This window comes from Streptomyces sp. NPDC050560 (genome assembly GCF_044457285.1).
Lineage (GTDB): Bacteria > Actinomycetota > Actinomycetes > Streptomycetales > Streptomycetaceae > Streptomyces.
This window is the reverse complement of sequence record NZ_JBITGT010000019.1, coordinates 114,114-163,271: the sequence shown is the minus strand read 5'-3', so window position 1 is coordinate 163,271 and position 49,158 is coordinate 114,114. Positions and strand designations below refer to the sequence as shown.

General features: G+C 72.4%; 41 protein-coding genes (1 of these 41 cut by a window edge). 30 read left to right on the top strand and 11 right to left on the bottom strand.

The features are described from left to right. From ACIBIW_RS33015 to ACIBIW_RS33005, 3 genes are all read right to left on the bottom strand, one after another. Positions 1-524 (bottom strand): ACT domain-containing protein (locus ACIBIW_RS33015; protein WP_399341599.1); only part of this gene is annotated, 524 nt, incomplete at its 3' end. A gap of 164 nt (positions 525-688) precedes the next feature. Further along, entirely contained in the window at positions 689-1,561 is an 873-nt protein-coding gene (locus tag ACIBIW_RS33010) for a methylenetetrahydrofolate reductase (protein WP_399341597.1), read from the bottom strand. 85 nt (positions 1,562-1,646) lie between these two features. Beyond that, positions 1,647-3,071: an aminomethyl transferase family protein gene (locus ACIBIW_RS33005; RefSeq protein WP_399341595.1), complete on the bottom strand. Its 1,425-nt coding sequence runs from the start codon at positions 3,069-3,071 to the stop codon at positions 1,647-1,649. A 447-nt stretch (positions 3,072-3,518) separates the two neighbouring features. Here ACIBIW_RS33005 and ACIBIW_RS33000 point away from each other — a divergent pair, with 447 nt between their 5' ends. From ACIBIW_RS33000 to ACIBIW_RS32955, 10 genes are all read left to right on the top strand, one after another. Beyond that, positions 3,519-4,805 carry a PucR family transcriptional regulator gene (locus ACIBIW_RS33000; protein WP_399341593.1) on the top strand — a complete coding sequence of 429 codons (1,287 nt, stop codon included), beginning with the start codon at positions 3,519-3,521 and terminating at the stop codon, positions 4,803-4,805. Further along, complete coding sequence (locus tag ACIBIW_RS32995; protein ID WP_399341591.1) at positions 4,790-5,686, top strand: methylenetetrahydrofolate reductase; 897 nt, start codon at positions 4,790-4,792, stop codon at positions 5,684-5,686. The genes ACIBIW_RS33000 and ACIBIW_RS32995 overlap by 16 nt, the downstream gene beginning before the upstream one ends. Before the next feature lie 343 nt (positions 5,687-6,029). Continuing rightward, complete coding sequence (locus ACIBIW_RS32990) at positions 6,030-6,839, top strand: ABC transporter ATP-binding protein (protein ID WP_399341589.1); 810 nt, start codon at positions 6,030-6,032, stop codon at positions 6,837-6,839. Positions 6,840-6,986: 147 nt separating this feature from the next. Continuing rightward, positions 6,987-8,162, top strand: coding sequence for a DUF3500 domain-containing protein (locus ACIBIW_RS32985; protein WP_399341588.1), 1,176 nt, complete (start codon positions 6,987-6,989; stop codon positions 8,160-8,162). Beyond that, positions 8,159-9,046, top strand: coding sequence for a hypothetical protein (locus ACIBIW_RS32980; protein ID WP_399341585.1), 888 nt, complete (start codon positions 8,159-8,161; stop codon positions 9,044-9,046). Before ACIBIW_RS32985 ends, ACIBIW_RS32980 begins: the two co-directional genes overlap by 4 nt. Positions 9,047-9,095: 49 nt before the next feature. Beyond that, complete coding sequence (locus tag ACIBIW_RS32975) at positions 9,096-10,070, top strand: 4,5-dihydroxyphthalate decarboxylase (RefSeq protein WP_399341583.1); 975 nt, start codon at positions 9,096-9,098, stop codon at positions 10,068-10,070. Between the two features lie 65 nt (positions 10,071-10,135). Further along, complete coding sequence (locus ACIBIW_RS32970) at positions 10,136-11,731, top strand: carboxylesterase/lipase family protein (RefSeq protein WP_399341581.1); 1,596 nt, start codon at positions 10,136-10,138, stop codon at positions 11,729-11,731. Positions 11,732-12,204: 473 nt separating this feature from the next. After that, positions 12,205-13,200 (top strand): ABC transporter substrate-binding protein, encoded by a 996-nt coding sequence (locus ACIBIW_RS32965; RefSeq protein ID WP_399341580.1) that lies wholly within the window; start codon positions 12,205-12,207, stop codon positions 13,198-13,200. A gap of 77 nt (positions 13,201-13,277) precedes the next feature. Next, complete coding sequence (locus tag ACIBIW_RS32960; protein ID WP_399341578.1) at positions 13,278-14,147, top strand: ABC transporter permease; 870 nt, start codon at positions 13,278-13,280, stop codon at positions 14,145-14,147. Positions 14,148-14,206: 59 nt separating this feature from the next. Then, positions 14,207-15,673, top strand: a complete 1,467-nt coding sequence (locus tag ACIBIW_RS32955; RefSeq protein WP_399341576.1) for an MFS transporter — start codon at positions 14,207-14,209, stop codon at positions 15,671-15,673. Positions 15,674-15,705: 32 nt separating this feature from the next. Here the strand turns inward: ACIBIW_RS32955 and ACIBIW_RS32950 are convergent, their stop codons facing one another. Together ACIBIW_RS32950 and ACIBIW_RS32945 are read right to left on the bottom strand one after the other, a co-directional pair. After that, positions 15,706-16,827: a hypothetical protein gene (locus ACIBIW_RS32950; protein WP_399341574.1), complete on the bottom strand. Its 1,122-nt coding sequence runs from the start codon at positions 16,825-16,827 to the stop codon at positions 15,706-15,708. Then, on the bottom strand, positions 16,824-18,437 hold the full coding sequence (locus ACIBIW_RS32945; RefSeq protein WP_399341572.1) for an ethanolamine ammonia-lyase reactivating factor EutA: 1,614 nt from the start codon (positions 18,435-18,437) through the stop codon (positions 16,824-16,826). Before ACIBIW_RS32945 ends, ACIBIW_RS32950 begins: the two co-directional genes overlap by 4 nt. A gap of 710 nt (positions 18,438-19,147) precedes the next feature. Here ACIBIW_RS32945 and ACIBIW_RS32940 point away from each other — a divergent pair. The 7 genes from ACIBIW_RS32940 to ACIBIW_RS32910 all read left to right on the top strand — a co-directional run bounded on the left by ACIBIW_RS32940 (position 19,148) and on the right by ACIBIW_RS32910 (position 28,108). After that, a complete protein-coding gene (locus ACIBIW_RS32940) occupies positions 19,148-20,347 on the top strand; it encodes a thiolase family protein (RefSeq protein ID WP_399341570.1) in 1,200 nt (399 codons plus the stop codon). After that, positions 20,344-20,808: a Zn-ribbon domain-containing OB-fold protein gene (locus ACIBIW_RS32935; protein ID WP_399341568.1), complete on the top strand. Its 465-nt coding sequence runs from the start codon at positions 20,344-20,346 to the stop codon at positions 20,806-20,808. The genes ACIBIW_RS32940 and ACIBIW_RS32935 overlap by 4 nt, the downstream gene beginning before the upstream one ends. 6 nt (positions 20,809-20,814) lie before the next feature. Beyond that, positions 20,815-21,996, top strand: coding sequence for a mandelate racemase/muconate lactonizing enzyme family protein (locus ACIBIW_RS32930; RefSeq protein WP_399341567.1), 1,182 nt, complete (start codon positions 20,815-20,817; stop codon positions 21,994-21,996). Then, the gene (locus ACIBIW_RS32925) at positions 21,993-23,081 is read left to right on the top strand and encodes an ABC transporter substrate-binding protein (RefSeq protein WP_399341565.1); all 1,089 of its coding nucleotides are present in this window, start codon (positions 21,993-21,995) and stop codon (positions 23,079-23,081) included. Before ACIBIW_RS32930 ends, ACIBIW_RS32925 begins: the two co-directional genes overlap by 4 nt. An 86-nt stretch (positions 23,082-23,167) precedes the next feature. Continuing rightward, on the top strand, positions 23,168-24,934 hold the full coding sequence (locus ACIBIW_RS32920; protein ID WP_399341563.1) for an ABC transporter permease: 1,767 nt from the start codon (positions 23,168-23,170) through the stop codon (positions 24,932-24,934). After that, positions 24,931-27,144, top strand: coding sequence for an acetate--CoA ligase family protein (locus ACIBIW_RS32915; protein ID WP_399341561.1), 2,214 nt, complete (start codon positions 24,931-24,933; stop codon positions 27,142-27,144). Before ACIBIW_RS32920 ends, ACIBIW_RS32915 begins: the two co-directional genes overlap by 4 nt. Before the next feature lie 82 nt (positions 27,145-27,226). Then, positions 27,227-28,108, top strand: a complete 882-nt coding sequence (locus tag ACIBIW_RS32910) for an NAD(P)-dependent oxidoreductase (RefSeq protein WP_399341559.1) — start codon at positions 27,227-27,229, stop codon at positions 28,106-28,108. A gap of 34 nt (positions 28,109-28,142) precedes the next feature. Here the strand turns inward: ACIBIW_RS32910 and ACIBIW_RS32905 are convergent, their stop codons facing one another. The 3 genes from ACIBIW_RS32905 to ACIBIW_RS32895 form a co-directional block, all read right to left on the bottom strand. Further along, positions 28,143-28,856 carry a GntR family transcriptional regulator gene (locus tag ACIBIW_RS32905; protein WP_399341556.1) on the bottom strand — a complete coding sequence of 238 codons (714 nt, stop codon included), beginning with the start codon at positions 28,854-28,856 and terminating at the stop codon, positions 28,143-28,145. Beyond that, positions 28,840-29,178 (bottom strand): muconolactone Delta-isomerase, encoded by a 339-nt coding sequence (locus tag ACIBIW_RS32900; RefSeq protein ID WP_399341554.1) that lies wholly within the window; start codon positions 29,176-29,178, stop codon positions 28,840-28,842. The genes ACIBIW_RS32905 and ACIBIW_RS32900 overlap by 17 nt, the downstream gene beginning before the upstream one ends. A gap of 97 nt (positions 29,179-29,275) precedes the next feature. Next, a complete protein-coding gene (locus tag ACIBIW_RS32895; RefSeq protein ID WP_399341553.1) occupies positions 29,276-29,983 on the bottom strand; it encodes an alpha/beta fold hydrolase in 708 nt (235 codons plus the stop codon). A gap of 288 nt (positions 29,984-30,271) precedes the next feature. Here ACIBIW_RS32895 and ACIBIW_RS32890 point away from each other — a divergent pair, with 288 nt between their 5' ends. The 9 genes from ACIBIW_RS32890 (at position 30,272) to ACIBIW_RS32850 (ending at position 40,722) form a co-directional block, all read left to right on the top strand. Beyond that, on the top strand, positions 30,272-31,468 hold the full coding sequence (locus ACIBIW_RS32890; RefSeq protein WP_399341551.1) for a zinc-binding dehydrogenase: 1,197 nt from the start codon (positions 30,272-30,274) through the stop codon (positions 31,466-31,468). A gap of 80 nt (positions 31,469-31,548) precedes the next feature. Next, positions 31,549-32,832 (top strand): Rieske 2Fe-2S domain-containing protein, encoded by a 1,284-nt coding sequence (locus ACIBIW_RS32885; protein ID WP_399341549.1) that lies wholly within the window; start codon positions 31,549-31,551, stop codon positions 32,830-32,832. A gap of 45 nt (positions 32,833-32,877) precedes the next feature. After that, the gene (locus ACIBIW_RS32880) at positions 32,878-33,078 is read left to right on the top strand and encodes a DUF4177 domain-containing protein (RefSeq protein WP_399341548.1); all 201 of its coding nucleotides are present in this window, start codon (positions 32,878-32,880) and stop codon (positions 33,076-33,078) included. A 1-nt stretch (position 33,079) separates the two neighbouring features. Then, positions 33,080-34,075 carry an ABC transporter substrate-binding protein gene (locus tag ACIBIW_RS32875; protein ID WP_399341546.1) on the top strand — a complete coding sequence of 332 codons (996 nt, stop codon included), beginning with the start codon at positions 33,080-33,082 and terminating at the stop codon, positions 34,073-34,075. A gap of 119 nt (positions 34,076-34,194) precedes the next feature. After that, positions 34,195-35,322: a hypothetical protein gene (locus ACIBIW_RS32870; protein WP_399341545.1), complete on the top strand. Its 1,128-nt coding sequence runs from the start codon at positions 34,195-34,197 to the stop codon at positions 35,320-35,322. A gap of 82 nt (positions 35,323-35,404) precedes the next feature. After that, entirely contained in the window at positions 35,405-36,511 is a 1,107-nt protein-coding gene (locus ACIBIW_RS32865; protein ID WP_399341543.1) for an ABC transporter substrate-binding protein, read from the top strand. Further along, positions 36,508-38,253 (top strand): ABC transporter permease, encoded by a 1,746-nt coding sequence (locus ACIBIW_RS32860; protein WP_399341541.1) that lies wholly within the window; start codon positions 36,508-36,510, stop codon positions 38,251-38,253. Before ACIBIW_RS32865 ends, ACIBIW_RS32860 begins: the two co-directional genes overlap by 4 nt. 83 nt (positions 38,254-38,336) lie before the next feature. Further along, positions 38,337-39,590: an ABC transporter ATP-binding protein gene (locus tag ACIBIW_RS32855; protein WP_399341539.1), complete on the top strand. Its 1,254-nt coding sequence runs from the start codon at positions 38,337-38,339 to the stop codon at positions 39,588-39,590. 88 nt (positions 39,591-39,678) lie between these two features. Continuing rightward, on the top strand, positions 39,679-40,722 hold the full coding sequence (locus ACIBIW_RS32850) for a PDR/VanB family oxidoreductase (protein ID WP_399341538.1): 1,044 nt from the start codon (positions 39,679-39,681) through the stop codon (positions 40,720-40,722). A gap of 102 nt (positions 40,723-40,824) precedes the next feature. Here the strand turns inward: ACIBIW_RS32850 and ACIBIW_RS32845 are convergent, their stop codons facing one another. After that, positions 40,825-42,075 (bottom strand): MFS transporter, encoded by a 1,251-nt coding sequence (locus tag ACIBIW_RS32845; RefSeq protein ID WP_399341535.1) that lies wholly within the window; start codon positions 42,073-42,075, stop codon positions 40,825-40,827. A 104-nt stretch (positions 42,076-42,179) separates the two neighbouring features. Between ACIBIW_RS32845 and ACIBIW_RS32840 the strand changes: the two genes are divergently transcribed. Next, a complete protein-coding gene (locus ACIBIW_RS32840; RefSeq protein WP_399341534.1) occupies positions 42,180-42,791 on the top strand; it encodes a TetR/AcrR family transcriptional regulator in 612 nt (203 codons plus the stop codon). Between the two features lie 165 nt (positions 42,792-42,956). Here ACIBIW_RS32840 and wrbA read toward each other — a convergent pair whose 3' ends face one another. Further along, positions 42,957-43,568, bottom strand: coding sequence for an NAD(P)H:quinone oxidoreductase (gene wrbA / locus ACIBIW_RS32835; RefSeq protein WP_399341532.1), 612 nt, complete (start codon positions 43,566-43,568; stop codon positions 42,957-42,959). A 149-nt stretch (positions 43,569-43,717) separates the two neighbouring features. Between wrbA and sigJ the strand changes: the two genes are divergently transcribed. The 3 genes from sigJ to ACIBIW_RS32820 all read left to right on the top strand — a co-directional run bounded on the left by sigJ (position 43,718) and on the right by ACIBIW_RS32820 (position 48,660). After that, the gene (gene sigJ, locus ACIBIW_RS32830) at positions 43,718-44,662 is read left to right on the top strand and encodes an RNA polymerase sigma factor SigJ (protein ID WP_399341530.1); all 945 of its coding nucleotides are present in this window, start codon (positions 43,718-43,720) and stop codon (positions 44,660-44,662) included. A 740-nt stretch (positions 44,663-45,402) separates the two neighbouring features. Next, positions 45,403-47,406, top strand: a complete 2,004-nt coding sequence (locus tag ACIBIW_RS32825) for a BTAD domain-containing putative transcriptional regulator (RefSeq protein ID WP_399341528.1) — start codon at positions 45,403-45,405, stop codon at positions 47,404-47,406. Between the two features lie 432 nt (positions 47,407-47,838). Further along, on the top strand, positions 47,839-48,660 hold the full coding sequence (locus tag ACIBIW_RS32820; RefSeq protein ID WP_399341527.1) for a BTAD domain-containing putative transcriptional regulator: 822 nt from the start codon (positions 47,839-47,841) through the stop codon (positions 48,658-48,660). A 137-nt stretch (positions 48,661-48,797) separates the two neighbouring features. On the opposite strand, the gene ACIBIW_RS32815 is transcribed toward ACIBIW_RS32820, so the two are convergent. Next, positions 48,798-49,158 carry the end of a methyltransferase gene (locus ACIBIW_RS32815; RefSeq protein ID WP_399341525.1) on the bottom strand. Its footprint extends 713 nt past the window's final position, so the window shows 361 of its 1,074 coding nt (coding positions 714-1,074); the start codon falls outside the window, past its right edge — the gene reads right to left on this strand; the stop codon is at positions 48,798-48,800.

Here is a 49,158-nt window from a genome sequence, read left to right as displayed (position 1 = left end):
TGCATGTAGCGGGCCAGGACGACGAAGTCGACGTTGCCCCTGAGCAGGCGCAGGTGCTCGGCCTCGGCCGCGGACTTGTCGGGCCCGCGGCAGGGGACGTGGAAGAAGGGGATGTGGAAGCCGCGTACCTCTCCGGCCATGTCGGGGTGGTTGGAGACGACCATCGCGATGTCGACGGGCAGTTCGCCGCGGCGGTGGCGCCACAGGAGGTCGAGCAGGCAGTGGTCGGACTTCGAGGCGAACAGGGCGACACGCCGGGGCACCGACATGTCACGCAGGGTGTAGGACAGGCGGCGGGAGGCGAGTTCCTCGTCGAGGCGGGTGCGCAGCGCGGGCAGGGCGGCGGCCAGGTTCTCCATGGTGAACACGGTGCGCTGGAAGAAGGCACCCCCCTGCGGGCCGTCGCAGTACTGGTCCAGGGAGACGATGTTCGCACCATGGCCCGCCAGGACCGCCGAGACCGCCGCCACGATCCCGGTGGCATCCGCCCCCTGCACGATCAGACACGCCCGCGCCACCGGCACCCCCGCACCGGAGCCGGCCTCAGCGCTGGCACGGGCACGGGTGCTGGTGCTGGCACGGGTGCTGGTGCTGGTGCTGGTGCTGGCGCGCGGGGCGGGGGCGGCGCCAGCACCGGCACGGGAGGCGGGGCTGGGGTTAGGGCTGGGGTTGGGGGGTGTGGTGGTGGTCATGCGCAGGACTCCTTCCCGAACGCCGTGACCCAGCGGGAGGTGGCCGCCAGGCCGCCGAACGTATAGAAGTGGACCTTCACGCTGCCGTGCCGTGCCGGGTCGTAGCCCGCGGCCAGCGCGGCCAGGAACCGCTCAGGACCGGCAGTGGACATCAGCCGGGTCAGGGACAGGCCGTACTTGCGGGCGACCGCGGCCCCGGTGCCCACCCCGAAACGGGCCGCGTAGGACAGCAGCCGCCGCACCCCCGCCGGGCCCGGCACCCCCACCCGCACCGGCAGGCCGACACCCCGCGCGCGCACCTCCCCGATCCACGCCAGCACCGCACCCGCATCGAAACCGAACTGGGTGATGATCTCGCCCCCCAGCCCCCGCGCCGCCAGCGCATCCGCCTTCGCGGCCAGCGCCTCCCACAGCACCGCCCCGGGAATCACGGGATGCCCCTCGGGGTAGCCGCTGATGCCGACGTGCCGCACCCCGTACTGGTGCAGCAGCCCGCTCTCCACCAGGGAGAGGGCATCGGGGTAGGGGCCCTGCGGACTGCCCGGATCGCCCCCGACCGCGAACACCCTCTCGCCAGTACCGTCCGCGCGCAGAGCGCGCAAGAACTCCTCCAGCTCCCCACGCGAGGCGAGCCGCCGGGCGGAGAGGTGCGGGACGGGCACAAACCCCAGACGCCGCACCGCACGCGCCGCCTCCCGCCGCATCCGCGCACTCTCACTGCCCAGGAACGTCACATTGATCCTGGTACCCGGCGGGATCACCCCCGCCGACTCCTCAAGCGCACCGACGTCCTTGCCGGTCATCTCCAGCGAGAAGCCCTCCAGCAACGACGCACTCACCGCCGCCTCACTCGGACTGCCGAGACTCATGATGCTCCTTGAACTGACGTGTCTGACGCGGATCTGACGTGTCTGACGCGGATCTGACGTGTCTGACGCACCCGGTGCGCGCGGGTCAGACCTGGGACGCCGTGCGGTACCTGGTCCTGGCGAAACGGGCGAGCGGCGCGGACTCGACGGTGGCGCGGATCTCGAACTGCTCGTGCGGTTCGACCGCGGGCTTCGCGGAGACGGGGTTCTCGCCCCACAGCACCCGGACCTCGGTGCCGGGCGCCGCCACCGCCTCGTCGACGACCGCGAGCGACACCACGGCCTTGTCACGGACCACGTAGCCGCAGTCCATGGAGATCCCGGCCTGCCGTCCTTCCACGAGGACGGAGTCCATCTGGAACTGGCCGTAGCGCGCCTTGGGGATGCTGAAGTACTTGAACGTCGGTCCAGGGGTCCACAGCGAGGAGAACACCCGGGCGATGTCGTCCGGGTTCCACACCAGGGTGACCTTGTGCCGCTGCGGCTGCTCCGCGCGGGCGCGCAGCGCCTCGGCGCCCACGAAGTCGTGGTCGAACTTGACGAGGCGTCCGTAGCCGAGGTCGTAGGGCGTGACGTAGTAGTCGGACACGTCGGGTGCGCGCATGCTGCCGCCGAGCGAGCCCGCGCTGCCCGCGGGCAGCCACTCGCGGTAGGCCCGCATGCCCTCGCCGTAGATCGCGGGCATCGGCCCCGGAATCCAGCCGGACTCCAGGTTCGCCGTCGAGTACGCCACGGAGCCGACCTGCTTGATCCCGAACTCCGCACCGGCCCGCAGGATGGTGTCGTGGACCTCGGCGCCCTCCTCCCAGGGCCCGAACAGCTCGAAGCCGACCTGCCCCGCCATACCGTGCCGCAGCGCACGCACCCGCCTGCCCCCGATGGATAGCGTGGTCATGCCGAAGAAGCGCACGTCGGGCACGGGCTCGCCGGTCAGCTTCTCCACCAGCGGGCCCGCCTGGGGGCCCTGGACCTCGTACCGGTAGAGCCTCGGCGGGCGCCCGCCGCGCTCGACCGACTGCGGGTCGCGCTCGACGGTCACGTCCCAGTCGCCGGTACGCGCGTGGTACTCGACCCAGTCGAGCGCGGTACGGCGGCCGACGAGGTCGACGGAGGTGTCGTCGAGGCCGAACAGCACCGCGTCGCCGATGTAGAAGCCGTCCTCGTTCACGGTGACGAACTGCTTGGCCCTGTCCCTGCCGAAGCCCGCGAAGCTGTTCACCCCCAGGTGTTCGAGGAGGCGTACCGTGTCGGGGCCCTGCACGAACAGGTCGACCATGTGGTGGGACTGGTCGAGCAGCGCACAGGAGTCGTGCCAGGCCATGGCCTCCTCGCGCCAGTTGGTGAACTCGCCCTTGACGAAGCCGAAGCCGTGCGAGAACGCCCTCCTGGGCTGGTCGCGCATCAGGTCGACGGGGTTTCCGACGCGGTCGATCGCGTCCTGAAGGCTCTCCGCCGCCGCGGCGGCCCCGGCCGCGCCGCCGGTCCCATGAGCCTTGTCTGTCTTTTCCATGTCGGGCCTTCCGTGCGATGAAGAGGCCGGGATACGGCCGGCCGATGCCCCGGTCCTGGGGAGATGAGCAGGGGAGGGGGCCGGGACACGGCCGGGCCCGCGCCCCGGCGAGTGGACGCGCTGGTGGCGCCTGAACCACGCTCGCAGAGCGCACACCCCGCCCGCATGGTCGCCGGGACCAAACCGGCGGGCCCCCGCGTTGTGTCGCGGCACAGCCGCGCAGGCCGCGGCCCCGCGGGCGCGGCGCGTGCCGGGCCCGCCCCTGACCGGGCGTGTTAGCGTCCAGAGCGGCCGCGCCCCCCGCCCGCGGCCCCGCGAGGCACCGCCGGATACACCGGATACACCGGTCACGCCGGGTACGGGCCCGCGGCACGGTGCGGGGCACCGGCCGCCGCGGGCCACGCGGCACCGTTCGACCACGGCACCCACGCGGGAGGTGAGGTCCCAATGCCCACCGCGCACGAGGAGTTCGCCGACCTGCGCCAGGTCATGGCGCTGTGCGGGGAACTCTCCAGCCTCGCCACCGCCGACTGCGACCTCCAGCGGATCGTGGCCGTCGTCGGCGAACGCGCCGGGGTGTGGGCCGCGGTGGTCGACGACTCGCTCTCGGTGCTCGCCCGCAGCGCGAAGGCCCCGGACGGCGACGGTACGCGGCCGCTGGGGGAGGTGCTGGAGAGCGACCCCGAGACCGTGGCGGAGCTGGTCGCGGCGGCGGCCCGGATGCACCGGGCCCTCTCGCTGCCCGCCGCGGGAGCCGCCGCCGTCTCGCTCGTGGTGGCGCCCATCCTCGTGGGCGACGACTCGGTGGCCTACCTGGTGACCGCGGGCCACGACGCCGACGAGACGGGCGAGGACGCCCGGATCATGGTGACGGAGCACGCCGCCATGGTCTGCGCGGTGGTACTCGCCAGGCGGCGGGTCGTCGCCATCGCCGCGGGGCGCGCACGCCGTGAGCTGTTCGACGGGCTCGTGCTCGTCGGCGACCGTACCGAGGCGGACGTCGAGGCGTGGGCGCGCCACCTGGGCATCGACCCCGGTAGCCGCCACCGGGTCCTCGTGGTGGCACCGCACGCGGCCACGGGGCCGCCCGCGCCCGCGGCGGTCGACGCCGTCGAGCACATGGTCGCCTCCCGGTGCCCGGACGCCACCGTCGTCAACCGGGGCACCGAGGTGGTCGCGCTCGTCCCTGGCGACGACGACACCGGACTCGCCCGGCAGCTCATCGCGCTGGCCCGGGTGTGCCACGACGCCGTCACCGGCCGCTTCCCCGACGTGCGGGTGCGCGCGGGGCTCGGGGACGCGCACACCGGCGCGGCCCGGATCAGCACGGCGTACGGCGAGGCCCGGCGCGCCGTCGACGTCAGCCGGGTGCTGCCCGGCTTCTCCGAGGTGACCTCGTTCGCGGAACTGGGCGTGCACCGCCTGCTCGCCCAGGTGAGAGACCCGGCCGAACTCGGGGGTTTCGCCCGCGACGTGCTGGGGGATCTCATCGACCACGACCGGGCCAACGGCACCGACTACTGCGCCACGCTGACCGCCTACTTCCAGCAGAACGGCAGCCCGCAGCGCGCCGCCGCCCTGCTGCACACGCACCCCAACACGGTGGCCTACCGCATCCACAGGGCCGAGAAGATCGCCCGGCTCGACCTGGGCTCCTACGCCGACCGGCTGGCGGCACAGGTGGCACTCGAGATCGTCAACGGACTGGGAGACAACGCGTGCGCGACGTCCTGAACGCCAGGGGAGCCCCGGTCCTGGGCGCCTACGTCGTACCGGAGGCCGGCGACCGCGAGGCCGCCGCGGGCGCCGCCCGAGCCGTGCGCGCCGCGGGGGCCGACTTCATCGTGACCGCGACCTCGGGGCCCGAGCGCTCGCAGTACACCAGCACCAACCAGTCCATCGACCTCGCCGCCGCGTGCCTGCGGCGTGCCGAGGTGCCCGCGGTCGCCACCGTGACCACCTGGAGCAGGACCGTGATGGCCCTCCAGGCCCATCTGCTCGGCGCGCACGCCCGCGGCATCACCCGGCTGGTGTGCGGGAGCGGCAGCCCCCCGCCGACCGGCGACCACGCGCGCGTCGACGGCAGGTGGACGGTGGACGCCGTCGGCCTCATCGAGCTGCTGCGCGGCCTCAACGAGGGGCGCGACCGGTACGGGCTGCGCCTTGAGGCCGCCACCCACTTCGACATCGGGGTGCGGATCAGGGCGGTGCCCCGGCTCTCGGAGGCCGACCGCGTCCGCATCCGCACCAAGATCGACGCGGGTGCGCACTCCATCGTGACCAGCCCGGTCTACACCCGGGCCGCGCTTGAGCCGCTGCTCGACGTGGTCGACGGCGCCGTGCCGGTGTTCGCCACCGTGCACCCCCTGCGCTCCGTCGCGGAGGCGGAGCTGCTGCGGGGCGAACTGCCCGCAGGATGCGTGCCGGAGGAGTTGGTACGGCGCCTGGCCGACGCCGCCGACGGGGACGGGTTCGCGCAGGAGGCGGGGCGCGCCGCGGTGGAGGCCGCCACGGTGTGCGCGGACGGCACCCAGGGCGTCATCCTCTCCCGCGCGGACCGGCCGGAGCTGGTGGCGCGGGTACGGGCGGCGCTGCCCCGCAGGGTCGCCGGCTGAGGGGGCGGGGGACCGAGGGAACGGGCACCCTCGCACCCCCAGGGATTGTCAGACGATCCTGATCTGGGATTTCCGCGCACGATGGCACTGTCCTCGGGTTTCCGGGGAGAACTCTTGCGTGCCTATTTTCGCGGTGATACGTTCAGCTCACATTGTTCGACAATACCTGAACGCCTGATGCATGTGGTGCCGCCACCGCCCTCGTCACCCGGGGAGATCCCGGAACCGGTCGGTCAGGCTCCCCCGGCCGCGGAGGCGGCCCCGCCCACCGCAGCAGTCCCGTGATCCGGCAAACCGACGGGCGCACCGCCGCCCGACCTCCGCAGATCGGTCGAGGAGTGCGATGTCGATCGTGCAAGAGCCCACCGACGCGTCCGTCGACGCGCTCCGGTTCGAGAACGTCACCCTGGAGTTCCCCGGCGGCCGCAGGCCGGCCATCGAAGATGTCTCCTTCGCCGTGCCCCGCGGAAAGTTCGTCGCCGTCATCGGGCCGAGCGGCTGCGGCAAGAGCACCCTGCTCAACCTGGCCACCGGACTCCTCAAACCCACCCGGGGCGAGGTCCACTTCAACGGGCAGCGCATCACGGACGTCAACTCCGAGGCCGCGTACGTCACCCAGGCCGCACACCTGCTGCCGTGGCTCAGCGTCCGGGCCAACATCGGCCTCGCGCTGAAGTTCCGCGACGTCCCCAAGGAGGAGCGGGCCGACCGGATCGCCCACTGGGTGCGCGTCGTCGGCCTCACCGGCTTCGAGGACCACTACCCGCGCCAACTGTCGGGAGGCATGCAGAAGAGAGTCGCCATCGCCCGCGCCCTCATCTACGACCCCTCCATCGTCCTCATGGACGAGCCGTTCGGACCGCTCGACGCGATCACCAGGCTCAAGCTCCAGCAGGACCTGCTCAACCTGTGGGAGGGCCAGCGCGGCACCCTCGTCTTCGTCACCCACGACCTCAACGAGGCGATCTCGCTCGCCGACGAGGTCGTGGTGATGACCAAGGGCCCGGGCACCGTACGGGCCGTCCTGCCGATCCCCATCGAACGCCCCCGCAGCGTGGTCTCGCTCGTCGACCGCCCCGACTTCTCGGAGCTGTACCGCGAGCTGTGGAACCTGTTCAAGACCGAGCTTGAGACGGTCGGCGAGAGCGCCTAGACGCCGCAGAAGAGGGCCCGCCGCCCCGGCCGCCCCGGGGCCGCCCCCGCATGCCGCCCCGGCCGGGCCGCGCCCGGCCGCGCCCCCGCACGCCCACGAGGCCGCACACCGGGGCACCCGACGGTGCCCCGCCGAGAGGAGAGGTACGTGACCGGACTGCGAGACCGGGGGGAGGCGCCGACACGCCGCCCCGCGGTGTGGACCCCCGAACTCATCGAGAAGATCGAGTGGAGACGGCGCGCCGCACACGAACCCTTCCGCGGCGTGGCGGGCTCCGGCGGGCCGAGGGCCGGACTCTTCCCGCTGCGCACCACCGGCGCCGACGTACGCGCCCTCACCGCGGCCGCGGAGCGCTACCTCACGGAACTCACCGACCGGGAACGCGCCGAGGGACGCTTCGCCCTCGACCACGAGTCCTGGCGCCACTGGGCGAACGGGGCACGCTACTTCCTGCGCCACGGGCTCTGCCTCGAAGACCTCGACGGCCGCGGCCGCGAACTCGCCCTCGACGTCCTGCGGCGCAGCCTCAGCGACTACGGCTTCCGGCTCGTTGTCGACCTGATGCACCTCAACCTCACCATCGGCGAACTCCGCGGCGAGGAACACCTCCTCAACGAGTGGCTGTACTGGTTCAGCGTCTACGGCGCGCCCGAGCGCGGCGAGCCGTGGGGCTGGCAACTCGACGGCCACCACGTCAACATCAACTGCGTCGTCGTCGGCGACCAGATGGTGCTGACCCCGACGTTCCTCGGGGCCGAGCCCGTCGCCGCCGAGGGCGGCGTGTACGCGGGCACCACCGTCTTCAGACGCGAGGAGTCCCTGGGCAGGGAACTGTTCGCAAGCCTCGACGACCGGCAGCTCACGGCCGCCACCCTCGCCCCGGCCATGCCGGACGACCTCTTCGCCGGGGCGTTCCGCGACAACCTCGAACTGGACTGCACCGGGCTGCGCTTCGACGAGCTGAACGTGGACCAGCGGGACACCGCGCGGGAACTCCTCGGCCTGTACGTGGGGCGCGCCGAGGACCAGCAGGCGAAGGTCCGCGCCGAGGAGGTGCGCGCGCACGAGTCCGAGACCCGGCTGTCCTGGGTCGGCGACACCGAGCCCGGCGGGGTCTTCTACTACCGCGTCCACAGCCCCGTCATCCTCGTCGAGTTCGAGCACCAGGCGGGCGTGATGTTCGACAACGACACACCGTCGCCCCGGCACATCCACACCGTCGTGCGCACCCCCAACGGCAATGACTACGGCGTCGACCTGCTCAGGCAGCACCACGAACGCCACCACGGCGGAAACAAGGACAAGGAAAGGAACAGCGGATGAAGGTGGTTCTCGGCCGGGACGACCTGGCACGGGCGGCCGGGGACGGCGCGCGGGCGGCGGGCGCCGCGTTCGAGCGGGTCGACGTCACACCGGTCCACAAGGCGTTCAAGGGCTTCGTGAACGACTCGTCCTTCGACGTGTGCGAGATCGCGGTCGTCACCTTGCTCCAGGCGCTCGCCCACGGCAAACCCGTCGTACTCCTCCCGGTCACGACCCTGGGGCGCTTCCAGCACCAGACGCTGGTGGCCAGGAAGGACCTCGCGCCCGAGGCCGTCGAGGGCAGGACCGTCGGCGTGCGGTCGTGGAGCCAGACGACGTGCGTGTGGGTACGCGGCTTCCTCACCGAGCAGTACGGCGTGGACCTGCGCAAGGTCGACTGGGTGGCCTACGAGGACGGCCACATCAGGGAGTACCGGGACCCGTCCTGGGTCAGGCGCGCTCCCGAGGGCGCGACACTGCCGCGTGACTTCCTCGACGGCCGCGTCGACTTCGGCATCATGGGCAACGACCTCCCCAAGGGCGACGACGCGACCCGCTCCGTCATCCCCGACGCCGCGCAAGCCGCCGCCGAGTGGTCGGCCCGCAAGGGGTTCGTGCCGGTCAACCACGTCGTCGCGGTGAGCGAGACGGCGGCGCGCGAGCACTCCGACGCGATCTGCGCCATGTACGACGCGATGCGGCAGGTCGCCGCGGCCGAGCCCGCGAAGGGGCCCGTCCCCTTCAGCCCGGCCGGCTTCGAGGCCCTGCGCGGACCCCTGACCCAGGCGGCGCGCTACGCGGCGGAGCAGGACGTGCTGCCCGCCCCCGTCGACTACGACGACCTGGTCGCGCGCGCGTGCGACGCCCTCGGCGTGCCGCCGTCCCGGCTCGGCGGCCGCCCCTGAGGACGGCGGCCCCCGCCGCCCCTCCCCCCGCACTGAACGGAAGGCAAGCATGTCCGACCTCTCGGTCGCCCTGGGCGACTATCCGCATGTCAAGGCACTGCTGTCCGGCGACGTCACCGTCGCGGGACACACCGTAAGGCCCGTCGAGGTGAAGCCGATCATTGGCGCCTACCGGCGCATGATCCGCGACCTGGAGTTCGACGTCTGCGAACTCGCGCCCGTCTCCTACGCCATGGCCGTCCAGGCCGGAGTGCCGCTGACCGCGATCCCGGTCTACCTGAACCGGAAGTTCCACCACGCCGACGTGCAGTGCGGCGCCGCGTCGGGGGTCCACGTCCCCAAGGACCTCGAAGGGCGCAGGATCGGGGTGCGCGCCTACTCGGTCAGCACCGGCGTGTGGGTGCGCGGCCTGCTCCGCGAGGACTACGGCGTCGACCTGGGGAAGATCACCTGGGTCGTCGACGACGAGGACCACGTCGAGGGCCGGATACCCGAGAACGTCGAGCACGTCACGGACGGCCGCTCCCTCGGCGCCCTCCTCGCCTCCGGCGAACTGGACGCCGCCCTCACCGGCAACGCGGGAACCGGGCGCGCGGGATCGCCCCGGGCCGGCTGGACCGCCGCCGCCACCGGGCAGGACGGCGCGGGGGAGGACCCCTATCCCCTCTTCGCCGAGCCCGACGCCATCGCCAGGGACTCGTACCTGCGCACGGGCGTCTACCCGCTGCACTCGGTGATCGCCCTGCGCTCCGAACTCGTCGAGCGCGATCCCGACCTGCCGAGCGCCCTCTACGCGGCGTTCGCCGAGAGCAAGCGCCTCCAGGCCGCGCGGGACCCGGAGTGGACCGCGCTGCCCCGGCTCGGCAGGCAGGCACGGCTGATCGGCGGCGACCCCGTCCCGTACGGCATCGCACCCAACGAGCAGAGCGTGCGGGCCGCCCTGCGCTTCGCCCGCGACCAGGGCCTGCTGGACGAGGACCGCCCGGGACGGCTCTACGCCGAGGGGCACTACCCGGACGCGTGAGGACGCGGGCCCCGTCGGCGGGGCGGGGACGACATACGGCCATTCACCGCCGAAAGGAGCCGCCCATGCGGGAGCCGGTACCGACAGAGTCAGGCCAGGTCCTGGGCGTCCCGGGCACCGACCGCTCGATCACCGTCTTCAGGGGCGTCCCGTACGCCGCCGCGCCGCTCGGCCCGCTGCGCTGGCGCCCGCCGGGGCCGCCCCCGGCGTGGACCGGCGTCCGCGCCGCCGGCACCTTCGGGCCGATGTGCCCGCAGCCGGACGCGGACGCCCGCTCGGCCGGTGTGGACCTGCCGATGAGCGAGGACTGCCTCTTCCTGAACGTGTGGACCAGGGCGCCGTCGGCCCGTGAGCGGCTGCCGGTCCTGGTCTGGGTGCACGGCGGCGGCTTTCGCGGCGGCACCGGCGCCGACCCCCGCTACGACGGGGAGCGCCTGGCCCGCAAGGGCGTCGTGGTGGTGACGTTCAACTACCGCCTCGGCGCCCTCGGCTTCCTCTCCACCCCGGGGCTGAACAGCGAGTCCGCGCGGTGGACCGCGGGCAACTACGGGCTGCTCGACTGCGTGGCCGTGCTGCGCTGGGTGCGGCGCAACATCGCCGGGTTCGGCGGCGACCCGGGGCGGGTGACCGTCGCGGGCCAGTCGGCGGGCGCGGGCACGGCGAACTTCCTCGCCATGTCGCCACTGGCGCGCGGGCTCTTCCACCGGGCCGTCGCCCAGAGCCACGCCCGGTGCCCCGGCGACCCGGAACTGCGCTACCTGGCCACCTCGTACCGCACGGCGCGGGACGCCGAGCGCGCGGGCGAGCGCTACGCCGCGGCCCGCGGCGCCCGCTCCCCGGCCGAGCTGCGGGCCCTGCCCTGGCGGCGCCTGGTCGAAGAGGGCACCGCGGCCGACGCCGTCGACGACGGTGTCGAGACAGGCAGCACCGCCAAACCCCCCTTGTTCCGACCGGTCGTGGACGGCTGGGCCCTCCCCGCCGGATACGCGCACACCTACGACGGCGGCGCCCAGAACGACGTGGACTACCTGGCGGGCGGCAACCTCGACGAGAGCGGCGCCGTGCCCGAGGACGCCATCGCCGCCCTCAGGGCACGCGGCCCCGCCTCCTGGCGCCCCGGCGCGCCCCCGGTCCATCTGACCCGCGCCGACCGCCTCGCCGCCGCCCGCCGCAAGTACGGCCCGCTGGCCGACGAGTTCCTGCGTCTTTACCCCGCGGACACGGACGACGAGGCCGCGCACGCGCACAACAGGGCGGTGCGCGACAACACCCGCGTCTCCACCCATCTCTGGGCGCGGCGCTGGGGCGCCCACGCCACCCGCCCCGTCCACACCTACTTCTGGACCCACCGCTCACCGGCCCAGCGCCCCCCGCGCGCGGGACACGGCTCGGAGATCGACTACGTCTTCGGCAACCTCGACCCGGCACGCGCCCCCTGGACCGCGCAGGACCGCGAGATCGCCGAGACCATGTCCTCGTACTGGGCCAACTTCGCCGCCACCGGCGACCCCGAGGGGCCGGGGCTGCCGTCCTGGCCCGCGTACGACCCGGCGGCCCCCGCCGTCATGGAGGTCGGCGCCCGCTTCGGGCCCGCGCCGGTGGCGACGCCCGCCGTCCTCGACTTCTGGCGGCGCTTCTTCGCGAGCCAGGACGCCTGGTGACCCCGCGCCCCGGCGGAGCCCCACGACGGCCCTGGCCCCCGGATTGTCACACGATCCATGAGGTGATCAGGAGTCTCCGGGGATGGCCGACGCTATATCCGCAGGAACCCTTGCGGGTTAGGGGGGCGGAAGCTAGCGTGACGTAAACATTGTTCGACAAGACGGTAAGAATTCGAGGGCAAGGACGATGCCCTCGTCCACGTCGTCGGGGCCGTCGGCGCACCGTGCGAGCCGCGCCGCCGACACGCGCCGCGCGGACCCGGCAGGGCCGGCCACCACCCACAGGCACGGGCGCACACCCACGGGCGCACCCGCGCGGGCGCACACCCACGCGGACGCCGTACCCGCTCCGCCGGCCCCCGCGTGCCGGGCGCCGCGCACGGCACGACCGGGGGCGTGCGCGTTCCCCAGCCGCAATCGATCGAGATAACGAGGCAGAGATGACACCTCGCACGCGAGGGAGGCGGGCAGGAGTGCTCGCCACCGCCCTGGCCTTCTGCTCGGTGACGCTGACCGCGTGCGGCAGCGACGAGGAGAGCGCCGACGGGCTCACCCACATCACCGTCGGGGTGGGCAACAACATCTTCGACCTCCCGCTGCGGGTCGCCGAGCAGAAGGGCTACTTCGCCCGCGAGGGCCTCAAGGTCACGTTCGTCTCCCTGACCGCCGCGACGGTCAACGAGGCGTTGCAGTCGGAGTCGGTCGACTTCCTCAACGACAGCCCCAACAGCTTCTACCAGGCCGTCAACGAGGACATCGAGCAGGTCGCGGTCGCGTCCGACGGGGTCGGCTCGCCCCTCGGGCTCATCGTCAGCAACGAGTTCGCGCACGCGCACGGCATCACCGCCGACACCCCGGCGCGCAAGGTCGCCAAGGAGCTGATCGGCTCCACCGCGGGCGCCAGCTCGCCCAACACCAAGGGCCAGGCGGACATCTACCTGCGCTCCTACGGCGTCAGCCCCAAGAAGATCAGATACGTCACCCTGCCGAGCCCCGCCGCGAACAAGGCCGCCCTGAAGAGCCACCAGATCGACTGGTTCGTCACCTCGGAACCCACCCCGCTCCAGGTGCAGGACTCCGGCGACGGCGTCGTGGCGGTGGGCCCGGAGAAGGTGCCCGCCTGGTCCAACGAGGCGTCCGGATACGGCCAACTCGTCGTGACGACACGGAAGTACGCCACCTCGCACGCCGCGACCACCAGGAAGCTGGTGACGGCGGTGCAGGACGCGTCACGCTACGCGCGCCACCACGTCGGCGACGACGACGTGCTGGACATCGCCGCGCAGGCACTGCCCGGCGTGCCGAGGCCGGTGCTGAAGAAGAGCGTGGCGCTGGTCGACTGGCCGGAGACCGGGCGGATGAGCACCGAGGGCTTCGACACCTCGCTCGGCTTCATCCGCCAGGAGGGCGCGGCCACCGCGCATCTGAAGATCACCAAGGACGACTGGACCAACGAGTACCTGCCGTGAACCGCGCGTCCGTGACAGGGAAACAGCCCACTTCGCCGGGGACTTGGCGCCCCGGAGCCGTACGGAAGGGATGACAGGTGCTGACAGCGACGAGCAGTGCGGTTGACGACGAGGACATCCCTCCGGCCGTCGCGCGGAGGAAGGCGAAGCGGGCGCGGCGGAACCTGCGCGAGAGCGGCCTCGTCATGGGGCTCAGGCTCCTGGTGGTTGTCGTGGTCCTCGTGCTGTGGCAGGTGATGAGCGGCCCCGTGCTGCCGGAGTACGCGGTCAGCAGACCGACGGACGTGGCCCAGGCGGTGTGGGACCTGCTGACGTCCGCCGAGGGCTGGACGAACATCGAGACGACCACCGTCGAGGTGGCCGCCGGCTTTGTCATCGGCGTGGCCATCGGCAGTGTGATGGGGGTGCTCCTCGGGACGTTCCCGCTGGCGGGCCGGGTGCTCGAACCCCTCGCCGCCGCACTCAACGGCATCCCCAAGATCGCCGTCGCGCCGTTGTTCGTGCTGTTCTTCGGGCTCGGCGAGTGGTCGAAGATCGCCATCGCGGTCACCGGCGTCGCCTTCATCATGTTCTACAACCTCTACCTCGGGCTCCGGATGGTCGACCGCGAGCTGACGGAGATCATCCGTGTCATGGGGGGACGCAGCAGACACGTGCTGAGCTACGTCACCCTCCCCACCCTGGCGCCGCCCTTCTTCGCCGGGCTCAAGGCCGGTGGCCCGCTCGCCATCCTCGGCGTCATCGGCGGAGAGTTCATCGCCTCGTTCAACGGCCTCGGCCATCTGCTCTTCACCGACGCCATGGCCCTCAACTCCTCCGGCGTCTTCGCCGGTCTGATCGTCCTGATGGCGATGTCGCTCATCCTCAACAGCATCCTGACGCAACTCGACAAGTTCGTCCTCAGGCGGCTCGGCCTCGGCGACCGGGTCGCCCAGGCGCAGGCGTAACTCCCCACGGGCGCCGCGGCACCGCGGAAGTCCGCATCCCCCCACCACTGGTCTGCGAGGTGCATCACCATGCCCAGTTCGGACAGCACACGGCGGGCCGCGGCGCCCGCCCCCGCCGCCCCCGGGCGTCCGCGGTGACGGCCGCCGCGCAGACGCCCGAGGAGCTGGGGCGCACCCGACGCGCCGTGTACGGGGCCTCGTTCGGCTTCTTCGTCGACATGTTCGACGTCTACCTGCCGACGGTGGCCCTCGTCCCGGCGATGAACTACTTCACCCCCGACAGCATGCCGGACGGCACCCGGGCGATCCTCTCCGCGCTCATCTTCGTCGCGACCCTGCTCGGCCGCCCGGTGGGCTCGGTCGTCTTCGGCTGGTTCGCCGACCGGGTGGGCCGCCGCCGTGTCACCCTCTTCTCCGTCACCGGCTGCGCGATCTGCACCGCCCTCATCGCCCTGCTGCCCGGATACGCCACCCTCGGCATCACGAGCACGGTCCTCCTGCTGGTGCTGCGCCTCGTCGACGGCGTCTTCATGGGCGGCGAGTACACCGGCGCCACCCCGCTGGCCATGGAAGCCTCCCCGCAGGGCAAGCGCGGCTGGTACGGCGGCGTGGTCGGGGCCGGTTCCGCGTTCGCGAACTGCGCGATCGCCGGGGTGACGCTCGTGGTGCTCCAGTTCGCCCACGAGGGCGGCCCTGACTCGGCCTACTCGACGTGGGGCTGGCGCATCCCGTTCGCGGTGGGGGCCGTGCTCTGCGCCGTGTTCCTGGTGTACTACTCACGCTCCGTGGAGGAGTCGGAGACATGGCGGGCGGCGCCGAAGGCGAAGAACCCGCTGCGCGAGATCGTCCTCGGCCGCTCCCGGCGGGACTTCGCCCAGGTCTTCGTCCTGATGACCGGCGTCTGGTTCGCCTCGGCCATCGCCTCGGGGCTGCTGCCGAGCGCCCTCCACAAGGAGGGGCACATCAGCGCGACGGAGGTCACCGGCGCCCTGGTCATCGCGCAGGGCGTGCACGCCGTGTTCTTCCCGTTCATGGGGCTGCTCAGCGAGCGCATCGGCCGCCGCACCTTCATCGCCTGGAACGGCGTCGGCGTGGCCGTCGTCTGCGCGGGCTCGTTCGCCGCACTCGCGCTCGGCAGATGGAGCGGGTTCGGCGTCATGCTGCTGATCGCGTTCCTGGTCAGGCTGACCGGCGGCAGCGTGTTCTCCGTCATGCCGTCCTATCTGTGCGAGCGGTTCCCCCCGGCCACCCGCGGCAGCGGCTTCGGCCTCGGCTACAGCACCCCGCTGGTCATCACGTCGTTCTACGCCTACTACCAGGACTGGCTGGGCCATCTCATGCCCCGGGGCTACACCGCGGTGGTGCTGCTGGTCCTGGGCGGCGCGTTGATCTCCTGCGGCGCGCTGATAGGCCCCGAGACCACCCATGTCGACCTGGCGACCGACGACGCCCCCGCCGACCCCGGCACGGCGCTCGGCTCCCGGCAGGTCAGTTCCCCGGGCCCGCTCGGCGGCCCTGCTTCCTGAAGCACACCGTCGGCCCAGTACGGTCCTGCGCGCTACCCCCAGGCGTCCACCCCGCTCTCGTACGCCTCGGGGGGCATCAGGCTCGACAGGCCGCGGGCGGCGAGTTCCGACTCGAAGTGCTCGCGTATCCACGGGTCCTCCCGCGGATACTCGATCTGGTCGCGTGCCCGGTCCGCCACCTTCTCCGCGTACCCGGCGAACTGGATCGGCGGGTGCAGCGCCAGATAGCGCGCGGGCTTGTCCCCGAGGTTGAAGTGCTGGTGGAACCAGCGGTCGGGCGGCACGAACAGCGCCGCCTCCTGCCACGGCACCACCACCCGCTCCCCGCCTTCGAGCCACATCACCGAGTAGCCCTCGCCGCTGGGGATGACGATGACGCGTCCTGGGCCGTGCCGGTGCGCCTTCTTGTACGTCTTGGCGTCGAAGACGGACATGTGGCAGCTCATGTCGGACTCGGCGAACTGGATGCGCACCGTGCGGCCCCCGGCGCCCCGGTGGGCGTTGGAGTCCAGGTTGTCCCAGGCGCTCATGTCGGGGAACAGGTTGCCGTACCAGTACGCGACGCCCTTGCCCTTGCCCGTGATCCAGCGCAGCCCCTCGCCGCCCGCGATCTGCCGGGCCTCGGAGAACCGCGACCGCAGGTCGGACACGGTGGCGCCGCGTGCCGTGTAGTCGTTCTTCAGGAAGAAGTCGGGGTCGGGGACGACGGACATGGCCAGCGGCAGATAGTCGTAGTGCAGCAGCCGTACGGGCCGGTCGCCGCGCATGTTGCCGAACTGCCGGTACTGGTTGGGCGGCACCATGAACAGCGCGCGGTCGTTCCACTCGAAGGTGTGGCCCTCGTCCTGCCGGTCGCCCTCGCCCCACACCCTCGTCGTGCCGTTGCCAGAGACCACGTACACGACCTCGTCCACGGCCATCTTGTACGGCGGCAGCACCTCGCCGGGCGGTATCTCGGTGATCCGGGCCTCGCTGACCCCCTCCTGCCCGGTGAGCTGGATGAACGCGGCGTCGCAGCCCCGCTCCTCCCAGCGGCCGAGCTCGATGGTGCGGACGTCGGGTACGAAGTAGCCCCGGTGGACGGGGACGCCCTGCGCCTCCATCCACGTGTCGTAGGCGAACCTGGTGCGCGGCTGCGGTGCGGCTTCGCTCATCGCGGCGACTCCTGTCGTACGGGCTTCGGGTCCACGGGCTCGCGGCCCACGGGCTCCTGGCGTGCGGGGCGGGGTGCGGCGGGTGCGGCTGGGGTGTCGGGGATATCGGGGGTGGGGAACTCCAGGGAGGTCACGGTCACCGGCAGCGAGCCGGAGACCCCGAGCGGCGGGCCGATGTCGAGGTGGTCGAGGTCGCCGACGGTGATGCCGTCGACCACGAGGACCGGGCCCCGGTACCCCGACTCCTCGGTGAGCAGGGTGCCGAGCGAGTGCGCCAGGTCCTGTCTGAGCACCACGAACAGCGGTGGTACGGGGGCCTGTTCGCCCGCGACCTCGGCCAGCGCGTCGGCGGCGGCGCGCAGCGCCCGGTAGCCGGGGGAGCCGGGCAGCGACACCACGGCGGCCAGCCCGCCGTCCCAGCGCTCCAGGTCGTGTCGGCGCAGCGCGGTGCGCACCGCCCCCGGCCCCGGCCGCGCGCCGAAGTCGACGCGGACGGCGCGCAGCCCGGTCACCGGCAGCGCCCCGGAGTCGGGCGCATAGCAGGTCTGCCCGCCCGCCTGCACCGTGAACTGCCCGGCGCCGAGCACCGTGGCGCGGATCGGCCCGGCCGCCGGGCGCAGCTTCGCCGCGAACGGGGAACCGGCGATCCGGGCGCGCAGCGCGCCGCCGAGGTCGGCGCCGAGGTCGCCGAAGCCGGTGGGCGGTCGGTCGCCCAGGTACTCGGCGACGCCGCCGGAACAGACCAGGTACCGCACGTCCGAGGGCGCGGGCAACTCCCCGCCGTCCGTGGAGACATGGAGGAGAGGGGCGAGTTCCGCCGTGCCGGTGCCGCCGGTGAGGGTGTCGAGCACCACCCGGGCCATCAGGTCCCCGAGGCGTGCCCGGTCGTCCGCGCCCAGCACGTCGCCTGGCCCGGCGGTGAGCCCGAGCCGCGCCAGCAGGAACCCGGCGGGCTCCTCGTACCGCACGATCCGCCCCTCCGTGTCGAACGCGAGCAGCCTGGCGCCCACGCTGAACGCCCGCACATGGGTGACCGCGCCCCCGCTCACCACCGACACCTTGGTGGTGCCGCCCCCGATGTCCACGTTGACGACGGTGCACGCGCCACCCGTCCCCGTACCGTCCGCCCCGCCCTCCGAGAGCCGCACCGCGCCCGAGCCGTGGGCGGCGAGCAGCGCCTCGTGGTGCGGGCCCGCCGACACGCAGATGAACCGCCCCGACCAGGCCGCGATCATCCGGGCGATGGGCTCCGCGTTCTCCTTCTTCAGCGCCTCCCCCGTGATGACGACGGCCCCGGTGTCCATCTCCCGCGGCCCCACCCCCGCGATCCGGTACGCCTCCTCGAACAGCGCCCGCAGCCGCTCGGTGTCGATGCGGGTGCCGCCGTCGGTGAACGGGGTGAGCCACACCGGGCTGCGGTGCAGCGTCTCCCGGCCGGTCACCGCGAACTCGGCGGAGAGCGCGGAGCCCCGGCGCCTGATCACCAGCCTGGACACCACCAGATGGGAGGTGGCGGAGCCGATGTCGATGCCGACCGAGTGCAGGGTGTGCCGTTCGATGCCCTCGACACCGCTCAACAGGGCGGGGTCGGGCGGCAGTTCCTCGTGCATGACCGTCTCCTCGGCGTACCCGTGACACACTCCGGGCCCGGAAGTGACGGGCCGTCGGATTGTGGGCTATTGGTCTAACCGATCGCTCTCTGCGGAAGATATGGCGGCCGTACGGCACGGTCAAGACGGCCGACGTTGTCAACCATGATCGGGCGCCGGAAATCATGATCGGACGTCGGTCATATTCCCGAGGAAAGAATTCTGTTGATCGAATTCCGTGGTGTGTTCGGCTCGGGATCGGTTACGGGGCGGCTCTGAGCTGCGGTTTCATCGGGCCCGACGGCGGGCTTCGCGGCCCGGGGGCGGGGGGAATTCGCGGCGGGGGGTTTATCGATCACCTTTTCCGTGAGGGGTGGTGATCTCTTCGGGGCAGGGAAATCCGGCGCTGCCGCGGGGGTTGACGAAGGTTCTATGGTAAGTCCATTGTCGTTGTGGGGTGATCGAACCACCACCGCCTCCCGTGCCCCTCGAAACGCGCCGGGCACATCACGCCCGCGACGGCGGCCCCCGGCGGGGCAGCCCCGTACCCACGCCGCCCGCGAGCGCCCCCGTACCGCCGCACCCGTCTCCGCAACACGTCTCGTACACGCCTTCCACCGGCCGGCTCCCCGCGGACCGGCGGCCCGCCATGCCGCGGGCCGCCGCCGCGGCGGTGCCGCACGCCCCAGGCCGCCACCCAGGCCCCGTGCCTCGTCCAGAAGGAGTCGCCAGTGACCACAAGCAGCCGGCCGGATCTCGCGATCGCGGGACTCGGCGTCGTCGCGGGCCCCCAACAGGGCCGCAGCCAGCGCATGATGGCCGCCGAGGCGGCCAGGCTCGCCGTCGAGGACGCGGGCCTGCGGGTCTCCGACATCGACGGCGCCATCGACCTGCGCAGGACGGGCGGCGGCGGCGACCGCGGCAGCTACTCGGACGCCTTCACCCGCGTCCTCGGACTGCCCGCCGAGTTCTACTTCGTCGTCGGCCGCGGCGGCGCCCTCGCCGGGCTCGGCATCGCCGCCGCCTCCGGCTTCCTCCAGCGGGGCCTCGCCAAGTACGTGATCCTGGTCGGCGCCGTCGACGACTGGTCCAAGTCCCGCAAGTCCAAGGAGCAGGGCCACCGCGGCATGGCGCACGCCGAGAAGGAGGGCTACTGGGGCAAGGCCCTCGGCGACCTGCGCGCCGCCAGCCACCACAGTTGGATGGCGGCCCGGCACATGGCGGTCTACGGCACCACGAGCGAGCAGCTCGGCGCCATCTCGGTGCAGCAGCGCGCCTGGGCCTGCCGCAATCCCGAGGCCAAGATGTACGGCCGCCCCATCACCATCGAGGACCACCAGAACTCGCCCTGGGTCGTGGAGCCGTACCACCTCTTCGACATCAGCCAGGTCTCCGACGGCGCGATCGCCTTCGTGCTGACCACCCGCGAACGCGCGAGGGACCTCGCGAAGCCCGGGGTCGACGTGCTCGGGCAGGGCTTCGGCGAGGTCGCCGCCGACCTGTGGTGGGAGAAGAAGAACTTCCAGCAGATGGCCGTGCACAACGCCAGGCGCCAGGCGTTCGCCGAGTCGGGGCTCGGGCTCGACGACATCGACTGCGCCGAGCTGTACGACTGCTTCACCGCCGAGGTGCTCTTCCAACTGGAGGACTACGGCTGGTGCGAGAAGGGCGAGGGCGGCCCGTTCGTCGCCGCGGGAAACATCGGCCCCGGCGGCAGCATCCCCGTCAACACCGGCGGCGGCCTGCTGTCCTGCTACCACCTCGGCGATCTGACCGGCTTCGCGGAGGCCGTAAGGCAACTGCGCGGCGAAGCAGGCGAGCGGCAGATCGAGGACTGCGAGGTCGCCCTCACCACAGGGCACGGCGGCGAACTCGTCTCGCCCGGCATGTGCTCCATCCACACCACCACCCTCCTCGGAAAGGCGGCATGACGATGGCCACCACCACCCCGGAGACCACCGGGACCGCGGCCGCCTGGAACAAGCCGTGGCCCAGCATCGACCACGACAGCGAGGAGTTCTGGGCCGGGCTCGCCCGCCATGAGCTGCTGCTGTGGACCTGCCGCACCTGCGGCGCCCAGTACTGGCCCAAGACGTACTGCGTACGGCACGAGAACGAGCCCTGGGCGGCCAACATGAGCTGGCAGCCCTCCTCGGGGCGCGGCAGGCTCTTCTGCTACAACACCCACCACTGGGCGTTCCACCCCGGCTTCAAGGACGAAGTGCCGTACTACTACGCCCTGGTGGAGCTGGACGAGGGCCCGCTCATCAGCGCCACCGTCTCGGGCCGCCCGCCGCGCCCCGAGGACGTGGGGAGCGCGGTCCGCGTCACCTACGAGGACCACCCCGAGCACGGCTTCACCCTGCCCCACTTCGAACTCATCGACGGCTGACGCCCGATGGCCGCCGACCGCGACACCTCACCGCTCGGCCTGCTGGCCGCGGCGCCCCCCGTGGTGGACGCCGCCGTGCACCGGGTGGTGCTGCGCAAGTCCGACCCGGCCTGGCGCTTCGCGCTCGCCGCCAACCCCGAGAGCCCGGGGCTGCTGCTGCGGCTCTCCGCCGGGGACGGCACCACCGGCATCGGGTTCGCCTCCGAGGTCCGCCACCTCGGCCACGACCTGGGGCCGATGCGGGCCGCGCTCGGCCGCGCCCTGCCCGTCCTCACCGGCGCCGACCGCGACCCGCGGCCGCTGGCGGCGCTCGACACCGCGGGCGGCCCGGCCCGCGCCGTCCTTCAGATGGCGCTGCTCGACCTGGTCGCCAGGCACCGGGGTGTGCCCGCCCACGCACTTCTGGGCGAACGGCTGCGCGACGGCGTCGAGTTGACCCGCATCCTGGCGCTGAAGAGCCCCGAGGAGATGGCCGCGATCGCCAAGGGGCACGCCGCGGAGGGCTACCGGCACGCCAAGATCAAGCTCGACCACGGCGACGGCGACCTGGACCACCGCAGGGTCGCCGCGATCCGGGACGCCGTCGGCCCCGGCTTCGGGCTCACCGTCGACGCCAACCAGAGCTACCGGGACCCGGCCGACGCCCTCGCCCTCGCCGAACGCCTCGTGCCTCTCGGTGTACTCCTCTTCGAACAGCCCGTTCCCGCAAGGGACTTGACCGGACTGCGGTGGCTGACCGAGCGGAGCCCGATACCGATCGAGGCCGACGAGGCCGCCGACTCCCCCGAACGGGTCCGCCGGATCGCGGAGTCGGGGGCCGCCCACGGCGTCAGCATCAAAATCCCGAAGCTCGGCGGTGTCGACCGCGCGGCCGCCGCGGCACGCCTGTGCGCCGCCGCGGGCCTTCGGGTGCGCCTCGGCGCCCACGTCGGCAGCCGACTGCTCAACGCCGCCGCCGTCCATCTCGCGGTCACCGTCGACGGCCTCGAACAGCCCGCGGAACTCGCCGAGTTCGCCCGCCTCGAAGGCGACCCGGTGGCGGGCGTCGAGGTGGTCGGCGGCACCCTCGCACCGCCCGAAGGGCCGGGCCTCGGGGCGTGGCTGCGCGACGACACCCTCCTGGCCGAACCCCCGGCCGGACCCCCCGTCGACTCCCCGGCCGACCCCCTGAAGAAGGAGACACCATGAGCGGTCACGGAGGACGCCGCCGACTGGTCCCGGCGGCCTGCTGCGCCGCGGCCCTGCTGACGGCCGTCACCGCGTGCGGCGGCGGGGGCGGCAAGGCCGCGGGCTCGGCGGGCGAACTGCTCACCAGCACCGCGTCCGACCGGCAGGACAAGCTGGTCGCGGAGGCGAAGAAGGAGAAGACGCTCGACTGGGTCACCTCGTTCGCGGGCCCGGTCGTGGACGACATCGTGAAGGCGTTCCAGGCCAAGTACCCCTTCATCCACGTCAAGGTGAACCGCGGCGACGAGGGCGCGATCATCCCCCAGGCCATCCAGGAGATCCAGGCCAAGAAGCCCTCGGGCGACGTCTTCGAGTCCACCGCGAGCGGCGCCCTGGAGTTCAAGGACGCGGGCGCCCTGGTGCCGTACCGCTCGCCCAACGCGTCGAAAATCAGCGGCGAGTTCAAGGTGCTCGACGAGGACAAGAACGACCTGCTGCTGACCGACCGGATCTCCTACATCTCCTTCGGCTACAACACCACCAAGATCCCGAAGGAGGCGGTCCCGCACACCCTTGAGGACCTGCTCGACCCCGCGCTCAAGGGCAAGCTGGCCATCGAGACGGACACCACGTCCGAGGAGTGGATCGGCGCCGTGCTGCACAAGATGGGCGAGCGGCGCGGCGAGGAGTTCCTGGCGAAGCTCGCGAAGCAGCAGGTGTCGCGGACCTCGCTGTCCGGCTCCGCGATGATGGGCCTGGTCGCGACCGGGCAGTATGCCGCCTCCCCGTCCGTCTTCCACAACCACGAGGAGCAGAACAAGGCCAAGGGCGCGCCCGTCGGCTGGGTGCCGCTCGACCCGGTGGTCGCCAACGTCGGCCAGCTCGGCATCCTCGCGGGCGGCGAGCACCCCGCCTCCGCGATGCTCTTCATCGACTTCATGACCAGCGCGGAGGGCCAGAAGGTCCTCAAGGGCCAGCTCTACACACCGCCGGAGGAGAAGCAGCCGTTCGACTCCTGGGTGCCGAGCCGCGGCGCCAAGGACGCCAACTCCTACAACGCGGAGCTGAAGAGCTGGGCCGCCCTGGAGAAAAAGTACTTCGGCTGACTCGGGGGGCGGTCACCAGGTCGTCGTTCCCACCCTGCCACCACCAACCGCGCCCACCAGCACACCGAGCCCATCAGGAGGTTCCCATGGCACGTGCGCAGGCCGCCCCGTCGGGGGCGGGGGCGGGGCAGGCCGTGCTCGGGCGTCTCGCCGCGCTCGCCAGGCCCCGCAACCTGCTCAACCTGGCACTGCTGCTCGTCCTCGGCTACCTGGTGCTGCCGCCGCTCGTCGTCATGGTGTGGAAGAGCTTCGTCGACGGCACCTCGCTCGACGGCGCCTTCGGCCTCGCCGGCTACCGGAGCATCGCGGGCGCCGGGCTCGGCTCCGCCACCGCCGACACCCTGGTGTTCGCGGCCGGTACCACCGTGGTGTCCCTGGTGGTCGGCACCGCGCTCGCCTGGTCGGCCGCCCGCACCGACGCCCCGCTGCGCGGCCTCGCGTACGTCGTCGGCTTCCTCGGGCTCGCGGTGCCCGGCATCGTCAACGTCGTCGGCTGGGTGCTGCTGTTCGGCAACGGCCACGGGCAGGGCGACACCGTGCTCAGCGACTGGCTCGGCGTCCACGTCGGCATCAGCGTCGAGTCCATGCCCGGCATGGTCTTCGTGGAGAGCCTGCTCACCATCCCCCTCGTCTTCTTCCTGATGATCGGCCCCATGCAGGCGTTCGACTCCTCGCTCGAAGAGGCCGGCGCCGTGCACGGGGCCCGCGATCTGGCCGTGCTGCGGCGCATCACCGCGCCGCTGCTGCTGCCCACCCTCGCCAGCGCCACCCTGCTGGTGGTCATCCGCTCCATCCAGGCGTTCGAGGTGCCCGTACTCCTCGGCGTCCCCGCCAAGGCCGACATCTTCACCGCCCGGCTGTACGAGACCCTGCACGGCTCCCTGCTGCCCGACTACTCGGGCGCCGCCTCCTACGGCACCATCCTCGTCGTCGCGCTGCTGGTCCTCGTCTCCCTGGAGAACCGGCTGACCAGGGACGCCCGCAAGTACGCGGTGGTGACGGGCCGGGCCACCGCGCCCCGGCCGCACAGGACGCGCCCGGCCGTCCGCTATCTGCCGCTGCTGCTCAACGCGGTCCTGCTGGTCTGCTACCTGCTGCCGACCTGCTACCTGCTCTACTCCTCCTTCGAGCGCAACCTGACCGGCCCCCTCTCCCTGCACAACCTCACCCTCGACAACTACAGCTCGCTATGGAGCTCCAACGGCTTCACCCGCGCCGTCGCCGACACCCTGGTCGTGGCCGCGGGCACCTCGGTCGTCACGGTGGTGCTGACCCTGCTCGCCGGGTGGGTCGCGGCCCGTTCCGGCAGCCGCCCCGCGCGGCTGGTGAACCTGCTCGCCAACGCCCCCCTGGTGGTGCCCGGCGTGGTGTTCGGCTTCGCGATCCTGCTGTTCTACCTGTTCTCGCCGATCCCCCTCTTCGGCACGCTCTGGGCGATCGTCCTCGCGTTCGTCGCGCTCTACCTGCCGTACGGCATGCGCACCATGCGGCCCGCGATCGTCGGCATCTCCACCGAACTTGAGGAGGCGGGCCGGATCGCGGGCGCCTCCGAGACCGGGGTGGTCCGCAGAATCCTGCTGCCGCTGGTGGCGCCCTCGGCCCTCGGCACCGGACTCTTCGTGTTCTTCAATGCCTTCCGGGAGCTGGCCGTCGCGGCCCTCGTGATCACCGCGGCCACCCCGCTGCTGTCCACGAAACTGCTGGACGCGCTCGTCAACGGCGACCTGACGGTGGTCAGCGCGCTCGGCACCTTCATCATGGCGGTCAGCCTCGTCGTCGGTGCCCTCGCGTTCCGCCTCGTCGGCTTCCGCCGCGGCGCGAGCCAGCTCACCAAGGAGGTCGGACAACCGTGAGCACCACCGCACCCGACACCCCGGCCGCCCACCACGCCCCGTACGACATCGGCAAGCTGCTGGCGCCGCGGACCGTGGCGCTCGTCGGCGCCTCCGACGAGCGGCACTACGCCCGCAGCATCATCGCCAACCTCAGACAGCACGGCTTCGCCGACTCCGCGATCCTCCCGGTCAACCCCCGCCACGACACCGTCGCGGGGCTGCCCTGCCACCCCGACCTCGGCTCCCTGCCCGCACCGCCCGACGCCACCGCGCTCCTCATCGGCCGCGGTGGCGCGCAGGACATGCTGCGCGCGGCGGCCCGCGCGGGCAGCGGCGCCGCGCTCGTCATCGCCGACGGCTACGCGGAGGAGAGCCCGGCGGGCCTGGCGCGGCAGCGGGCGCTCGGGGACGTCGCGCGCGAGGCGGGCATCGCGCTGCTCGGGCCCAACACCCTGGGGTACGTGGTGCCCGCCACCGGCGCCGGGATGTGGTGCGCGGGGGCGCTGCCCGCGCCGCTCACCCCCGGCGGCACCGTCGTCCTCGCCCAGTCGAGCGGCATGCTCAACCTGCTGATGACGATGGCGTCCAGGCGGCTGCTCGGCATCAGGGCCTGTGTGTCCGTCGGCAACGCCGAGACCATCGGCATGCCCGAACTCGTCGACCACTTCGCCGCCGACCCCGACGCCACCGTCCTCGGCCTGGTGATGGAGAGCACCGACCGCCCCCGCGCCCTCGCCGCCGCGCTCGCCAGGGCCAGGGACGCGGGCAAGCCCGTGGTGATGCTGAAGATCGGCGTCTCCGACCTCGGCCGCCGCAACGCCGTCGCCCACACCGGGCGCATGGCGGGCCCTGAGCGTGGCTGGCAGGCGCTGTTCGACCGGCTCGGGGTGTGCACCGTGGGCGACCTGGACGACCTCGTGGAGACCCTGACGCTCTTCGGCGGCCTCGCCACCGCGCTGCCGCCGCGCGCTCTCGACACCGGCCGCCTCGGCCTCGCGTTCGCCACCATCTCCGGCGGCGAGACGAGCCTGATCTGCGACATCGCCGCCCAGGAGGGCGTCACCCCGGCCGAACTCGCCCCGGACACCCTGGCGTCGGTGCGGGCGGGCCTCGGCAAGGAGTCCATGATCGGCAACCCGATGGACCTCCAGAACACCCGCACCACACGCCCCGAGGTGTTCTGGGCCGCGCTGCGCGCGGTGTGCGCCGACGACAGCGTCGACGTACTCGCCGTCCGCCTCAACCTCGGCGAACACCCCACCCCCGCCCTGGAGAAGCTGTACGCGGACGTCGCCGAGGTCACCCGCGGGGCGGGCAAGGGCCTGCTCGTCCTCACCCGCGCCTACGAGCACCTCGACCTCGCCTGGTGGCGGTACTTCGCCTCGCTCGGGGTGCCCTTCGTGCTCAGCTACCGCAACGCGCTGCGCGGCCTCGGCCGGCTCACCCACTGGCTCGCCGACCGCCCCAGGACCCCCCTGCCGCCCGGCGCGGTGCCCGAACTCGCCGGGGGCGACGAGCGCGAGGCGGTGCCGCTCACCGCCGGAGAGGCCCGCGACTGGCTGCGCGCGGCCGGGATCGCTTACATCCCCAGCGCGCTCGCCGCCACCCCCGAGGAGGCCGGGCGGGCGGCGGCCGACCTTGGTTTCCCCGCCGTGCTGAAGGCGGTGGCGCCGGGGCTCGTCCACAAGTCGGAGGCGGGCGGTGTCGCGCTCGGCCTCGCCGACCGTGCGGCCGTCGAGGCGGCGGCGGGGGCCATGGCAGCGAGCGTGGCCGCCGCCACCGGACTCGCCCCGGAGCGCGTCGGGTTCGAGGTGCAGCGGATGGCGGGCGAGGGCGTCGAGATCATCGTCGGCGCCGTGCCCGACCCCACCTGGGGCCCCGTCGTCATGGTGGGCGCCGGGGGCATCCACGCCGAGACCCTGGGGGACGTGGCCTGGGACCTGCCGCCGCTCACCCCCGGGCGGGTACGCGAACTGCTGCGCGGGCTGCGGGTGTGGCCGGTGCTCGACGGCGCCAGGGGCCGCCCCCGCGCCGACACCGACGCGCTCGCCGACCTGGTCGCCGCCTTCAGCGAGGCGGTGGTGCGCGACGCGGCCGTCCTCGGCGGCGTCGACCTCAACCCCGTCGTGGTCGGCCCCGAGGGCACCGGCGCCCACGCGGTCGACGCCGCCGTCCTGCGGACCCGGCCACCCGGGGCCCCCGGAGCGGCCGGGGAACGGGACGCGTGAGGGCGCCCACCGGCGTACCCACTCAGGACACCGAGGCCGGGCCCGGCACCAGGGCTCACGAGAGCGAAGGGGAACCAACCCGATGACTGCAACGAACACGGCCAGGCCCACCACCACGGTCGGCCATGTCGGACTCGGCGCGATGGGCCGCCCCATCGCGGAGTTCGTGGCCCGCGCCGGTTTCGACACCGTCGCCTACGACCTGTCGCCCGACGCCGGTGCGCGGGGCGTGCGGATGGTGGACGGGCTCGCCGAGGTCGCCACCTCCGACGTGGTGATCGTGATCGTGCCCACCGACGACGACGTCGTCGGCGTGGTCGCGGGCCCCGGCGGCCTGCTCGAACACGGCCACCGGGACATGATCGTCGTCATCAGCGCCTCGGTGCGCCCCGAGACCTGCCGCGAACTCGCCGCGAAGGGCGCCCGGTTGGGCGTCCACGTCATCGACGCGGCGCTGACCGGCGGTGTGCGGGGCGCGGAGAACGGCGAGATCAACCTGCTCGTGGGCGGTCCCAGGGAGGTCGCCGACCGGGCGGGCGAGGTTTTCGGCGCGTTCGCCAAGAACTACCACGTGCTCGGCGACGTCGGCGCGGGACAGGTCGCCAAGTCCGCCAACAACCTCATCCACTGGGCCCAGATCGTCGCCATCGACGAGGCGCTGCGCATGGCCCAGGGCCTGGGCGTGGAGCCGCACGCGCTGCGCCGCGCGCTCCAGGAGGGCCCCACCGACAGCCGCACCCTGCGCGAGATGGAGCAGATGCGGTTCACCTGGTACGTCAAGGACATCGAGATCGCCACGTCCCTCGCGGCCGCCACCGGCCACACCCTCCCCGTCGCCACCCTGTCCCGCCGGCTGATGGACGGCGTCACGGTCGCCGCGATGCACGAACTGCTCGCGGAGCCGCGGGAGTCAGGGGAGCCGGGGGAGCGGGGGGAGGAGCCGGGGCCGGGGGAGTCCCGGTAGCCGGGCGGCCCCTCGGAGGGCGTGGCGCCCGGGGTCAGGGGTGCGGCGTGGGCGCCGCCGACGGGCGGGCCGCGGCCGGGATGGTGTACAGGGCGCCCTGGGACTGGAGGTCGTACAGGGCGCCGATGACGCTCTGGAGGTGGGTGCGCATCTCGTGCTCCGCCTCGTCGGGCTTGCCCGCGACCACGGCCCGTACGACCGCCGAGTGCTCCTCGGCGCCCTGGCCCGCCCGGCCCGGCAGGCGGGCCACGCTGAACTGGTAGCGCACGCTGCGGTAGCGCAGCCGGTCGAGCATGTCGATGGCCGTTGCCTGGCCCGCGATCTGACGGATCGTCTCGTGCACGGCCTCGCTTAGCCTGCCGTACTCGGGCGCGTTGCCCGCCTGCACGGCGGCCCGCATCGCGTCCTCCACCCGGCGCAGCTCCGCGCGCTCGCTCGCGGTGGCGCGCTGCGCGGCCTTCGCGGCGCACATGCCCTCGATGACCGCGCGCAGTTCGGTGATCTCGACGGCCTCGGCGAGCGAGATGGGCCGCACCCGGGCGCCCCGGTTGGGGGAGCGGGTGATCAGCCCGTCCGCGTCCAGCACCACGAGCGCGGAGCGCACGGCGCCACGGGAGACGTCGAACATCGCGGCGAGGTCGTTCTCCACCAGGTGCTGTCCCGGCAGGAGTTCGCCGTGCGCGATCGCCAGGCGCACCCGGTCGACCAGGTCGACGGAGGACTTGTCCTGCTCAGACCGGCTGTTCATCGTGCCCTCCGCTCGGATCGTGGGACGTGCCGCGCGCCGCGGAGAGCGCCTTCGCCGCCTGAACTTCCTGCGGATGCGCGGCCAACGGCTCGACGCTCACCTTAAGCCAGGGGAACATCGGCAGCGACGCCAGTGCCTCGTGCAGGTGCGTCGCGTCCCGGCATTCGTACAGGGCGACCGTGCCCGCGCTGCCGGGCGTGCGCCAGAGCTTCCTGAGCACCCCCTGGGCGCGCAGCTCCATCGCGCGCTCGCGCTCGGCGACGCGCAGCCGTTCGCGCTCCGCTGCGGGTGTGTCCGCGGGCAGCCGGTTGTGCGTGTGCACCAGCCATTCCATGGGGGTCCTCGCTATCGGGGTGTCTCGGACGCGCGCGGCAGTGCCCTGCGGGCGGCCGCGGCGGTGCGGTTCTGGCGCGGGGGTGTCAGTCCGCGAGGAGCAGTTCCGCCAGGTCCTCCGGCGCGGTCACCATCGCCTCGTGTCCCGTGGCGAGGGCCCGTACGTCCCAGCCGAGCTTGCGGGCACGCTCCGCGTGCGGCGCGAACACCGCGAGCCAGTCGGTGCAGTCGAGGTAGCGCGCCGGTACGGACGCGGCCTCGGCGCCCGCGCGCACCGGCTCGGTGTACGTGCGCCAGGGGTGCGGGGTCAGGCGCGGGGTCAGCCAGTCGACGTCGGCGGGCTCGGTGACACCGAGGGTGGTGAGCGAGCGCGGCGGTATCAGCCAGTCGAAGCCGGCGTCGCGCACCGACTCCCGGTAGTGGTGGGCGACCGTGTCGGGGAGCATGTCGATGGCGGCCTCGCCGTCCTCGGGGACGAACGCGTCCAGGTGCACCCGCATCGCGAGCCGTTCCGGGCGGCGCTGGGCGACGCCCGCGACCACCTGGCCCGCGTAGCTGTGCCCGACGAGGCGCACCCCGGTCAGGTCGTAGGCGTCGAGGAGCCGCACCACGTCCTCGACATGGGTGGAGAGGCCGACGCCGGGGTGCAGGGTGTGGGCGCGGTCGCTGACTCCCGTCAGCGTCGGGGTGTGCACCCGGTGGCCCGCCGCGCGCAGCAGGGGGGCGACCCGGTCCCAGCACCAGCCGCCGTGCCAGGCGCCCGACAGCAACACGTAGTTCACAGTGCTCCCCATCTCTCCCCTGCCGCGTCCACGGCGATCATCAACGATGTTGTGCCAACATTTTTGCCAATCATGTTGACGGTTGTCCAGGCCGTCTTGGCGTCGTAAAACTGCACAAATACGGACTATTTGGTCGGAAAATTTCCCAGAAGTTCCTCGCGCACTTTTCCTTGACGACAAAATTGTGAACGATTAGCGTGCCCGAGGTCGGCTCCGGTCCTGGAGTCGGCCCGCGCCGCCCCCGATGCGGCGCCGTTCACGTCGCGCTCGCCAGCGCACGCCAGTGGAGATCACGCGCCGATGAAGCCGTCCGCCCTTTCCACCCCCGTCTCCGACCCGCCCGGCAGGTCAGCACCCTCGAAAGGCACCGCCACCGCACCAGCGCCCGCCACCGCCCAAGCCGCCGTCACCACCGGGCCCCGCACCACGGAGCTGCGCACCCTGCCCGTGCCGCGGGTCGGCGCGGCGGAGGGGCTGCTGCGGGTGGACGCGGCCGGGGTGTGCGGCTCCGACGTGGTCGCGTACGGCAGGCAGGGCCTGCCCGAGCGGATCATGGGGCACGAGAACGTGGGCCGGATCGTGGCGCTCGGGGAGGTCGCCGCGCGCCGCTGGGGCGTCAGGGTCGGCGACCGGGTGGCCGTCGAGGAGTACCTGCCCTGCGGGCACTGCCGCTTCTGCCGCACCTCCGAGTTCCGCCTCTGCCTCAGCTCCGACCCCTCCTACGACCCGGACGCGCTGCGCTACGGCACCACCGCCCTGACCAGGGGATCCGGGCTGTGGGGCGGCTTCTCCCAGTACCTCGCGCTGCACGAGCGCACCGTGCTGCACCCGGTGCCCGACGGCGTCCCCGACCACCACGCCGCGATGTCCCTGCCGATCGCCAACGGATACGAGTGGGCCTTCCGCGAGGGCGGCGCGGGACCCGGCAAGACCGTCGTCATCATCGGTCCCGGACAGCAGGGCCTCGGCTGCGTCCTCGGCGCGCACGCCGCCGGGGCGCCCGTGATCGTCGTCGTGGGACTGCGCAGGGACGCCCACAGGCTCGGGGTGGCACGCCGCCTCGGCGCCACCCACACCGTCGTCGCCGACGACACCGACCCCGTCGAGGAGGTCGCCAGGATCACCGGCGGCGCCCTCGCCGACATCGTCATCGACACCGCCGCGGGCACCGCAGCCGTCGTCAACCAGGCCATCGCCATGGCCCGCAAGCGCGGCACCCTCGTCAGCGCCGTCACTGCCCCCGCCCCGCTCGACGGCGTCGACTTCGGGCGGCTGTCCCGCAAGTACCTGACCGTGCGCGGGGTGCGCGGGCACAGCTACGAGGCCGTGGAGCACGCCCTCGCGCTGATGGCGTCGGGGCGCTACCCCATCGAGGAGATGTCGAGCCTCGCCGTCGGCCTCGACCGCGTACACGAGGCGATCCTCGCCACCGCGGGCGAGGGCGAGAAGGACGTCATCCACGCCACCGTCCTGCCGTGGCAGGACACCACCGCCTGACCGCAAGACACAAGCCGACCCAAAACCCTCGGGCCTTCCGGAACCACACGTCGACGGCGCCCCGGGAGAAGGGGACCACCATGCGCATCACGACCGAGATGAACGAACGGCTCACCCGCGTCGGCGCGGGCACACCGATGGGCGAGGTCTTCCGCCGCTACTGGATACCGGCGCTCCTCTCCCGCGACATCGCCGAGCCCGACAGCCCGCCGGTACGGGTCAGGCTGCTCGGCGAGGACCTCGTGGCCTTCCGCGACTCCGCGGGCGACGTCGGCATCCTCGACGCCCACTGCCCGCACCGCCGCGCACCGCTCTTCTTCGGCCGCAACGAGGAGTGCGGACTGCGCTGCGTCTACCACGGCTGGAAGTTCGACGTGCACGGCAACTGCGTCGACGCGCCCTCCGAGCCGCCCGAGTCGCAGTTCCGCTTCCGGGTGGGCACCCTCTCGTACCCCGTGCACGAGGCCGGCGGCATCGTCTGGACCTATATGGGCCCGGTCGACAAGATGCCCGAGCCGCCCGACTACGAGTGGCTGCGCGCCCCCGCCACCCACCTCGGCGTCTCGCAGAGCAACGAGCCCTGCAACTTCCTCCAGGCCATCGAGGGCGGCATCGACACCGCGCACTCCTCCTTCGCCCACAACAACGACCTCAGCAACACCTCCCACCTCCGCGCCCTCGACACCCACCCCAGGCTCGACGTCGACGTCCATGACCACGGCTTCACCTATGCCAGCCTGCGGCGCGTCGGCGGCGGCCGGATCTATCTGCGCACCTACCAGTTCGCGATGCCGTTCATGCAGTTCCGCGGCGACCTCATCACCTGGCAGGGCGAGCCGGCCGACTACCCCGCGCTGCACGGGCACATCTGGGTGCCCATCGACGACGTCAACACCGCCATCTTCAACTTCGCCTACTCCGCCGACCCCGCCCAGCCCATGGACCCGGTCTGGTTCGCGCACCACGAGGACGAACTCGGGCGCGGCCCCCAGCACTTCATCGAGGGCACCCACTGGCTCAAGCGCACCCCCGAGAACGACTTCCTCATCGACCGCGAGGTCCAGCGCACCCGGACCTTCACCGGCATCGAGGGCATCAACACCCAGGACTTCGCCATCCAGACCGGCATGGGCCGCATCACCGACCGCAGCCGCGAGGCCCTCGGCAGCACCGACCTAGCCATCTCCACCGCTCGCAGGCTGCTGCTCGAAGCCACCGACGACGTCGCGGAAGGCCGCGCCCCCCGCGGCAGCTCACCCGTCGACCACCGCCATGTGAGGGCGGGCGACCTGCTGATGCGGGATGACGCCGACGGAGCGGACTGGCGCGAGATGTCCAAGGACCTCCGCCTCGCCCGCTTCTGAGGCCCGGCCCACCCCCGCGAACATGCACCACGGCAGGAGAGACACATGCTGGAGTACAAGGTCGTCGACGTGCGGGCGACCGGCAGGACGCCCGAGGCGGTCGGCGCCGACATGGAGAAGGCGCTCAACGACGCCGCCGCGGACGGCTGGACCTACCGCGACACCCGCCCCATCATCTACAACTCGTCCACCACCGGCTACTTCCTGGTCCTCTTCGACCGCGAGTCCGACCGCGAGAGGCCCTGACATGCCCGCGCTCCAGGTGTCCCTGGCGCTGAACCCGGGACCGCTCACCCGCCCCCTCCTCGACGGGGAGACCACCGCCGAGGGCGTCGAGTGGGCCGCCACCGCGCTGCACCCCTCCGAGATGTTCTGGCGGCAATTGCACTTCGGCGACTTCGACATCTCCGAGATGTCCCTCGCCTCGCTGCTCCAGGCCGTCGCCAAGGGCGAACGGGACTGGGTGGGCCTGCCGGTGTTCACCACCCGCCACCTCTGCCACACCGACATCATCGTCCGCACGGACGCCGGGATCGAGAGCCCGGCCGACCTCGCGGGACGGCGGGTGGGCGTGCCCGAGTACCAGCAGACCTCCGCGGTGTGGAGCCGGGGCGTCCTCGCCGACGAGCACGGGGTGGACCCGGCGGGCATCGCCTGGCACATGGAGCGCGGCGGCGACACCAGCCACGCCGCGGGCACCGGGTTCACCCCGCCCGAGGGGGTGCGGATCGAGCAGATCCCGCCGAGCGAGAGCATCGGCTCGCTGCTCGCCGCCGGCGAACTCGACGCCTCCCTGCTCTACCTGTCCGACGGCAACCTGATCGACCGCTCGCCCGGACGCGCCACCCTCGGCACCCGGGTGCGCAGGCTGTTCGACCCCGCCGCCGAGACCGCACGCTACCTGCGCACCGCGGGCTTCCGGCACGCCACCCACTGCGTCGTCATCCGCGCCGAACTCGCCGACGCGCACCCCTGGCTGGCGCTCAACCTCTACGCCGCCTTCGAACGCGCCAAGCGGCTCGTCGCCGAGCGCGCCGCCGCGGCCCTCGCGCCCTGGACCCCCGTCCTGCCGGGCGCCGCCGACACCCGGCGCGACCTGGCGGCCACCGACCCCTGGCCGAGCGGGGTCGCGGGGCAGCGGGACATGCTCGCCACCCTCTGCCGCTACGCCCACGACCAGGGCCTCACCCAGCGGCTCGTCGACCCGGGGGAGCTGTTCGCCGACCGCACCCACGCCCTGTGACACCGCCCGCCGCACCACAGCGGGGGACCGCCCCCGTGTGACCGACGGGCGCGGCCCCGCCACCCCCCGCAGGACAGCCCCGTAAGCCAGAACCGACCTCGAAGAAGAGGAGAGCCGAGATGGCCGAGATCGTCGCCGCGGCTGCCGCCGTGCACGCGCCGCAACTGCTCAGCAGGCCCCCGTACGAAGAGGTGGACAAGCTCGACAACAGCACCGACGCCCTGCACGCCTTCGGCAGGGTGGTGGAGGAGGCGCGCCCCGACGCGGTCCTCGTCATCGGCATCGACCACCTGGAGACCTTCTGGCTGGAGGCGGTGCCCGCCTTCACCCTCGTCCTCTCCGAGGAGTGCGAGGCCGCCTACACCAAGTGGCGCCGGCGCAAGACCATCCACACCTCCCTCGCCAAGGACCTCCTGAAGGGCGTCATCGCCCAGGACTTCGACCTCACCTACTCGCAGGACGCCGAGCTTGGCCACGCCTTCCTCACCCCCTTCGAGCACATACTCGGCGACAGCGAGGTGCCCGTCATCCCGCTGCTCGTCAACACCTACCTGCCGCCCATCCCCAGCCCCCGCCGCTGCTACGCGCTCGGCCAGGCCATCGCCAGGGCGCTCGCCGACAGGCCCGAGCGGATCGCGGTGATCGCCAGCGGCGGCATGTCCCACTTCCCCGGCACCGCCCGCTACACCGCCCCCAACTTCGCCTTCGACCGCTGGCTCATCCAGGAGACCGCCGCGGGCCGCTACGAGGACCTGATCGGCCTCACCCCCGTCAACCTCGACGAGGTCGGCGAGAGCGAACTCGTCACCTGGTGCGTCCTGCTCGGCATGACGGGCGGCGAACTCCCCGGCTCCCTGCTCTCCTACCAGGAGCTGTCCCACCACGGCCACGGCGTCATCCAGTTCGTCCCCGAACTCCCCAAGGCCGCCGAGCAGCCCGAGGCGGAGCGCCTGCCGCGGTACGGGGGCCACGAGTTCACCCAGGACGACTACGTCTACTACCGCTTCCCCGAGCCCAGCAGCCTGCCGCTGAACCGCTTCCTGCGCACGATCATCACCCAGGAGGACGCCCGCAGGGCCTTCGCGCACGACCGCGACGCCACCATCGCCGCCAGCGGGCTCGGCGAACAGGAGCGCGCGGCCCTCGCCGCCGACGGCTTCGACCAGTTGGTCGAGCTGGGCGCGCACCCCCTGCTGGCGCTCTCCGCCTGGCAGGTCGTGAAGAACGAACTGTCCGCGGCGGGCTGACGCCGTGGGGAGCCGCGACACCGGCACGCCCAGGACGGCCGGGACGAGCCGACCGGGCGTGACCGGACGAAGGAGCAACCCCGTGGGCCGTGCGCGCAGGCGCCTGACCGCGCTGCTGGCCGTGGCGGCCGCCACCGCCCTCGTGGCGTCGTGCGGACGCCCCTCCTCGCTCGACCCCATCGACAACTCCGCCGCGTACGCCAAGTACGACGCGATGTCCGGGAAGAGCAGGCACGACCGGCTCGTGGAGGAGGCGAAGAAGGAGGGCAGCGTGATCGTCTACACCACGAGCGACGCGGTGTCCGACGTCGTGGCGCCCGCCTTCGAGAAGAAGTACGGCATCACCGTCTCCGTCTACCGGGCCACCACCGAGACCCTGCGCCAGCGCATCCTCCAGGAGGCCGACGCGGGCCGCCCCCTCAACGACGTCGTCGAGACCAGCGACATCGAGATGGCGATCCTCCACCAGAAGCACTTGCTCGGCGCCTACAAGCCCGACGTGCCCGGCATCGACCCGCGCGCGAAGCTGCCGTTCATGACGGGCGCCTACTTCATCGCCACCCTGCCCGTCCACAACAGCCGCCACGTGACGAAGGCGAACGCGCCTGACTCCCTCGACGACCTCACGGACCCGCGCTGGAAGGGCAAGCTGGCGCTGGAGCAGAACGACGACAACTGGTACCTCAGCGTCTACCGCTACTACCACGACCACGGCATGAGCGACGCCGACTTCACCACCATGATGAAGAAGATCGCCGCCAACGCCCGCCCCGTCAACGGCCACCTCACCTCGCACGACCTGCTGAAGTCCGGCGAGTACGCGGTGTTCGTCACCGACTTCCTGCACTACGTCACCGGGCAGGACCCGGGCGCCGTCGACTACCGGCCCGCCGTGGGCCCGGTCAACCTCCAGGTCCTGGGCGCCGTGCCGATGCGCGGCGCCGAGCACCCCGCAGCCGCCACCCTCTGGTCGGACTTCTACCTCACCGACGCCCAGCCCCTGATCGACAACATCAGCGGCATACCCACCAACCCCTCGGCCATCGCCCACTACAAGGCGCCACTGTCCAAGGACGACGAGGTCGTCGAGGACTGGCGGACCCTGCTGAAGTCGGGACCCGCCTGGTCGAAAGCCTACGAGAACCTGCTCTCCGGCAAGGGGCCCGTCCTCCCCAAGGGAGCGTCATGACCATCGTCGAAGCCAGGCGCGGCAGCGCCGTGGAACCGCCCACGCGCCCCGCCCGCCGCCTCCCCGCGCTCCGGACGCCCAGGCCCCGCACCCTCGTGCTCGCCGCCACCGGGATCGCGGTGATCTACCTGGTCGGCGCGCCGCTCGTGTACCTGCTGCGGGACGCCTTCACGGACGACGGCAAGGGCTTCTCCCTCGCCGGGTTCAGCCGCGCCTTCTCGGAGAGCGGCATGGGCGCCACCCTCGGCAACACCCTGCTGTTCTCGGTGGGTTCCGCCGCGCTCGGCCTGGTGCTCGGCTCCGTGCTCGCCTACCTCGCGGTGCGCACCGACGCCCCCTTCGGGCGGCTCGTGCAGGCGTCCTCCGTGGTCCCGCTGATCGTGCCGAGCATCCTCTACGCCCCCGCCTGGGTCTTCCTCACCAGCAACGACATCGGCCTCTTCAACGAGATCACCGACCGCCTCTTCGGCGCCCGCCCCTTCGACGTGTACAGCATGGGCGGCATGGTGTGGGTGCAGGGCCTGCACGTGGCACCCATCGCGTTCCTCTTCATGACCGCCGCCTTCCGCAACAGCGACCCCTCCCTCGAAGAGGCCGCCCGCACCTCGGGCGCCGGGCGCTGGAGCGTGCTGCTGCGGGTCACCGTGCCGCTGGTGAAGCCGGCCCTGGCCAGTGCGGGCCTCATCCTGTTCGTGCAGAGCCTTGAGGTCTTCGAGATCCCCGCGCTGCTCGGCCTGCCCGCCAACATCAACGTGGTCACCAGCCAGATCTACGAGCTGTTCCAGACCTACCCCATCGACTTCCACGCGGTCGGCGCGCTCGGCGTGCTGCTCCTGGTGGTCGCCTCCCTCGGGGTGGTCCTCGTCAACCGCGCGGGCGGCTCCCTCAAGCAGTCCGCCACCGTGTCGGGCAAGGCGTTCCGCCCCCGCAGGGCACGGCTCGGCAAGGGGCGGCCGTGGGCCGGGGCGTTCATCGTCCTGTACTTCCTGATGGTCGTGGTGCTGCCGCTGGCGATCCTGCTGTACGCCTCGCTGCTGCCGTTCTACGAGACACCCGGCGCGCACGCCTTCTCGCACATGTCCCTCGACAACTACACCAAGATCATTAACGATCCGACCGTCGTCAACGCGTTCAAGAACACCGTCCTCGTGTCGGTGGGCGCCGCGGCGGGTGTGATGGTGCTCTCCGCCCTCACCTCCTGGTTCGTGGTGCGCACCCGCAGCCGCGGCCGCGGTCTGCTCGACACCCTCGCGTTCTCCCCCGTGATCGTGCCGGGACTCGTGCTCGGCCTCGCCATCAGCTTCGTCTACCTGCACGTACGGCTGCCGATCTACGCCACCCTGTGGATCATCCTGATCGCCTACCTCACCCGCTTCCTGCCGTACGGCATGCGCTACGCGTCCTCCGCGATGCGGTCGATCTCCTCGGAGCTGGAGGAGTCGGCGTACGTGTCGGGCGCGGGCTGGGGCACCACCATCCGGCGCATCCTGCTCCCGCTCACCAGCCCCGGCATGGTGGCCGGCTTCATCTACGTCCTCATCGTGGGCTTCCGCGAACTCCAGAGCACCATCCTGCTCTACAGCCCGGGCAAGGAGACCGTGTCCGTGCTGGTCTGGGAGGAGTACCAGGACGGCGGGCTCTCCTCGGTCGCCGCCATCGGGGTGCTGATGGTGCTGGTGCTCTGCGTCTTCGTCGGCCTCGCCACCCTCATCGGCGGACGCAGGGGGGTGCGCCTCCAGTGACCAGGACCGCCACCGGGGCGGGCCCCACTCACCCCCCACTCTCGTACGTCCCCCAGATCACGCGTCTTTGACGGGAGGCAGCCGTGCTGTCGATTGCGAAGGTCACCAAGAACTACACACCCCAGGGCGGGCGCGGGGCGAAGAAGGGCGGCGGCAGGCCCGCCGCGGGCCCCGCGCTGCGCGGCATCGACCTGGAGGTCGGCCGGGGCCAGTTCCACACCCTGCTCGGCCCCTCGGGCTGCGGCAAGACCACCCTGCTGCGCTCCATCGCCGGGCTCGAACGCCCCGACACCGGCACCATCACCCTCTCCGGCACCACCATGTTCTCCTCCGCCGAGGGCATCGATGTCTCCCCTGACCGCCGCGACCTCGGCATGGTGTTCCAGTCGTACGCGATCTGGCCGCACATGGACGTCTTCAAGAACGTGGCGTTCCCGCTCACCGTGCGCAGGCCGGGACGCGGCGGCCCCAAGCTGTCCCGCCCCGAGCAGCGCGCCCGCGTCGAGGAGGCACTGGCCGCGGTCGGCCTCTCCGACTACGCGGGCCGCCCCGCCACCAACCTCTCCGGCGGCCAGCAGCAGCGCCTCGCCGTCGCCCGCGCCCTGGTCACACGCCCCGCGCTGGTCCTCCTCGACGAGCCGCTCTCCAACCTGGACGCCCGGCTGCGCGAGTCCATGCGCTTCGAACTGAAGCGGCTCCAGCGGGAGACCGGCGTCACCATGGTGTACGTCACCCACGACCAGTCGGAGGCGCTGGCGCTGTCCGACGTGGTCACCGTGATGTCGGCGGGCAGCATCCAGCAGAGCGCGGCCCCGCAGGAGATCTACGACCAGCCGAGTTCGCTGTTCGTCGCCCGCTTCGTCGGCGCCCCCAACCTGCTGCCCGGCGTCGTCGAGCACACCGCGGGCGGCTCGGCCCGCGTCTCCTCCACCGCGGGCGCCATCGCCGTCGACCGCTGCGCACTCGAACGCGGCGCCCGGGTACGGGTGCTGATGCGCCCCGAGGACTTCGTGGTCACCGCGGCCGACGGCCCCGACGAGGGCCGGGCGGACAACACCTTCGAAGGGGTCATCACCGCCACCGCCTTCGAGGGCGAACGGGTCCGCCACCATGTGAAGGTCGGCGACCTCACCGTCGAGTGCCACGCGGAGCGCCACCGCGCCCTCACCGACGGCACCGGCGTACGGCTGGCGATCCCCGCGGCACGGGTGCGGCTCGTCCCTGAGGACCCGCGGGACCCCGAGGACGCCGCGGCCGCCGACGGCGACCTGGACACCGACGCCGCCGCGGGCGGACCAGGGGCCGGCACCCGGGCGCAGCCGGCCGCCGCCTCCTGAACCGGCCCACGGAATCCGAAGCACACGGCGCCCGGAAACAACGCGCCGCACACGGCAAGACGGGCTCAGCCCGGGAATGAGGTGCACAGTGACCGTCGACACCCACACCACCGGCGAGACGGCCGGGGCCCGCGGCCCCGCACGCCCCGACGGGCTCGCGGGTCTTGACGAGGACGCCAGGCCGCTCGAAGTCGTGGTGGCCGCGCGGCGCCGGGTCGCGGACGGGGTCGTCGCTCTTGAACTGGCCAGGATCGACGGCGCTCCGCTGCCGCCCTACACCCCGGGCAGCCATGTGGACCTGCACCTCGGCAACGGGCAGGTGCGCCAGTACTCGCTGTGCGGCGACCCGGACGACACCTCCCGCTACCGGGTCGCCATCCTGCGCGTCGACGAGTCACGGGGCGGCTCCCGCCATGTCCACACCCGGATACGCGAGGGCCTGCACCTGCTGATGTCCCCGCCCAAGAACAACTTTCCGCTGGCGGCGGACGCCCCGCACACCGTGCTGTTCGCCGGCGGCATCGGCGTCACCCCGCTGCTCGCGATGGCCCGCGAACTCGCCGCCCACGGGCGCTCGTTCGAGATCCACTACCGGGCCAGGGACCGCGGCAGGCTGGCGTTCGCCCAGGAGCTGCGCGACCTCGCGGGCCCCGGCAGGCTGCACACGTACACCGACGACGACCCGGCCTCCGCCGCGGACTTCGACGCGGTGGCGGCGGTACGCGCCGCGGGCGAGGGCGCGCACGTGTACGTGTGCGGGCCGCGCGGCTTCATGGACCACGTCGAGGACGCGGCGCGGCGCGCGGGGACGCCGGAGGAGCGGGTCCACGAGGAGAACTTCGCCAACGACGTCGACCTCACCGGCACCCCCTTCACGGTCGTCGCCGCCCGCAGCGGGGTCACCGCCACGGTGGCCGCGGACCGCACCGTCGCGGAGACCCTGCGCGACCACGGCGTCCAGGTGCGCACCTCCTGCGAGACCGGGGTCTGCGGCACCTGTCTGACCAAGGTCCTCGCGGGCGTCCCCGACCACCGGGACGTCTTCCAGTCCCCGGCCCAGCAGCGCGCCAACACCGCGGTGACCCTGTGCTGCAGCCGCGCCCGCACCGAGGAGCTGGTCGTCGACATCTGAGCCGCCGCCTCCCCCCCCCGGACCGGGGGCTCCCTTCGGCGGGGGAGCCCCCTTGGACGGGGAGCCCCCGGGTTGGCCAGGACCCTCCCCGGGGGCTCCCTCTCAGTGCCGGTGCGAGTCCCGCCGCCCGGGGCGGCGGTCGTCCGCCGCGGTCACGAGCCTGCTCGGCAGGGGCCGGTCCGCGGAGCGCGCCGCCGGGGTGGCGAACGCGGCCGCCGCCACGAGGACCAGTACCAGGACGAGGGCGTGCCGCAGCCCGAAGCGGTCCCCGAGGAAGCCGAGCGAGGGCGGCCCCACGAGGAAGGCCACATAGCCCAGGGTCGCGGCGAGGGAGACCCGGGCCGCCGGGTTCGGACCCGAGTCGGCCGCCGCGGAGAGCGCCACGGGAAAGCCGAGGGATGCGCCGAGCCCCCACAGGACCGCGGCGCCCGCCGCGACCGCCTGCTGGTCGACGAAGATCACGAGAGCCAGCCCCGCCGCGCCCACCAGGGCGCTCGCACACAGCGCCACGGCCCGCCCGAAGCGGTCGACGAACCGGCCGCCGACGAACCGGCCCAGCGTCATGGAGGCGGCGAACACCGCGTAGACGGCGGAGCCGAGGGCGGCGTCGAAGCCGTGCCCGTCCACCATCACCAGGGGCAGCCAGTCGTTGGCGGTGCCCTCGGCCAGCGCCAGCGCCAGGATCACGCACCCGATCAGGATCAGCCGCGGCTCCCGCCACACCGAGGCGCCGGACCGGGCGGCCTCCCCTGGCCCGGCCTCCGCCCGCTGTCCGGTGTCGCCCGCCGGGAGGGCGCGCAGGAAGCGCAGCAGCATGGCCACGACCACGAGGGCGACCACCAGCAGATGGACCGGCACGGAGAAGCCGACGGCGGTGAGGGCCATGCCGCAGACGGCGCCGACCACCGTGCCGAGGCTGAAGAAGCCGTGCATGGCCGGGAGGGTGGAACGCCCGATGAGGCGCTCCACCTCGGCGCCCTCCACGTTGAGGGCGACCTCACCGCCCCCGGTGCCGAGCCCGAAGACGCCGAGGCCCAGCGCGACGAGCACGGCGGCTCCGGCGGCGGCGCCGACCCCGATGACCGCGGCACCGACCGCCACCGCGCCCGTGCCGACGGCGATGACGGCCCTGGTTCCCCACCGCTTCACCAGGGCCCCGGAACACACGATCCCGGTCATCGAACCGGCCGAGAGGCCGAAGAGCACAAGACCCATCTGCGCGGTGGACGCGTCGAGCAGGTCGCGCACGTCAGGGGTGCGGGTCACCCAGGACGAGATGGTCAGCCCCGGCGCGAAGAACAACGCGAAGACGGCGCTCCTGCGCCGCACCAGGGCGGCGTGCGTGGTGGTCATCGGCGGGGGCTCCAGGGACGTCGACGTGAGTGCGCACAACCGTACGCACTTTTTGTACGGGCGTACACACCCCGCGGGTCGAGGGCCATGGCAGATTGGGGAGGGTGAACGGCACTCGGCGCGAGATCCCCAACGACCCCGGCAGAAGGGAGCGGATTCTGGACGCCGCTCTCGACGTGGTCGCGGAGTCCGGGGTGCACGGCACCACCCACCGCAAGATCGCCGCGCGGGCCGATGTGCCGCTGGGCTCGGTGACGTACTACTTCGACGGCCTCGACGACCTGCTCGCGCAGGCTTTCGCGCGCCTGGCCGACACGATGTCGCACCTCTACCGCGCGACCCTGCGAAGGGCCTCGACGGAAGCCGAGGCCGAGGCGGCCGTGGTGGAACTGATCTGCGGCCCCGCCTACGCCGCACCCCGCGAGATGACACTGATCTTCGAGATGTACGCCTACGCCAACCACCATGCGCGCGTGGCGGAGACCACACGGACCTGGCTCCGGCGGAGCCACGAGAGCCTGGCCCTCCACTTCGCCCCCGGGGTCTCGCACGCGCTCGACGTGCTCATCGAGGGCTGGCCCATGCACCGGGTCTTCGGCGACCGCCCCCTGGACCGCCGGCTCGTCGCGAGAACGGTCCATGCGATCGTCGACGCCCACCCCCGCCCGTCCGACCGGGACCGGGCGGAGGACGTGCATCCCGGCTCCCACGCCTGAGCCGGGTTCCCACGCCTGGGCCCGGCTCCCGCACCTGCGCCCTGCCTCGTCTCTCCCGACTGCCGGGCACCGGTTCCGGCCGCGGCGGACTCTCCGCCGGGCGGCGGGAACCGGCGGGCGTGGCCATGGGTGGGCCGTGGCCAACGCCCGTGCGTCAGCGGGAAATCAGGAGGAACGGCCCGCCTTGAGCGCGGCCGCGACCTCGACGGCACGGCGTGCCTGGTGGCGCGCCGCCTGCAACGGCACCTCACCGGGAGCGCCCTCCCCGGCCACGTGGGAGACGCCGTAGGGGTTGCCGAGCTGGTTCATGACCGGGTCGGTGTAGCCGGGGGGCACGATGATGCCGCCCCAGTGGTAGAACGTGTTCGCCAGCGCCAGGAGGGTCGCCTCCTGGCCGCCGTGCTTGGTGCCGGAGGACGTGAAGGCCGAGTACACCTTGCCCTCAAGCTTGCCCTGGCCCCACAGCGGCCCTGTGGTCTCGATGAAGGCGCGCAACTGGCTGGCCGGGTTGCCGAAACGGGTCGGGGCGCCGAAGAGCACCACGTCGGCCCAGTCGAGGTCATCAAGGCTCGCCAGGGGCACGTCGGCGGTGTCCCGAAGGTGCTGAGCCCACTCCTCACGGGAGTTGACCGCCGCCTCGGGAGCCGTTTCCGCGACCTTGCGGAGCCGCACCTGCGCGCCGGCCTTCTCAGCACCCTCGACGGCCGCCCGTGCCAGGGCGTGCACGGTGCCCGTGGAACTGTAGTAGACGATCGCGACGTTCACGGATTCCGACATCGGCTGTCTTCCTTCGTCAGCGGGATAGTGTTTCACCCAGTACGACGAGACAGCCCCGCGAAATGTGAGGCGCCGCGCCCGCCCCGGACGTGTCACGGGCGGCTCGTCGGACCGAACGGGGCGCAGTGACCGAGGGAGCCGGCGACGCCATGACCAACTCATCCGGGTCCGAGGAGCGCGCTCTGCCCGATCCGGGCCTGAGCGAGATCATGGGCGAGCGGCACGGGCTGATCGGCCTCACCTACCGGCTCCTCGGCTCCCTGACCGACGCCGAGGACGTCGTCCAGGAGACCTACACCCGCTGGTACGCCCTGTCGCAGCGGCAGCGGGACGCCATCGAGTCGCCAGGCGGCTGGCTGACGACCGTCGCGAGCCGTATCTGCCTCGACCTGCTCGGCACGGCGCGGGTCAGGCGGGAGCGCTACGTCGGCGAGTGGGTGCCGGAGCCGGTGCCCGCCGGTGCCCAGTGGATCAGCGGGCGGTGGGGTGCCGGTGGCGCCACGGCCGACCCCGCCGACCAGGTCACCCTCGACGAGTCGATCGACATGGCCTTCCTCGTCGTGCTCGACCTGATGACCCCCGCCGAACGCGTCGCGTTCATCCTGCACGACGTCTTCCGCTACTCCTTCGCCGAAGTGGCCGAGATCGTCGGCCGCACGCCCCCGGCCTGCCGTCAGTTGGCCTCGTCGGCCCGCCGCCGTATCCGCGCCTCGCAGTCGGCCGGGGCCCCGGCGGCCCGGCGCGCGCACACCGTCAGGGCGTTCAAACGGGCCTGGGAGGCGAAGGACATCGACGCCCTCATCGGCCTGCTGGCCCCCGACGTCACGGCGGTCGGCGACGGCGGCGGCCTCGTGTCGGCGGCGCTCCACCCGGTCGAGGGCGCCGAACGGGTCGCGGACTTCTACGCGGCACGGACGGACGCGATGCGCGGCGTGGAACTGCTGGAGCGCACGGTCAACGGCCGGCCGGGGCTGGTCGCCCGGGTGGACGGCGCCCCCGTGTCGGTGCTGGCGTTCGACGTCGAGGGCGACCGGATCAGGCGGATCTGGGCGGTGCTCAACCCCGCCAAGCTCCGGCCCTGGCACACGAGCTGACCCGCCTCCCGCAGCCGCCCGCGCGGCCGACGCCCCTCGCCGGGGCGGCCGGGTCTCCGGGGCGCTTGAGGGCCACCCGTACGACCGGTTCGCGTATTTTGCGGACTCGCCCTCGAACTCGAAGGAACCCGTTTCTGGATCTTCGAGATCGGTGTGTCTCGATTGTCCGGGACCCGGGGTAAAAACCCCACTACGCCACCGTCAACTCGACCTTGTTCGGCGGCCCGTGATCAGGAAATCGTTATAGGGGTGCCACGCCGAAGCAACGTCTTGACAGTGATCTACCCGATTCACATACTCAAACAAGCGTGGGGGTCGCCGGGGGCTCATAGCCGTCTTCGCAACGTCGGGGGGACTTTCGTGAAGCGTGACAGCCATACGCCTTTGTCCACCTGTGCGTATCCCGCGGCACCTGCCATTTTGCCGTGGTCGAAGGCGCCCGGCGCCCGTTGTCGGTGCCATGCCACAACACCCCGGCTGCCGCGGGGGGAAGCCGCTCGCCGACGCACTCCCACCGCACGCCCACGCATTCATTTTCCGATGTCCGACGGCTCGGCAATGCCCCACGTTCGCATCTGTGTTACCGGCTTTACTTATCGCTATACCTTCCCTGCCACCATCTTGGAAGAATCAACGATATGACCGACTCGGAATCTGTTGCGAAATCTTTCAACGCGCCGTCGGATTTCATCAGGTGGACCGAGGCGCAGCCATCGGAAACGCAGGGTGTCGCACCCCCCATGGTGGAATTCCGGGCGCTTGGCCCGCTGGACGCCACGGTCGGCGGCCGACCGGTGGACCTGGGGGCGCCCAAGCAGCGCAAACTGATCGCGCTCCTGGTCAGCCGACTCGGCCAGCCCGTGCCCGTGGACGTGATGCTGGAAGCCCTCTGGGCGGAGAGCCCCCCGCCCTCGGCGGTGACCTCCCTTCAGGCATACGTGGCCAATCTGCGCAGGGTGCTGGAACCGGCCAGGGCCCCACGGACACCGACGAAGGTGTTACGCACCAGCGACCGCGGCTATCTCCTGGACGGCCATGTCGTCCAGGTGGACGTCCACCGATTCGAGAGACGCGCCCAGGCGGGATGGCAGGCGTGGAGCCGGGGCAGCCGGCACGAGGCACTGAGCGAGTTCGAGGCCGGGTTGGCGTGGTGGCGGGGCGAGGCGTACACGGAGGTGTCCCATTCCGTCCATGTGGTGGCGGAGGTGGGCCGGCTTGAGGAACTGCGGCTCTCGGTCGTCGAGGGACGCTGCGCGGCGCTGCTGGCCGTCGGCGCCCACGAGGTCGCGGTCGCCGATCTTGAAGCCTTCATGCAGGCCCATCCACTGCGCGAATACGGTTGCGAACTGCTGAGCCTCGCCCTCTACCGGGCCGGACGGCAGGCCGAGGCGCTGGCGGTGCTGCGGACCAACCAGAGACGCCTGGGGGAGGAGCTGGGCATCGACCCGAGACCGGCGTTGCAGAACCTCGAACGCGAGATCCTCAGCCACGCCCCGGCTCTGGACTGGCGTCCTGTGCCGCTCTCCCCGGCCGTGACCGTGCGGGAGAGACCCGCGCTCGCACCGCGGATACACGTGCCCGCCCAGCGGCGGCCGGAGCCCCCCGCGGACCAGGAGGTCTTCGTCGGCCGTGAGGCGGCGCTGCGGCATCTGGCCACCGTCTCGGCCGCGGCGGCGGTCGGCCGGGGGCAGGTGGTGACGGTGTCCGGCGAGCCGGGCGTCGGCAAGACCAGCCTGCTCCGCCGCTTCGCCGAACGGGCCGCGGGCGCACCGGTGTTGTGGGGGGCCTGCCCCGGGCATGTCGCCACCCCGCCGTTATGGCCCTGGCGGCAGGTGCTGGGAATGGCGGGCACCCACTGCCCCCACTACCCGGTTCCGGACCCGGTGGCCGATTTCCTCGACGGAGCCGCCGGACGGCCGACGAGCGGCGCGGACGCCGACACCGCGACCCTCAGGCAGTTCGACGCCATCGTCCAGTACCTCATCGGCGCCTCCACCACCACACCGCTGGTGATCGTGCTCGACCACCAGCAGCAGGCCGACCCCCACTCCCTGCGGCTGCTTGCCCACCTGGCCGAGTCGGTGCGGGCGAGCCGCCTGCTGGTGGCCGTGGCCTACCGCTCCGACGAGGCCGCCTGTCTGGCGGAGACGTCCGCGGCGCTGGCCCGCGCGGACATGACGCGCGTGGACCTGAGCGGCCTGAACGCCGCGGAGACCCGGGCCCTGGCGAGCGCGGTCCTGCGCCGGGAGATCACCGGGGCCGCCGCGGAGGAACTGCACTACCGCACCGGCGGCAACCCGTTCTACCTCAGGGAACTGGTCAAGGCCCTGCGCAGCGAGGAGTGCGCGAACGGGGTCCGCACGGCGCCGCTGTCCATGCCCGTGCCGACGGCACCCGCGCCCGTGCGGGAGGTCGTGCTCGGCCGCGTCGCACGCCTCGGCCAGAGCGCCGTCGACCTGCTGTCCTTCGCCGCCATCGCAGGCCGGAGCTTCGCCGTCGACGTCGTCGCGGAGGCCGCGTCGATCGAGATCGAGGACGCCCTGAAGCTCGTCGACACCATCGCCGCGGCGGGCCTGATCGCGGAGGACCCGCACCGGCTCGGCTGGTACACCTTCACCCACGCCCTGACCGGCGAAGTGCTGTACCAGGCCATGGGGCGGCTGCGCCGGGTCCACCAACTGCGCCGCATCCGCACCGCCGCCCTGCGGCCGCGGAGGGTGCACCCGCTCGGCGCCACCGACTGAACCCCGCCGGCCCCCTCGGGCCCGGCCGCCAAGTCGGCGCCAAGCCGCCGGACAGTGGAACTCAACTCCCATGGACAACACTACTTGCCGTACGGAACACGGGAAATGACCGGATCGAGCCGGACAAGCGTCGACACGGGCCACACGGGGACCGCGGTCGGAGACCGCCGCGTCGACAGTCCGGCACCGAGGACAAGGGCGTCGGCCCCGGAGCGACTTGCCCCGGCGGGCCAAGCGACTACTTCTCCCTGCCCCGACTCCCCTCCCTCACCAGGCAAAGCCCGCACCGGAAACCACCGGGCCTGCCGCACCGTGAAGTCGAGGGCTCCTACGTTCCCATCGATGAGAGGCGGTGTCACCACCCTTCGACTGCCGCGTGACAACGATGAAGCCAACCGCTGAGAGCACTCAGCAAGTTCAAGGGGGGAGAACGTGAAGTTCCAGCTCTTGGGGACCTTCCGCGCCGAGGCCGACGGGGTGTCGATCGTCCCGACGGCCGGGAAACCACGACAGATCCTGTCCCTGCTCGCCCTCTGGCCCGGACGCGTGGTGCCCGTCGACACGCTCATGGAAGAGGTGTGGGGAACCAAGCTGCCCCAGAGCGCACCCGCCACCCTCCAGACCTACATCCTGCAACTGCGCCGGCTCCTCGCCGGGGCCATGGGGCCCGACAGCCCCCGCACCGCCAAGGAGGTCCTCGCCACCCGGCACGGCGGTTACGTGCTGGAGGCCCCCGTCGAGAGCGTCGACGTACACACCTACGAACGCATGGTCGCGGAGGGCCAGTCGGCCTTCGACGCCGGAGACGACGCCATCGCGGCCGACCGTTTCCGGCGGGCGCTCACCCTGTGGCAGGGACCGGCGCTCGTCGACGTGCGGGTCGGGCCCATCCTCAGGATCGAGGTGATGCGCCTGGAGGAGAGCCGGCTCCGCGCCGTCGAGCGCAGGATCGACGCCGACCTGCGGCTCGGCCGGCACACCGAACTCGTCCCGGAACTCACCGGGCTGACGGCCCGTTACCCGCAGCACGAGGGCCTGCACTCCCAGGCGATGGTGGCGCTGTACCGCTCGGGACGGCAGGCGTCGGCCCTTGAGGTCTACCGCAGGCTGAACACCCGGCTGATCGAGGAACTGGGCGTCGAGCCCTCGCCCCAGGTGCGGCGCCTGCACCAGGCGATGCTGGCCGTCGACCCCCAACTGGACGTCGTCGCCGGGCCACGGCACAGCACCACGTTCGACCTCTACGTCGCCTGAGCCCCCCGCACCGGCGTCAGGGGGCGGCCGGGGCGACGACGGGGCGATGGGGGCGACCGGCATCCGCTGCCGCCGACGGGGTCGGCAGCGGACCCGCGCCCGGAGAACGGCGGCCCGCCGCGGAAGAACCGCCCGGCTCAGCCCCGCTTCGTCGCGCAGATGACGACGCGGTTGATGATGGCGTCCGCCGGGATGTCCGCCGGGTCCTTCGCCGTCACCTTCGTGACCTCGAACCCGCACTCCTCCAGCCAACTCCCGTACGTCGACACCTTCTGCAGCCCGCCACGGCCGACCACACAGCCGAGTATGTAGGACGGGAAGAAGTCGGCCTGGTAGTCGTCGGTGTCCCGGATGTCCTCCGGGTACACGGGCGCGAGGACGACGATCTGCCCGCCGGGCTCCAGCGCCCGGTGGGCGTTCCGGAAGACGGTGAGGACCTCGTCCTTGTCGTACATGTCCACGAAGTGCTTGAGCAGCAGCACGTCGAAGCCGCCGGGC

Coding starts and splice junctions, on each gene's coding strand:
- ACIBIW_RS33010 (WP_399341597.1), bottom strand. CDS start 1,561: ATGAGTCTCGGCAGTCCGAGTGAGGCGGCGGTGAGTGCGTCGTTGCTG.
- ACIBIW_RS33005 (WP_399341595.1), bottom strand. CDS start 3,071: ATGGAAAAGACAGACAAGGCTCATGGGACCGGCGGCGCGGCCGGGGCC.
- ACIBIW_RS33000 (WP_399341593.1), top strand. CDS start 3,519: ATGCCCACCGCGCACGAGGAGTTCGCCGACCTGCGCCAGGTCATGGCG.
- ACIBIW_RS32990 (WP_399341589.1), top strand. CDS start 6,030: ATGTCGATCGTGCAAGAGCCCACCGACGCGTCCGTCGACGCGCTCCGG.
- ACIBIW_RS32980 (WP_399341585.1), top strand. CDS start 8,159: ATGAAGGTGGTTCTCGGCCGGGACGACCTGGCACGGGCGGCCGGGGAC.
- ACIBIW_RS32975 (WP_399341583.1), top strand. CDS start 9,096: ATGTCCGACCTCTCGGTCGCCCTGGGCGACTATCCGCATGTCAAGGCA.
- ACIBIW_RS32970 (WP_399341581.1), top strand. CDS start 10,136: ATGCGGGAGCCGGTACCGACAGAGTCAGGCCAGGTCCTGGGCGTCCCG.
- ACIBIW_RS32950 (WP_399341574.1), bottom strand. CDS start 16,827: ATGAGCGAAGCCGCACCGCAGCCGCGCACCAGGTTCGCCTACGACACG.
- ACIBIW_RS32945 (WP_399341572.1), bottom strand. CDS start 18,437: ATGCACGAGGAACTGCCGCCCGACCCCGCCCTGTTGAGCGGTGTCGAG.
- ACIBIW_RS32935 (WP_399341568.1), top strand. CDS start 20,344: ATGACGATGGCCACCACCACCCCGGAGACCACCGGGACCGCGGCCGCC.
- ACIBIW_RS32930 (WP_399341567.1), top strand. CDS start 20,815: ATGGCCGCCGACCGCGACACCTCACCGCTCGGCCTGCTGGCCGCGGCG.
- ACIBIW_RS32925 (WP_399341565.1), top strand. CDS start 21,993: ATGAGCGGTCACGGAGGACGCCGCCGACTGGTCCCGGCGGCCTGCTGC.
- ACIBIW_RS32920 (WP_399341563.1), top strand. CDS start 23,168: ATGGCACGTGCGCAGGCCGCCCCGTCGGGGGCGGGGGCGGGGCAGGCC.
- ACIBIW_RS32910 (WP_399341559.1), top strand. CDS start 27,227: ATGACTGCAACGAACACGGCCAGGCCCACCACCACGGTCGGCCATGTC.
- ACIBIW_RS32905 (WP_399341556.1), bottom strand. CDS start 28,856: ATGAACAGCCGGTCTGAGCAGGACAAGTCCTCCGTCGACCTGGTCGAC.
- ACIBIW_RS32895 (WP_399341553.1), bottom strand. CDS start 29,983: ATGGGGAGCACTGTGAACTACGTGTTGCTGTCGGGCGCCTGGCACGGC.
- ACIBIW_RS32890 (WP_399341551.1), top strand. CDS start 30,272: ATGAAGCCGTCCGCCCTTTCCACCCCCGTCTCCGACCCGCCCGGCAGG.
- ACIBIW_RS32885 (WP_399341549.1), top strand. CDS start 31,549: ATGCGCATCACGACCGAGATGAACGAACGGCTCACCCGCGTCGGCGCG.
- ACIBIW_RS32880 (WP_399341548.1), top strand. CDS start 32,878: ATGCTGGAGTACAAGGTCGTCGACGTGCGGGCGACCGGCAGGACGCCC.
- ACIBIW_RS32875 (WP_399341546.1), top strand. CDS start 33,080: ATGCCCGCGCTCCAGGTGTCCCTGGCGCTGAACCCGGGACCGCTCACC.
- ACIBIW_RS32870 (WP_399341545.1), top strand. CDS start 34,195: ATGGCCGAGATCGTCGCCGCGGCTGCCGCCGTGCACGCGCCGCAACTG.
- ACIBIW_RS32860 (WP_399341541.1), top strand. CDS start 36,508: ATGACCATCGTCGAAGCCAGGCGCGGCAGCGCCGTGGAACCGCCCACG.
- ACIBIW_RS32845 (WP_399341535.1), bottom strand. CDS start 42,075: ATGACCACCACGCACGCCGCCCTGGTGCGGCGCAGGAGCGCCGTCTTC.
- wrbA (WP_399341532.1), bottom strand. CDS start 43,568: ATGTCGGAATCCGTGAACGTCGCGATCGTCTACTACAGTTCCACGGGC.
- sigJ (WP_399341530.1), top strand. CDS start 43,718: ATGACCAACTCATCCGGGTCCGAGGAGCGCGCTCTGCCCGATCCGGGC.
- ACIBIW_RS32825 (WP_399341528.1), top strand. CDS start 45,403: ATGGTGGAATTCCGGGCGCTTGGCCCGCTGGACGCCACGGTCGGCGGC.